The sequence below is a fragment of the Bacteroidia bacterium genome (assembly GCA_037045145.1).
In the GTDB taxonomy this organism is placed as follows: Bacteria; Bacteroidota; Bacteroidia; order AKYH767-A; family OLB10; genus OLB10.
On record JBAOIA010000010.1, the window covers coordinates 57,672 to 106,354 of the forward strand.

General features: G+C 38.2%; 40 protein-coding genes and 1 tRNA gene (1 of these 41 only partly in view). 21 read left to right on the forward strand and 20 right to left on the reverse strand.

Translation table 11 applies throughout. The annotated features are described in order from the left end of the window. The 5 genes from V9G42_00875 to V9G42_00895 form a co-directional block, all read left to right on the forward strand. Positions 1-784 carry the 3' portion of a c-type cytochrome gene (locus tag V9G42_00875; GenBank protein MEI2757964.1) on the forward strand. Its footprint begins 146 nt before the window's first position, so the window shows 784 of its 930 coding nt (coding positions 147-930); the start codon falls outside the window, past its left edge; the stop codon is at positions 782-784. A 12-nt stretch (positions 785-796) separates the two neighbouring features. Next, entirely contained in the window at positions 797-2,464 is a 1,668-nt protein-coding gene (locus V9G42_00880; protein ID MEI2757965.1) for a cbb3-type cytochrome c oxidase subunit I, read from the forward strand. Between the two features lie 25 nt (positions 2,465-2,489). Beyond that, positions 2,490-3,266, forward strand: a complete 777-nt coding sequence (locus V9G42_00885) for an SCO family protein (GenBank protein ID MEI2757966.1) — start codon at positions 2,490-2,492, stop codon at positions 3,264-3,266. Beyond that, on the forward strand, positions 3,263-5,185 hold the full coding sequence (locus V9G42_00890) for a 4Fe-4S binding protein (protein MEI2757967.1): 1,923 nt from the start codon (positions 3,263-3,265) through the stop codon (positions 5,183-5,185). The genes V9G42_00885 and V9G42_00890 overlap by 4 nt, the downstream gene beginning before the upstream one ends. A gap of 109 nt (positions 5,186-5,294) precedes the next feature. Further along, complete coding sequence (locus V9G42_00895) at positions 5,295-6,389, forward strand: lipase family protein (GenBank protein MEI2757968.1); 1,095 nt, start codon at positions 5,295-5,297, stop codon at positions 6,387-6,389. A 96-nt stretch (positions 6,390-6,485) separates the two neighbouring features. On the opposite strand, the gene V9G42_00900 is transcribed toward V9G42_00895, so the two are convergent. The 3 genes from V9G42_00900 to V9G42_00910 form a co-directional block, all read right to left on the reverse strand. Then, a complete protein-coding gene (locus V9G42_00900) occupies positions 6,486-11,738 on the reverse strand; it encodes a GEVED domain-containing protein (protein ID MEI2757969.1) in 5,253 nt (1,750 codons plus the stop codon). Positions 11,739-11,745: 7 nt separating this feature from the next. Next, positions 11,746-12,723, reverse strand: coding sequence for a hypothetical protein (locus tag V9G42_00905; protein MEI2757970.1), 978 nt, complete (start codon positions 12,721-12,723; stop codon positions 11,746-11,748). A gap of 936 nt (positions 12,724-13,659) precedes the next feature. Next, positions 13,660-14,649: a hypothetical protein gene (locus V9G42_00910; GenBank protein MEI2757971.1), complete on the reverse strand. Its 990-nt coding sequence runs from the start codon at positions 14,647-14,649 to the stop codon at positions 13,660-13,662. A gap of 51 nt (positions 14,650-14,700) precedes the next feature. Here V9G42_00910 and V9G42_00915 point away from each other — a divergent pair, with 51 nt between their 5' ends. From V9G42_00915 to V9G42_00945, 7 genes are all read left to right on the forward strand, one after another. Further along, entirely contained in the window at positions 14,701-14,925 is a 225-nt protein-coding gene (locus V9G42_00915; protein ID MEI2757972.1) for a hypothetical protein, read from the forward strand. 144 nt (positions 14,926-15,069) lie between these two features. Further along, a complete protein-coding gene (cyoE, locus tag V9G42_00920; protein MEI2757973.1) occupies positions 15,070-15,957 on the forward strand; it encodes a heme o synthase in 888 nt (295 codons plus the stop codon). Between the two features lie 5 nt (positions 15,958-15,962). Continuing rightward, the gene (locus tag V9G42_00925) at positions 15,963-16,541 is read left to right on the forward strand and encodes a cytochrome c oxidase subunit 3 (GenBank protein ID MEI2757974.1); all 579 of its coding nucleotides are present in this window, start codon (positions 15,963-15,965) and stop codon (positions 16,539-16,541) included. 134 nt (positions 16,542-16,675) lie between these two features. Next, positions 16,676-17,491 (forward strand): cytochrome c oxidase subunit 3, encoded by an 816-nt coding sequence (locus V9G42_00930; protein ID MEI2757975.1) that lies wholly within the window; start codon positions 16,676-16,678, stop codon positions 17,489-17,491. Between the two features lie 26 nt (positions 17,492-17,517). Next, positions 17,518-17,883, forward strand: coding sequence for a cytochrome C oxidase subunit IV family protein (locus tag V9G42_00935; protein MEI2757976.1), 366 nt, complete (start codon positions 17,518-17,520; stop codon positions 17,881-17,883). Positions 17,884-17,936: 53 nt separating this feature from the next. Then, positions 17,937-18,554 (forward strand): SCO family protein, encoded by a 618-nt coding sequence (locus V9G42_00940; GenBank protein MEI2757977.1) that lies wholly within the window; start codon positions 17,937-17,939, stop codon positions 18,552-18,554. Further along, positions 18,529-19,083: a DUF420 domain-containing protein gene (locus tag V9G42_00945; protein MEI2757978.1), complete on the forward strand. Its 555-nt coding sequence runs from the start codon at positions 18,529-18,531 to the stop codon at positions 19,081-19,083. Before V9G42_00940 ends, V9G42_00945 begins: the two co-directional genes overlap by 26 nt. A gap of 10 nt (positions 19,084-19,093) precedes the next feature. Here the strand turns inward: V9G42_00945 and V9G42_00950 are convergent, their stop codons facing one another. The 7 genes from V9G42_00950 to kbl all read right to left on the reverse strand — a co-directional run bounded on the left by V9G42_00950 (position 19,094) and on the right by kbl (position 31,630). After that, positions 19,094-21,625: a response regulator gene (locus tag V9G42_00950; protein MEI2757979.1), complete on the reverse strand. Its 2,532-nt coding sequence runs from the start codon at positions 21,623-21,625 to the stop codon at positions 19,094-19,096. 70 nt (positions 21,626-21,695) lie between these two features. Beyond that, a complete protein-coding gene (locus tag V9G42_00955; protein MEI2757980.1) occupies positions 21,696-23,723 on the reverse strand; it encodes a hypothetical protein in 2,028 nt (675 codons plus the stop codon). Continuing rightward, entirely contained in the window at positions 23,708-24,718 is a 1,011-nt protein-coding gene (locus V9G42_00960; protein ID MEI2757981.1) for a PorP/SprF family type IX secretion system membrane protein, read from the reverse strand. Before V9G42_00960 ends, V9G42_00955 begins: the two co-directional genes overlap by 16 nt. Before the next feature lie 3 nt (positions 24,719-24,721). Beyond that, positions 24,722-27,100, reverse strand: a complete 2,379-nt coding sequence (locus tag V9G42_00965; GenBank protein ID MEI2757982.1) for a PKD domain-containing protein — start codon at positions 27,098-27,100, stop codon at positions 24,722-24,724. A 148-nt stretch (positions 27,101-27,248) separates the two neighbouring features. Further along, positions 27,249-29,066 (reverse strand): hypothetical protein, encoded by a 1,818-nt coding sequence (locus V9G42_00970; GenBank protein ID MEI2757983.1) that lies wholly within the window; start codon positions 29,064-29,066, stop codon positions 27,249-27,251. 76 nt (positions 29,067-29,142) lie between these two features. Continuing rightward, on the reverse strand, positions 29,143-30,336 hold the full coding sequence (locus V9G42_00975; GenBank protein ID MEI2757984.1) for a pyridoxal phosphate-dependent aminotransferase: 1,194 nt from the start codon (positions 30,334-30,336) through the stop codon (positions 29,143-29,145). A gap of 106 nt (positions 30,337-30,442) precedes the next feature. Further along, positions 30,443-31,630 (reverse strand): glycine C-acetyltransferase, encoded by a 1,188-nt coding sequence (kbl, locus tag V9G42_00980; GenBank protein ID MEI2757985.1) that lies wholly within the window; start codon positions 31,628-31,630, stop codon positions 30,443-30,445. Positions 31,631-31,722: 92 nt separating this feature from the next. On the opposite strand from kbl, the gene V9G42_00985 reads away from it, so the two are divergent. Beyond that, positions 31,723-32,481 carry a lysophospholipid acyltransferase family protein gene (locus tag V9G42_00985; protein ID MEI2757986.1) on the forward strand — a complete coding sequence of 253 codons (759 nt, stop codon included), beginning with the start codon at positions 31,723-31,725 and terminating at the stop codon, positions 32,479-32,481. A 313-nt stretch (positions 32,482-32,794) separates the two neighbouring features. On the opposite strand, the gene V9G42_00990 is transcribed toward V9G42_00985, so the two are convergent. The 5 genes from V9G42_00990 to V9G42_01010 all read right to left on the reverse strand — a co-directional run bounded on the left by V9G42_00990 (position 32,795) and on the right by V9G42_01010 (position 36,486). Further along, positions 32,795-33,244 (reverse strand): hypothetical protein, encoded by a 450-nt coding sequence (locus V9G42_00990; GenBank protein ID MEI2757987.1) that lies wholly within the window; start codon positions 33,242-33,244, stop codon positions 32,795-32,797. A 144-nt stretch (positions 33,245-33,388) separates the two neighbouring features. Continuing rightward, positions 33,389-33,775: a DUF983 domain-containing protein gene (locus V9G42_00995; protein ID MEI2757988.1), complete on the reverse strand. Its 387-nt coding sequence runs from the start codon at positions 33,773-33,775 to the stop codon at positions 33,389-33,391. Further along, positions 33,775-34,497 (reverse strand): RluA family pseudouridine synthase, encoded by a 723-nt coding sequence (locus V9G42_01000; protein ID MEI2757989.1) that lies wholly within the window; start codon positions 34,495-34,497, stop codon positions 33,775-33,777. Before V9G42_01000 ends, V9G42_00995 begins: the two co-directional genes overlap by 1 nt. Continuing rightward, on the reverse strand, positions 34,497-35,312 hold the full coding sequence (panB, locus tag V9G42_01005) for a 3-methyl-2-oxobutanoate hydroxymethyltransferase (protein ID MEI2757990.1): 816 nt from the start codon (positions 35,310-35,312) through the stop codon (positions 34,497-34,499). Before panB ends, V9G42_01000 begins: the two co-directional genes overlap by 1 nt. A 10-nt stretch (positions 35,313-35,322) precedes the next feature. Beyond that, on the reverse strand, positions 35,323-36,486 hold the full coding sequence (locus V9G42_01010) for a hypothetical protein (protein MEI2757991.1): 1,164 nt from the start codon (positions 36,484-36,486) through the stop codon (positions 35,323-35,325). Positions 36,487-36,582: 96 nt separating this feature from the next. Between V9G42_01010 and V9G42_01015 the strand changes: the two genes are divergently transcribed. Both V9G42_01015 and dnaK read left to right on the forward strand, forming a co-directional pair. Next, on the forward strand, positions 36,583-37,572 hold the full coding sequence (locus tag V9G42_01015) for a hypothetical protein (protein ID MEI2757992.1): 990 nt from the start codon (positions 36,583-36,585) through the stop codon (positions 37,570-37,572). Positions 37,573-37,702: 130 nt separating this feature from the next. After that, positions 37,703-39,625 (forward strand): molecular chaperone DnaK, encoded by a 1,923-nt coding sequence (dnaK, locus tag V9G42_01020; GenBank protein ID MEI2757993.1) that lies wholly within the window; start codon positions 37,703-37,705, stop codon positions 39,623-39,625. Between the two features lie 64 nt (positions 39,626-39,689). On the opposite strand, the gene V9G42_01025 is transcribed toward dnaK, so the two are convergent. From V9G42_01025 to V9G42_01035, 3 genes are all read right to left on the reverse strand, one after another. Continuing rightward, entirely contained in the window at positions 39,690-39,929 is a 240-nt protein-coding gene (locus V9G42_01025) for a GIY-YIG nuclease family protein (protein ID MEI2757994.1), read from the reverse strand. Between the two features lie 176 nt (positions 39,930-40,105). Next, positions 40,106-40,369 carry a GIY-YIG nuclease family protein gene (locus tag V9G42_01030; protein ID MEI2757995.1) on the reverse strand — a complete coding sequence of 88 codons (264 nt, stop codon included), beginning with the start codon at positions 40,367-40,369 and terminating at the stop codon, positions 40,106-40,108. Positions 40,370-40,416: 47 nt separating this feature from the next. Then, positions 40,417-40,501, reverse strand: a tRNA-Ser gene (locus V9G42_01035). 105 nt (positions 40,502-40,606) lie between these two features. Here V9G42_01035 and V9G42_01040 point away from each other — a divergent pair. The 6 genes from V9G42_01040 to mgtE all read left to right on the forward strand — a co-directional run bounded on the left by V9G42_01040 (position 40,607) and on the right by mgtE (position 46,385). Further along, on the forward strand, positions 40,607-42,058 hold the full coding sequence (locus V9G42_01040) for a GWxTD domain-containing protein (protein MEI2757996.1): 1,452 nt from the start codon (positions 40,607-40,609) through the stop codon (positions 42,056-42,058). A gap of 9 nt (positions 42,059-42,067) precedes the next feature. After that, positions 42,068-42,919, forward strand: a complete 852-nt coding sequence (locus V9G42_01045) for a lysophospholipid acyltransferase family protein (GenBank protein ID MEI2757997.1) — start codon at positions 42,068-42,070, stop codon at positions 42,917-42,919. Positions 42,920-42,932: 13 nt separating this feature from the next. Beyond that, positions 42,933-43,217 carry a DUF3817 domain-containing protein gene (locus V9G42_01050; protein ID MEI2757998.1) on the forward strand — a complete coding sequence of 95 codons (285 nt, stop codon included), beginning with the start codon at positions 42,933-42,935 and terminating at the stop codon, positions 43,215-43,217. A 32-nt stretch (positions 43,218-43,249) separates the two neighbouring features. Continuing rightward, positions 43,250-44,278, forward strand: coding sequence for a glycosyltransferase family 2 protein (locus V9G42_01055; protein ID MEI2757999.1), 1,029 nt, complete (start codon positions 43,250-43,252; stop codon positions 44,276-44,278). A 16-nt stretch (positions 44,279-44,294) separates the two neighbouring features. Continuing rightward, positions 44,295-44,906: a fumarylacetoacetate hydrolase family protein gene (locus V9G42_01060; GenBank protein ID MEI2758000.1), complete on the forward strand. Its 612-nt coding sequence runs from the start codon at positions 44,295-44,297 to the stop codon at positions 44,904-44,906. A 99-nt stretch (positions 44,907-45,005) separates the two neighbouring features. After that, complete coding sequence (mgtE, locus tag V9G42_01065) at positions 45,006-46,385, forward strand: magnesium transporter (GenBank protein MEI2758001.1); 1,380 nt, start codon at positions 45,006-45,008, stop codon at positions 46,383-46,385. Between the two features lie 4 nt (positions 46,386-46,389). On the opposite strand, the gene V9G42_01070 is transcribed toward mgtE, so the two are convergent. Together V9G42_01070 and V9G42_01075 are read right to left on the reverse strand one after the other, a co-directional pair. Then, positions 46,390-47,304, reverse strand: a complete 915-nt coding sequence (locus V9G42_01070; protein MEI2758002.1) for a hypothetical protein — start codon at positions 47,302-47,304, stop codon at positions 46,390-46,392. 114 nt (positions 47,305-47,418) lie between these two features. After that, a partial coding sequence (locus tag V9G42_01075; protein MEI2758003.1) for a T9SS type A sorting domain-containing protein occupies positions 47,419-48,683 on the reverse strand: 1,265 nt, incomplete at its 5' end.

Here is a 48,683-nt window from a genome sequence, read left to right on the forward strand (position 1 = left end):
AAACACCACGTATAAAACTAACCCTATTGAATTTGCCCAGCTGCATGACGAGTATGTAAAAAGAAACATGGTGGGTATGGACAACGGGATACCTATTGTAAAACCTGAGCCCGGCAGCGATGTTGTTCTAATGGCACAAATGTGGCGTTGGTCACCGGTACTTATTTTAAAGAAGGATGAATGGTATAACATTCACATTTCTTCAAAAGATTTGGTTCACGGTTTTTCATTACAACCTTCAAACATGAACTTTCAGGTTTATCCTGACTATGATTATGTTTTGAAATTTAAACCAACCGTTGCCGGTGAAGCCAAAGTGCTGTGTAATGAATTTTGCGGTATTGGCCACCACACCATGATAGGAAAAATTCTTGTAATTGAGAATGATGCTGATCTGGCAAAGTATGGCTACAACAACCTGAGTGCACCACCTGCACGCACAGGAAAAGGAACTGCTGAAGAAGACATTTCCGGATGGAGTGAAGAGCAACTAATTAAAGGTGGCGAAATGGTTTATAATCTGAAAGGATGCATGGCTTGTCATAAAACAGATGGCACTTCTGAAATTGGCCCTGCTTTCAACAGCATTTATGGTAGTAAAGTTAAAGTAAAAGAAGACGGCAATGTAAAAGAAATGGTTGTTGATGATGACTATATTACCATGTCTGTCAGAGAGCCGCAAAAACAAATTGTTGTAGGATTTGAAAAAACACCAATGGCTCGAATGAACCTTACGGACAATGAAATTAAACAAGTAATCTCCTACATTAAATCAATTAAATAAAATCTAAAGCTTATGTTCAGAATATGTGATATAACCGGATTTAAAGTAGATCTGCAATCGGAAAAATTTATCAGACTAAATGCTGTCATGGCTGTAGTTTCTTTGCTCTTAGCAATTACAGCGGCCATAATGCTTGTATTTACACGATACCAACCTGTGCATCTTTTAGATGCTGAATGGTACTACAGACTCACAACCTTTCATGGATTAAATGCTCTTATTTATTGGATTGTATTTTTTGAAATTGCAGGTTTGTATTTCGGATCCACAGTGGTATTAAATCAAAAATTCTGCTCACCAACATTAGGGTGGGTAACATTTTTACTCATGGTGGGTGGCATGGTACTTTCCAACGTAATGGTATTGATGGGAAAAGCAGATGTAATGTTGACCTCTTATGTTCCACTAAAAGCACATCCACTCTACTACCTCGGCATAATTTTATTTGCCGTTGGTGCTTTAATCGGGGTTGGATTATTCTTTGCCAATATTGTTAATGCAAAGAGAGATGGCAATGTTGGCGAAACTCTACCGCTGTTTACCTATGGTTTAATGACAGCTGCAATTCTTGCTGTTATTACTCTGGCATCAGGAGCTATCATTTACATCCCTACTTTCCTTTGGTCTTTAGGATTAATTGACTCCGTAGATCCTGCTGTTTACAAACTCATTTGGTGGGGTCTTGGCCACTCTTCGCAGCAAATAAATGTAGCTGCCATGGTCAGCATCTGGTATTTGGTTACCTTCCTTGCAATTGGTGGAACTTCCATCAATGAAAGAGTTTCAAGAACAGCATTCTTCCTCTATATTCTATTTATCAGTCTTGCCTCTGCTCATCACTTGTTAACCGATCCTGCAACATCATCAGCATGGAAAGTATGGAACACTTCTTATGCCATGTATCTTGCTGTATTGGCATCCATGATTCATGCTTTTGCTGTACCAAGTTCTATTGAATCGGCACAGCGCAGATGGGGCTTCAACAAAGGACTCTTTGAGTGGCTTGCCAAAGCACCATGGTCAAACCCTGCTTTTGCAGCTTGTGTGCTGGCATGTATTGGTTTTGGTTTTATTGGTGGTACAACAGGTGTGATTTTCGGTATGGAACAAACAAACATTATTGTTCACAACACCATTGCTATTCCGGGTCACTTTAAAGGAACTGTAGTTATTGGTACCACTCTTACCTTCATGGGTATAACCTACTACCTCATTCCACTAATTTTCAGAAGGAAAATTGTAGCATTCAAACTGGCACAGCTTCAACCTTGGATGTTTTTCTTTGGTGTTGCCATCCTCTCTGTATCAATGATTGCATTAGGTCAGTTAGGTGTTCCACGCAGACACTGGGATTCAACATTCAGCGGAGGTCCTTTCACTCATGAATTTAATCCTTCAGTAGATTTTTTCTGGACTTTAATGATGCTTGGCGGCACCTTGGCATTCCTGGCTGCATTAATCTGGGTGCTGCAAGTGGTTGTTTCCGTATTCTTCGGGCCAAAAGTAAACGGACCTGAAGATATGCAGCTACCGCTTTCACCATTAGCGCCCGCGGCTAAAGAACATAAAGGCTACGAAGCACCCGGAACGCTGATACTTACACTTCTGTTTCTTGCAACCTTTGCAGTGTTGTTCTTTGTTAACTGGAAATGGCTGGCAGCAACCTGGTGGGTGAAATAACTTTTTAAACTTTTAAATATTGGTTGTGATTAAAATTAAAATTAAACTAGCAGGCTTAGTAATTCTACTAAGCCTGTTTTTTTCTTTATCTTCTTTCGATATTCCTGATGAGAAAAGATACATTGGACGAGAGGTAAAGAATATTACAATTCTTGATTCTAAAGGCAACCACCTTCAACTTTTTGATAACCCTACCGGCAAACCAATTGTACTGTCACCGGTTTACACACGCTGCCCAATGGCTTGTTCACTTATCAGCAACGGTCTAAAAACTTCCATAGAAAAATTAGGCACTTTAGGAAAAGATTTTACTGTCATTTCATTCTCATTCGATTCAACAGACACAAAAGAAGATTTACAAGGATTTGAAAAGCGATGGAATATGGATGGCACCAATTGGAAAACCGTTACATCTAACGCAGCAGGCATTGGCGAACTATTAAAGTCAATTGATTATCAATATGAATATGATGAAAAAAGTAAGGAGTATTTACATCCAAACTTAGTTGTTGTTATTACTCCCTCCGGCCGAATTTCAAGATACATCTACGGAATTGAGCCCAAAGCAATTGACCTTGAACTGGCCATCATGGAAGCTCAAGTAGAAAAAACTTCGTTCAACAACTTTTTTAAAACACTTTATATACGCTGTTTTACATTCAACCCTGCAACAAAATCATATCACCTCGATTGGAAGTTTATTTCACAAACATCTGCCGGAATGATGTTCATCATTATTGTAGGCTATTTTCTAATTAAAAGTTTATATTCCAAAAACACTGAAGACAGTGCAGAATTATGATTAATAATAAATCAAGCCATTGGCTTTTTCAACGATTTGCAGGCATTTTCAGCCGAATTTATTCCTCTAGACTTAACCCCCTGTATCACCTTGGCGACATTGCCATACTTATGTTTATTGTAGCATGCATCAGTGGTGTTTATCTTTTTTTGTTTTACAATATTGATCCTGCACACGCTTACGAATCAGTAGAAAAAATTTCTGCCAATCCGTTCAATGCTGTCATCAGAAGTATTCATCGTTACAGCAGCGATTTGTTGGTTATTTTTATCGTACTCCACTTTCTTCAAACCTTACTGACAGGAAAATTCAAGCGTATTCTTTCATGGGTAAGCGGAATTATTTCTTTAATGGTAGTACTCATTATTGGTGTAACAGGTTTTATTCTAGTGTGGGACGAAAAAGGTAAATTAGTTGGCTACCTTACTGCAAAATTTTTCTCTGCACTTCCATTATTCGACCCTTCCATTGCCGGTTCATTTATTTCAAACAATCTTGATGTTATTGGTGGCTTTTTTAAAGTTTCTGTATTCGGACATATTTTCTTTTCCATTTTTTTGGTCATTGTTTTATGGCTGCACGTAATGCGTATAGCCAAACCAAAAATATTTTCCCCGCGCATCATCTGGATTTACAGCATGATTGCATTGGTTTTAGTTTGTTTGGTTTTTCCGGTAAAGAGCGACCCTTCCGCACAGGAGCGCTTCATACCTTACAATACGACTTTCGATTGGTACTATTTCTTTGGCTACTCTTTCATGAAAGTTGTTTCTGTTCCCATGAACTGGGTGATTATGCTCGTATCCGGAACCGGATTAGCATTAGTGCCACTTATATTTAAAAAGAAAAACAAACCCGCCACAATTGATTTGGATAAATGTGATGCCTGTAATATTTGCTCAGAAGATTGCCCTTATGGTGCCATTGACATGCTTATTTATAAAGGTGAACGCAAGGCTATTTTAGATCCTGAAAAATGCATCAGTTGCGGAATATGTCTTGCTTCCTGTAAAGAGCATGCCATAACCATGCCGGGTATTCCTGAACATCAACTGCTGCCATTAAATCTGGCACAAAAAAATCAACTGAGTATTGTATCATGTTCGCAGTTTGATGATGTAAAAATTCCTGATGGAATTACTCATAAAAAGAAATCGCTACCTTGTCTTGGTGATTTACACATGCACGATGTTGAGAAAATGCTGCATGAAGAATCAGAAGGTGTTTTACTGTTAGGTTGCGAAGATTGTTATTATCGCTATGGCAGAAATCTGGCTGTTGCAAGAATCAACAGAAAACGCCCACCGGGTTTAGCAAAAAAAATATCTCGCGACAGAATTCAACTCATCACCACCAACCACTATTCTGAAAAAGCTATAAAAGAATTTGCAGACTCGCTTACATCTGCAAAACCCAGTGACGGAAAAACAACACTGAAAATATTGGATTATTTTAAAGCCAATCACATTGCCGCAACATTGATTCTTTGTGCTTTCTTTTTTATAATGCCGTTTTTCAGTAATACAAAACTTTCATTTTTTGATAGAGATGAAAAATTGCTTGTTCTGAACTTTAAATACATTTCATCACCAACAGAGTTTCAGAAAACAAGTTCAAATCAGCAACAACAAATGCAGTCGTTAAAACCAATTGTAAAAAGGCGAAGCCCAATTTTGGTTGAGGTTGCCGGAAGTCAGGGAAATATACTTCTCAAAAAAGAATTTTCTCCTCGTGGTTTAAGAAAAGACATTTCTATTTTTGTTTACAGCGAAATACCCACTACCGATTCGTTAGTAAACATAAAACTTATAGAAACAGCATTTCCTGACAAGGTAGTAAGTCTGCAAAATGTTGCTTTATCAACTGTAGATGGAACCATTATTTCTTTTGCTGACGGAAAATTGAAGCAGCTTAAATAAGTGTAGCTTTAAAATATTTTCATCAAAAGAATTTCTTAACGTCTTTTTAAAGTATTCAGAAAATTCCTTTTTCTGAAGTTGTTTTACTTTTACTCCAAATATTTTTATTATGTGGAGAATTTTAACAACTATTTTTATTGCCAGTCTGCTGACTGCAAACTGCCTGAATGCATCAAAACTGCAACCCGGTTACAATGCTAAAGAATACATGGAATTATTGAGCTTTCAACTTATGCAGTTCCATAAGCAGGATTCACTTTATCCCGACTCCTTGCATTATCACAATTTTAAAGAGGTGTATAAATCACCGGAGATGGGATTACTGAATCAATGGTCGCTTTGGATAGGTGCCGACTCTGTGGCTGTAATCAGTATTAGAGGAACAATAGCAAACAGCACTAGCTGGCTTGCTAACTTTTATGCCGGTATGATACCCGCAAAAGGACAGCTTATTTTAGCTCCAGGTGATACTTTTAACTATCACTTTGCTGATGATTCAAAAGCTGCAGTACATACGGGCTGGACATTAGCCACAGCATACCTAATTCGCGATATGCTGCCACACATTGACTCCTGTTATAAAAAAGGCATCACCAATTTTATTGTCAGTGGACACAGTCAGGGTGGTGCCATAGCATTTTTAGTAACTGCATGTCTATATGATTATCAAAAGAACAACAAGGTTGCTTCAGACATACGATTTAAAACTTATTGCAGTGCAGCTCCAAAACCCGGAAATTTATATTTCGCTTATGAATATGAAAACATGACCCGCAACGGATGGGCTTTTAATGTTGTGAATTCTGCTGATTGGGTTCCGGAAACACCCATAACAATTCAAACTACCAAAGACATAAACAAGACCAATCCATTGGTAAATGCCAAAGCAGGTATCAGAAAACAAAAATTTCCTGCTAACCTATTTATCATGCACATATTTAACCGTCTGCAGAAAACACCTTATAAAGCCATGAGACAATACAGGAAATATTTAGGTGGTTTTGCAGGAAAATTAGTTCGGAAAAACCTGGTGAATTTTCAATCACCTGATTATCTTAACAGCAGCGATTATGTACGAACAGGTACAACTATTGTACTTCTTGCCGATAAAAAATACTTTGATTTATTTCCCGATAGTAAAACCAAAATATTTGTTCATCACTTTTATGAACCTTACTTATATCTGGCGGCTAAAAGGTTGTAATGTTTTTGATTGAATAACATTTAAAAAAAAAGCGGAGGGAGTTAACCTCCCCCCGCTTTTTAATTCCCACAACTTCTGCGAAGTTGTAAGTTTAAATTATTCAACTACTACTCTAACCTGATTGTTGCTGCCTTCAGTTTGTACATTTAGCATGTACGCGCCTTTAGCTACCTTGCTCAGGTCAAGTTGCATGTTGTTTTGACCACTTACGTTGGTATGTGACTGTGTCATTACTACACGGCCGCTCAGGTCAAGCACTGTTACTTGTGCTGTACCTTTCTCTGCTGTGTATTCTACATTCAACACACCTGCTGTTGGGTTTGGATATACATTCAGTTTGTTTACAGAAGCCATTTCGCCTTCTTTACAACCAACTGTTACTGCAAGTGCTTTAGAACCTGTTCCACAGCCATTGCTTACATTCACAATTACTGAACCATTTCCAGTTCCCCAATCAAGAGTTAATACATTGGAGTTTCCACCACCTGCAACATAACTTGCAATTGGTGATGCTGGATAATTCCATGAAATTGTATATGATCCTGATGTATTACTCATATCAGCTGTAAACTCAATACCATCTGTATTAGCACACCAGCTTGATGGCAGTGCCGTCAATGATACCGGTGAGTTTGGTGTTCCTTTTACAGCAATACAACGCGCTGCACTAGAACCACAACTGTTGCTTGCCGTTACACAAACTGATCCTGTTGTCAGTGATCCATATTGAACGCTAATAGTGCTGTTACCATTGCCTGTAATAGTTCCAGGTGCTGTCCAGTTATAGGATATTCCTGAAACAGGCGTTACGCTATAGCTTACACTTTGTCCGCAGATACCATTGGTAATACCGCTGATGGCTGGTGGAACAGAAGGAAGACCGGGAGCTACTGTTTTACATTTAGGTGCAGAAGTAACACCGCAAATGCTGGTTACACTAACACAAATGTTTCCAACACTGTTATAAGACGGGCTGAAAGTAGCATTGATGGTATTGGTAGATGAACTTCCTGATGCACCTGATGGTAAGGTCCAGTTATAGCTGGCTGCTCCATTTGATGCAGGAACACTGAATGTTAATGTTTGATTAGGACATGCAGTAAACGAGCCGCTGATTGTATTCAATGGTGAAGCAGATGCACTGATGGCTAAACACTTTGATGGTGAATTGAAACAAGGCGTTTGTGCGCTAACACACAGTGTACCACCTGTCCATGCCGGACCAAAGTTTACAGTTACACTGGTTCCATTGCCGCTAACTGTTGCATCACCTGAAATTGACCAGAAATATGAGGTAGCTCCGTCAACTGCAGCAGTTGAGTATGTACCTGAACTGTTTGCACATGTTGTTGTTGCTCCACTAACTGCTGTGGGTGTACTCACAATACCGCGAACCCATTGTGTTTTTCTTAACGAACTTCCACAACCATTGCCGGCTTGTACTCCAATTCTATATCCAGAACCATTAGGTGTTCCAAACAGAACTGTCACTGATGGAGTTGTTGAAATATATGGTGATGCATTACCATTAAACGTAGTTCCTGCAGGGCCATCCCATGTATATTGAGTTGCATTAGCAACAGCCGGAATGCTAACAGTTACAGTTGTACCATTACATGCATAAGCAGGCATACCTGTCATTGGAACAATAACTGATTGTGCTGGAGGTGCAGTACTTGTATAAGTCAATGTACCTGAAATCTGCGCCTGGCAACCATTGCCATCTGACACATAAATTGTACTCAATCCTGTTGGAAGGTTACTCATCACTCCTGTTGAATTGAAGTTTATAAAGTCTGACGTAAAATCATATGGTGACAAGCCTCCTGAAGCTGATACATATAATATTCCATCACTGCCGCCAATACAACCTACATTCTTAAGTGAGTCTATAGCTATGGTCGGATTGTCATTTACATTTAAGCTTGTGCTTGCACTTGCTGAACAACCATACTGATTTGTTACTATCACTGTATAGGTTCCGCTGTATGATGCATTTGGATTGCTGATTGATGGATTTTGACTTGTGCTATTGAAGCCATTAGGCCCAGTCCATGAATAAGTGTTTCCACTCAACTGGCCAGGATCTACGTTGTCTGCTGACAGGTAGATGTCATTGCCCAAACAAACATCGCCACCTGAGCCTGCTACCGGAACTGGTGCTGGTGATAAGGTAAACGACCATACATTACATGAACTTCCACCACCAAGTATTTGTGGAACTACCATCCAATAATAAACTGGTGCACCACCGGAAACATCGGCATTAAAAGAAAGACCTGCCTGATTGGCTGATACTAATGCTGTTGGTGGATTAACAGTATCGAAATATACATCATATCCTGTTGCACCTGTCAATGAAGGCCAGCTTAACAATACTGTATTGGTAATTACATCGGCACAGGCACTGCCTGCATTCAATGGTGCAGTTGGTGCAGAAATACAAACAGGAGGTGAAATATTTACACTGTAGTCTTCATACTCTCCACTACCACTGTTAGTACATGCATTAGAAGGATTGTTTGGCGTATAACTTGCTAAAATTCGCATACGTCTCACACCTGTTGATGCATTCACAGGAATAGTAAATGATCCTGTAATTGGCGATGGAAGATATGAGCTGCTGGTTACAACTTGCTCTGATGCCTGGAAAATACCATCAGCATCAAAATCAATCCAAATGGCATGACCAAATGTTCCACCATATACACTCATGCTAAAGTTAATAGTAGTACCGGGTTCAAACTCACCGGAAACAGAGCCACTGTAATCGGTATATCCACTTGCACTACCACCACCGCTTTGATTGATATTGGTAGTACCACCTGTAGTAGTAAAGTTATCTATGTAGTAACTTAATCCACCTGTTGTAGAAGGAGTACAATAACAAGCACTCGGTAAATTGATAGCCACACTCACATCATTGCTGGTTGCGCTCAAGCCACTGTTGCTACAAGTAATCACATAGTGATACATGGTAGGCACAGTAATGCCGGAAGCTTCGTTATAGCTTATAGCAGTAGCACCACTGATAGGATTCCATGTAGATCCACCATCTGTTGATGAATACCATTGACCTGAAATACCTGTTTGACCGGTTGTAGAACCTGCCGTGCTTACCGTAAAACCAATAGTTGAGCATATTGATGCAGGACCGGATGCTGTGCCTGCTGCAGGTGTACCACTACAAGCTACAGGAGTATAAACATTAAATGTATAATCTTCTGCTTGTCCATAAGTTATATTGCCACAGGCAGGTGGGCTTAAAGTATAATACTGTGCACGAATACGCATACGGTAATTGCCATCGGCAACTACAGGAACCACAAAACTTCCTGTCCAGCTTGATGCTGTTGCTGATGCATTGTACATAAGTTCGGAGGCATCAAAAACCATGTTGTTGTTCCAGTCAACCCAGATGCTGAAGCCGGCACTGCCACCTACATAACTACCACTGAAATTAATGGTTTGTCCTGAATAAGATGAAAGCGTTTGTGCCGTAAAATCTTCGTAAGCTGTTGTGCCGGAACTTGGATTGGTAATGTTGGTTGTAGCACCTGTTGTGCTGAAATTACTGATATTATCACCGGTGTAGGTTACCGAAACTGTACAATATCCGGTATAGAAAGTACTAGTAGCCCATGAACTAAAATTACCGCCACCGCAGTCGCTGCGAACATGCAGGTAATAAGTAGTATTAGCAGTTAAGCCTGTTACACTGGTTGATGTGCCTGCAAATGCAGTGCCCGAAACCGGAGGTGTAGCACTTGTGGAAACAGCATATTCATAACCGTTTGATGGTACGGGGTTTGGTGCTGTCCAACTGATGTTGGCTGTTGTTGGTGTTGTTGGTGAGCCAAGAAGTGCCGTTGGAGGCAAACAACTTGGTGCATCATAAATAGAGAACTCATCTAACCCTTGATTACAAATACCTGAACCGTAATTGGAGTTAGAGGCAAATCTAATCAGTACCGATTGGTTGGCATAAGCTGTTAAATCAATAGTGTTTTGCGTCCATGCACCAAAAGTTGAATTGTTATTATCATGCTGATAAAGATTAGTCCATGTACTGCCACCGTTGGTACTGATTTTAACAGTCATTGGTACCGGACTTGAAGTATAACCACTGGTACCAAGGAAATAATAGTATGACATAAACTTAGGCGTAGCTCCCAAATCAAAAGGAGCAGTAGTTAAATTGTAGCTGTTATAGCTTGAGCTTGCTAAATAAACATATAAAAACATAAAATGCGTACCTGCTTGAGGAGCCGCTGCACCATTTGACCCATCAGCAGTAGTAGGTGCCCAATGATAATACGCTCCGGGGTAATCTTCAGATGCTGCCCAACAATTAGGCATGGCAGCACTAAAGCTTTCTGTATATGGGAAAGTGTTTATAGCTGCACATGGTGTAGTAAATGCTGTACTTGTAGCCCATGAACTAAAATTACCACCACCACAGTTGCTGCGAACATGCAAATAATAAGTTGTTTGAGCCGTTAAGCCGGTCACGCTGGTAGAAGTACCTGCAAAGGCAGTACCCGAACCCGGAGGTGTAGCACTTGTGGTAACAGCATATTCATAACCGTTTGATGGCGGTGTTAATGGTGCTGTCCAGCTGATGTTGGCAGTTGTTGCAGTTGTTGGTGAGCCAACTAAGGCAGTTGGTGCTGCACATGATGGTGTTTGTTCAAATCTGAAATCATCAAAGCTCAAATACCATGGACCACCTGTTGCATTCACCCTTACGGCAAAATAATAAGTTCCTGTGGTTGGTGCGATAAAAGTTCGTGTTTCTTGTACATAAGTTTTGGTAGTGGTAGTACCAGAAGTTACAAATGAACTTCCCATTTGTGTAGCTCCTGTACCACTTTGTACGGTATTGTAGAAAATATCGCCTGTCCAGCCGCTGTAATTATCACCGGCCCACCAGAATGAGAAGTCGTAGCTTTGACCGGATGTAAGAGCAAAGCCCGGAGTCCACACAAATTCATTTGTTGCAGAATAGGCATCTCTTAAAAATTGAGCACCGGTACGTGCATCAGCATCATTGGAACTGCTTGAATTATTTGTAGTTACCCAATCACCGGATGATGGATCTTCCAGCCAACAAGCACTTGGTAAATTAGGAAGCGTTGCGCTTTCAAAGCCTTCTGTCCAGGGTAAACTGCCTATGGCTATACATGGTGTGGTAAATGCTGCACTTGTAGCCCATGAACTAAAATTACCGCCACCGCAGTCGCTGCGAACATGTAAATAGTAAGTAGTATTAGCCGTTAAGCCGGTTACACTGGTTGATGTACCTGCAAAGGCAGTGCCCGAAACCGGAGGTGTAGCACTGGTTGTCACAGCATATTCATAACCGTTTGATGGTGAGGGTTAAAGGTGCTGTCCAACCAATGTTGGCAGTGGTTGCTGTAGTTGGTGAGCCAAGAAGTGCCGTTGGAGGTAAACAACTTGGTGCATCATAAATAGAAAACTCATCTAACCCTTGATCACAAATACCTGAACCGTAATTTGAGTTAGAGGCAAATCTAATCAATACTGATTGATTGGCATAAGCTGTTAAATCAATAGTGTTTTGTGTCCATGCACCAAACGTTGAATTATTATTATCATGTTGATAAAGATTAGTCCAGGTACTTCCACCGTTGGTACTGATTTTAACAGTCATTGGTACCGGGCTTGAAGTGTAACCACTGGCACCCAAGAAATAATAGTATGACATAAACTTAGGTGTAGCTCCTAAATCAAAAGGAGCAGTAGTTAAATTGTAGCTGTTATAGCTTGAGCTTGCTAAATAAACATACAAATACATAAAGTGTGTGCCTGCTTGAGGAGCAGCTGCGCCATGTGTCACATCAGCAGTAGTAGGTGCCCAATGATAAGAAGCTCCCGCAATATCTTCAGTTGCAGTATAGCAATTAGGCATCGTTGCATTAAAACTTTCTGTATATGGGAAAGTGTTTACAGCGATACATGGTGTAGTAAATGCTGCACTTGTTACCCATGCACTATAATCACTGCCACCGCAGTAGCTTCTTACATGCAGGTAATAAGTGGTTTGTGCTGTTAAGCCACTTACACTGGTTGATGTGCCTGCAAAGGCAGTTCCTGATGGTGGTGGAACAGCACTGGTAGTTATAGCATATTCATAGCCATTTGATGGTGGTGTTAAAGGACTCGCAGCTGTCCAGCTAATGTTAGCAGTGGTTGCTGTAGTTGGTGAGCCAACTGAAGCACTTGGCGCCGCGCATGATGGAATGGAGTCCATGTGTAAGTTAATCCACCGTTGCCGGAGGCTATGAACTAGCACTCCATCGTCATTGTTCACTCAACAATACCAGCTGTAGGCAGCCCAGTTAGTAGTGGTTGTCCTGCGGAAGGTGTTGCTCTGATACCAACTTGGGGGATAAATGCACTATTAGAATATGTTTGCCAAAGTTATTTGAATAAAATGGTAGTTTCAAACAACTTAATCTGAAAACTTAACGTATCGTTAGTGTTGCCAGAAGTAAGATTAAAATCAGGAAACCGGTAAGTAGGCACTAACCTACTCCTTAATTTCATACACTACTGCACCTCCGTTTCTTCCATCTTGCACAACCGGCTATGGCTCCGGTGTTGGATGTCGTAGATATGGGTAATAAGAATAGTGGGTGTGCTCCTAATCTGATATGCCCGTTACTAACGCTAAAAAGGATGCGTGTAGGCATTGCGTGCCACCGAGATTGACACGTAAATGGCATTGGCAACATTGCCGGCGAGCATTTCCATCATGCCCACTTATAAGTTGTGTCCACCGTTCACCGGTCGTAAAAGTCTTCCAAGCAAAGTCCTCAGTAAAAGCATAGTAGCAATTTGCGCCTGTGCGCCTGTTGTCCACAGCATTGCCGACATGAGGCAACACCATAATAATAATAAACATCTGCGTGTTCGATTTTTGGTTTTTTCTACCATGATAAATTTGATTTTAGTTAAACATTTATTTATAAAAAAATTTTGCGACTACATTAAATTAAACCGAAATTGAAAAGCGCAATTAAAAAAGACCTTTGGGTCTTGTAGAAGAGCATCTAAATGCAAACTCGGAAATTGAAATCGGCCTCAATATTATTCATTTAATATTAATTAAACAAGTACATAAAAGTATTTTGAAACTTGTATGACAATCCAAAAACATTATCACATCATTATCAATGAATTAATTATTTTTAATAAGAAAAACCACAAAACTGATTGTAATCATTCCTTAATAAAAATCAAAAGTTTATAGGTTAGCGTATCCTAAAGCAATGAGTAAAATAAAAACTGTTGAAAGAAATTCGAACCACCAATTTTTATGAATGGCAATAAAATAATAACTCAAAAACAAACAAACCGGAGGAATCAGTACTATAAAACGTGTCACACTTTGTTGAACAGGAATTAAAATTATCATTAACAGAAAAATAAACAATAACATAAAGCATAACTGAAATTTTCGCATGCGGATAACATTCTTGCTATAATTTGCATAAAGTTTCAAAAACGATAAAAATAAAATTATTGCAATTGAGACAGCAGGAATCATATAGTGTAATTTAACTGCATGCCATTTAATTACCGGTAACCACGAATCTGTATTTACTTCTGTATTGCGTAAATGCAAATTGTCTGTCACCAAAAGAAAAGTAAACAAAAGTATAGCCGGAGTTAAAAGCCCAAGTACAGAAGCAGCCCACTCACGCCAGTTAAATGGACGTAAAATGGCAATACACAGGAACATAAAAACTACCAATAATGCCATAGGCAAATAACACAATATCATTAACGAAAAAACAATACCTGTATCAAATGCACGGGTAACAGGACGCTCTGATTTATACATTGTAAAAATTTTCCATAGGGCAACAGGCATTAATGTGTTGACTAAAAGAAAAGGACTAAGTGCTAAAAATCCGGGTAAAAGTCCATAGAGGATAATAAAAATGATTACAGGAATGTTGCTGCTTTTGTATAAAACTTCAAACCGGTTGATGAGCAGATTAAACAAATAGGCCTGTGTGGTGATGAGTACAAAAATTAATGAAGGTACAGCCCATTTAACAGACGTAATGTTACTATCAATTAACAAGGCATACAATAGACCATGATTCATGTCTTTGATAATTACAACCCCTTGAGTATAAGTGTTGAGAAGCACTAATGCCAGTGTTATAACCGGCACCAAAAACAATGGCGGTGTTTGCGAAGATTTAAACAACCTGACGATCAACATTTTTTCGGCAACTTTGTGGCTGCGAATATCTGTATTTGAATTTTATTATTTTTGCAAAAAAAAATATTGAATATGTTAAACTCATTCTGGAACGGCATAGCTGCATTTTTTGAATTTATTTTCAACTTAGTAAAACCTATTGGAAAATCTGTAGATATATTATTTATGGTTTTTATAGCAATTGGTATATTATATTGGCTTATATACGAACAAAAAGTAATGGGCGGAAAAACCCGTAACTACCTTGCTGATAAAGTGAAAGAAAAAAATAAATAACCGTTTGACAATTATACCATTGTAAAAAACCTTCAGGCAGCCAAAGGCTGCCTTTATTATTATTACAGATAAGTAATTATCATTTTCAAACTTCCTTCCATCAATTTTATACCTTTGCATTCCAAATTTTTTTCTTTTGTTTAAATGTTGAAGACAACAATGGTTGTTGCACCACGTAACTTTACTGCCAGACTTGTAGATTATGGACAGTTGTTTAAACTACGGTTGGCCTCGTTAGTAGTTCTTTCTGCTGCATTAGCTTTTCTTATAGGCTCAACAACCATAGATTATACAAAGCTATGGCTGCTTGTTTTGGGCGGCTTTTTAGTTACAGGCTCCTCAAACGGCCTGAATCAGATTTACGAAAGACGCACCGATAAAATAATGAAGCGAACAAGACAACGTCCGCTTCCTGACAGCAGAATGTCGCTTACAGAATCGCTGATTGTAACAATAACTGCCGGTTTAGTGGGTTTGTTTATTCTCACCTACTTCATTAACCTGTACAGCGGTATATTGGGGTTGATTGCTTTAGTAAGTTATGCTTTTGCCTATACACCCTTAAAAGGTGTTACCCCATTATCAGTTTTTGTTGGGGCGTTTCCGGGTGCAATTCCTACCCTGCTTGGCTGGGTTGCTGCAACCGGTGAGTTCAGTTATCAGGGTTGGATACTTTTTTCGATTCAATTCATGTGGCAGTTTCCACATTTTTGGGCTATTGCCTGGAAACTCTATGACGACTATATGAGTGCCGGCTTTCAACTGCTTCCTTCAGGTGGCAAAAACGCTGCCTCTGCATTTCAAACAACTATTTATACTTTTACACTCATACCCATAGGTTTGCTGCCCTACTACAGCGGTATGAGTGGTATTATATCTGCAACAGTCATTACTCTTGCAGGCATTCTATTTTTTATGCAAAGCCTTTATTTATTAAAAACATGTTCGGACAATGCGGCAAAAAATCTGATGTTCGGGTCGTTTATATACCTGCCTGTAGTTTTAATTGCAATACTATTGGATAAAGTTTAATTAATATGAATACAGCAACAACAATGGAAGAGGAGAATAATTATACGGGAATTCCTACAGCAAAAATATTATTGTGGATAGCCATGGCCAGTATGGTTATGTTATTTGCCGGTTTAACAAGTGCCTATATTGTTCGTAAAAACGAAGGTAACTGGATTGAATTTAGTTTACCCAAGATGTTTACCATAAGCACTATTACAATTATCATTAGCAGTTTTATAATTCAATATGCTGTTTATGCAATCAAAAAAAATCTGCTGAATCAGGTAAAAATTGCTGTTGTAACCACTCTTGTGCTAGGTATTGTCTTTGTCTTTATGCAGTTTTATGCCTGGACGGTAATGGTTAAAAATGGAATCCATTTTGTTGGAAATCCATCAGGGTCTTTTATCTATGTGTTGTCCGGAATGCACATACTACACCTTGCCGGAGGAATAATTTCCATGATTGTGATATCCGCAAAATCTATTCTTGAAAAATATTCAGCTAAAAACTATTTAGGACTTCAGTTAGGCGTCATATTCTGGCATTTTCTTGATATCCTATGGGTTTATCTATTTGTATTTGTTACCTTCATAGCCTGATAGGCTATACTTTTATGCCAATCTTTCAATGAATTAGGGTTAAATGACCGAAAATTTTACAATAAATTGATGAATTGGAAAAAAAATTAAATATTTGCATCCTGTTAAATTAATTTCAAGACTCCTAACTTAATATGTCAACAGCAACTGAAGCAAAATCAAAATCGATCTGGGGCGGTGGTATATCACCATTCAATGTAAGCTGGGGAAAAATGTTTATGTGGTTTTTCCTGGTTTCTGATGCGTTTACTTTCTCAACCCTTCTTGTGGCTTATGGTACCATGCGCCACCGTTTTACCGATATATGGCCTGCACCGGGTGATGTGTTTACGCACTTCCCTTTTATTCATGGTCATGTGCCATTAGCCTACGTTGGATTAATGACTTTTATCCTCATCATGAGCTCGGTAACCATGGTGCTGGCTGTAGATGCCGGACATCAGCGCAACAATAAAAGTGTAGCCATGTGGTTGGGATTAACTATAGTTGGTGGTCTTATGTTCTTAGGAAGTCAGGCATGGGAGTGGTATCACTTCATTCATGGTTCTAAAGAAGGCACTTATGTACTTGCAGATGGCCGTTTTGCCCGTACAGACGATTATGAACCCGGCAAGTTGTTTTTCTGGCATAGTCATCAAAAAACAGTTGTTGAAGGTGCAGAAGCAGAAAAGCTTAAAGCATCTGCTGTACGTAACATAAAAGGCGCAAATATGACTGAGAATGAGTATGGCAACACCCCTTTATTTGCCAACTTCTTTTTCTTTATAACAGGCTTTCACGGTTTCCACGTTTTCAGTGGTGTCGTCATCAATATTATAATTTTTATCAATGTGCTGAATGGCGTTTACAAAAGGCGCGGACATTATGAACAGGTTGAAAAATCCGGTCTCTACTGGCACTTTGTGGATTTGGTTTGGGTATTTGTATTCACCTTCTTCTATTTAGTTTAACTAACCTCTTAAAGAATATTAAAAGTATGAGTCATAACGAACATAATGAACATAAGCCACACGGTTACTATACCGGTGATATACACAATCAGTTTGTAGAAGAACATTACGACCCTACAGCTAAAAGAATTATCTGGCGCACATTCTGGATATTACTTATTGCTACAATTGTTGAAGTTGCAATTGCATTTATTCCAATGCATAAAGATTTACTGCAATGGATATTTGTTGCCTTGACAATTTTTAAGTCAGCATATATTGTTGGTGTATTTATGCACCTTGGAAAAGAAAAGAAGAGCTTGCAGTACACCATTCTTTTACCATTCTTTTTAATTGTATATATGATAGCAATTTGCCTTATTGAAGGCGTGTATCTGTTCCATATAGGATAGCAATTTTTATCTTGAAAAAGTTTAAGGCGTTAGCAGTTTTTTTAATACTTCTGATGCCTTTATTTTTTTATATACTGATGAAAGAAGGGAAACATAATTTCCGGTTTCTTGAATATTATGGACCCAAACATCTGGCAACAAACGGAGTTGACACCGTTTATCATACCATAACCGATTTCTCTCTTAAAAATACAGAAGGAAAAACTGTTTCACTCAGCCACACCGAACCCTCCTATTGGGTGTTTCAGTTTTTTAATGCCTCATGTCAGGAGCCTTGTAAAGATGTTTTTACCAATATGTATGATGTGGCAAGAGATTTTGCAACAGCACCTAAAGTGAAATTTTTATCTATTACCACACACCCTCATAACGACAGCCTTTCGGTACTAAAGCAGGTAATGAAAATGAACAGTATTAATCCTCCGCAATGGCAGCTATGTACAGGCGATTCATTAGAAACAGATTCTTTAATGCGCCAATCGTTTTTTTTAAAAGGTAACAACAATGCAGCCCTTAACGCTGTATTTTTGATTGACAGCAAATTCCATCTTCGTGGTATCTACGATGGTGCTGATTTACTTGATATGAAACGTTTGAAAGACGATATAAAAATTCTAAGTTACGAAACAAGACAAAAATCAAAGAATGATGAAGCGGATTTTAATGAATGAGAAACTTACCTTCAGACTAGTAGCAATTATTTCAGTGGTTGTTTTGGGAATGGTTATGCTGCTAAGTCAGAAAGTGCTTCCGCGTCCCGAAACGCCTCCGGCATTTACGAAGTACCTGCCCGGTTTAAATGCTTTAGTAAACGGAACCTGTTTTGTTCTGTTGCTGATTTCCTTTTATTTTATCAAAAAAAAACGCATTGACATTCATAAAAAAATTAACCTGCTTACTTTTCTATTGAGTGCTGTTTTTATCATATCTTACTTTCTATACCATTACTTAGCGGAAGAAACCAAATATCCGGTTGACCATCCGCTGCGTGGCCTCTATCTATTCATTCTGGCATCGCATATTATTCTTGCTGCCATAGTGATGCCCTTGGTTTTACTATCGTTTTACTATGGTTTAAAAATGGATGTACGAAAACATCGTAAGCTAACAAGGTTTGCCTTTCCGATATGGCTGTATGTTACTTTAACAGGAGTGATTGTATATCTTATGATATCACCCTATTACTCGTTTAATCAATAAATCTTTTTACTTATTTTTTTATCAGCTGATTGAGTGAACCAATAATTACATTCACTTGCTTAATAAGTTCCGACACTTTAACTGATAACTCAAATGAGTATTCATTGTCTTTAGCCTTGCGTTCAACCTGATCTATTAATACCCCCACAGAATTGTTGTTGAATATTTTCAGACTGGATTTTATTTTATGGGCTGCTTTATAAAGCTTCTTCATATCCTTGTCTTCAATAGCCTGTAACATTTCGCTTAATAATTCAGGAAATTGAATTTGAAGCATCTTTATCAATGAAGTTGTTTCTTTTTTATCACCTGCCATTAGAGCAAGGAGATTATCATAAATCTCATTAACATCATACGTTGATTCGGGTTCACCTGCATCTGTTAAATTGTCACTTTTCAAAGGTAAATGCTGTGCAATGAGATCAAAAAGTTGTTCCGGCATGTATGGCTTAGTTAAAAAGCCCGACATACCCGCAGCTTTAGCCTTCTCTTTCTCTGTACTTGACTCATAAGCTGTCAAAGCAAGAATGGGAATTTTATTAACCGGATCATGAAGCTTACTTCGTATATGCCCGGCCAGTTGGTATCCATCCATTCCCGGCATCTGAACATCTGTAATTACCATACTGAAGTTGCCATTTTCAAGAAGTCTTATCGCCTCTTCGCCATCAGTGGCAAGTGCTACTTTATAGCCCTTTTTTAGCAACATAGTTTTGGCAAGAAACTGATTTATTTTATTGTCTTCAACCAATAAAATGCTGACATCTTCAATGGCAGTAAAAGGTTCACCTACCGTATTCTTTCTGTCGGACTTGACAGCCTTATATGGTAACTCAACAACAAAGTTGCACTTGGAACTTTCGAGTTTTACTGAAATTTTTCCTCCACAAACCATAATCATTCCTCTGGCATTTATCAATGAAAGACCTAACCCATATCCATTTAAACCATTTTGTGAAAACTGTGGGTTGTTGAGCTCAAAAAAATTGTCGGGATGCGGAAAACTCTTTTTATTTACAATGTTGAACTTTACATTGATAAAAATTTTATTCTGTGAATGATACAATGCAAGTTCAAGTTTGTCGTTACTGGCAAATGAGCCCCCAAAGACCAAGGTGTTAAATACAACTTTTTCCAGAATTCCTTTATCAAGCAACACTTCATCACAAGCTTCAAAATCGGTGTCAGATTCAACTTTTTTACCCGGAAATTTTAATAAAAATTTATCAAGGCAATCTTTAATGGTTTCGTTTAAAATAAAAGGTTGCTCTACCGGAACAACCTGCCCGGTGTTTAACCGTGCATAGTCTAATATTTCATCAACAATGTCAGACAATTGAAATGCTGAGGTCAAAATAGTCTGTACATACTTTTTGTTCTCATCAGTAGCTACTGTTCCAGATAATAAATCGGCCATGCCGATAATTCCATTAAGCGGAGTCCTCAACTCATGACTTACGTTTGCAAGAAATGTATCTTTTAACAAAAGGGATTCTTCTGCCTTGTTTTTTTCTCTTTGTATCTCCTCCAGATCAAATTTTAGCTGAAGACTTTTTGTTCTATGATTAATGTCTTCGCTCTGTATTTCACGACAAAGTTTATAATATATTTTATGATGTGCTAATGCTTTTTCAAAATTATTCAATGCGGCATAGGCATCAGATAAAAACAAATTCACCAGATGTAATGGCTGCTTAATGTTAAGTGAATGACAGATTTCGTCTGCTTCAAGCAAAATTTTTATAGCTTCATCATGGCGATGCATCTGATTATAAAGATTACCAAGACTTTTGAGTAAGTCAGCTTTTACACGTACATTACCTGCAAGGTTGCTGTTATCAATAGCTTGAAAAAAGTTGTCGAGCGCTTTTTCAAACTTATTCTGCTTGGTAAACAAAATTGCCAAACTACCCAATGGCTTGATTTTTAACTCGGCACTACGAAGTTTTTCTGCAAGTTTTAAACCTGTGTCGAGATAATTGAAGGCAATATCAAGTTCGTCAGCCCAGTTATAACAATTTCCAATATAAAAATTGGTTATAGAAAGCTGTTCTTTATTATCGAGTTCTTCAAAAATTTTTAATGCTTTTTCATGATGGCGTATGGCCTCATTATACCCACCAAGTAATTTATGTGTCTCGCCAATTTGATTTAAAACCAAACCAAGTTTCTGTTTGTCCTTTGAAGACGTGTAGGCCGATGCAATATTCAGCAAATGTTCAAGTGCACTGTCGTATATAGAAATTGCAGTGTAAATTTCCGCAGCCAGTTCATTAAACGGAATCTGATTTTTTAGACTATCGCTGTTGATTTTTAATTCCAGACATTGGTTGATTATTTTTATAGCCATCAACTCTTCTTTTATCTTATGATAAGCCAATGCCAGCTGCAATCCACATTCCGATTTTAGTTTTTCCTCATCAGCTTCAATATAATTCATGGCTTCGCTGAGAAAAATAATAGCCTTAGCGGTATTCACCGACATGAATACATCGGCCTGCTCGCGCAAGTAGCTGATTTTTTCTGAAATTTCGCTATTCAATTTTTTCTGTTTTCATGAGCAAAAATAAACATAAACAGGCAGTTTTGCCACTATTAAGTCATAAAAGTTACTATTCCACAACCACACCGTTTATCATCACCCTCATAACCTGAATGTAGCGCATACTACCGGCAGCAGGACTGTAAATCGAGTTTCTTTTATCCTTCAAGTCGTCACTAATTTTTGCTGAGGTCAATTCCTCACCTACAGCATCTTCTGTAATGGTAAGCTTCCCTGTCTTGATATAATTATTCAGTGTGCCGGCATTATATATTTTCCAGTAATTTACTACACTGCTGATTCTTCGCTTAGATAGGTTTTTATTGTAACTACTCTCTGCCAAAGGGCTTGCAGAACCTCTGACAATTATTTCAATTTTATTTCCTGAATCCAGTTGCTTCAACAATAATTCGCTAAAACGGTCAAGGTCCAGATAGCTTTTCTTCACAACAAGATTAAAGAATGCAGTAATTTCTGCATCAGCCTTATTTCGCATTGATTCATCTGTTAAAACATCAACATAGTTCTCTCTGTACTTTTTTTCATTTGTAAGATACACATTGTAAAGGTCAACGTAATTTGATTTTGTTGATGTCAACAGTGTTTTTGGATTGGGTTGATCGTTCTCGAAATACAACTTCATCGGCAACAACGGTTCTATCTGCTTGATGATTTCCTTTGTAATAGAATCTTTGGTAATATCAGTAGCAATTGGCTCAATAATCATTAAAGTATCTTTCTTAACCTGTTTAACCGTATCTAAATAAACACCATCATAAATATCATAACAACAGGTTCTGGCTTTTATAAAGAGTGATCCCGGGCGATTTGATGAGAGCAAAAATTTATTGTTACGACTACTGTAATACAAATCATTATAGCTGGTGTTTATCGGAAAGTGCAGATTGACTACGTTTTGTTCAGCTGCATCCGGCTTATAGCTATAAATATCAAAACCACCAAGTCCGAAATGGCCTTCACTTGCAAAGTATAAAGTTGAATTCAGGTTCTCATAAAACGGAGTGATATCATCATCAACAGTATTTACAGGTGTACCCAAATTAATTGGACTACTAAAAACAAAATCAGGTGTAATAGTACACTTCCAGATGTCAGCCTTACCGATACCACCGGGACGATCACTTACAAAATAAAGTACATAACCCGACAGACCATCATTCCCAATAGCAGGCATGGTAGCAGTATATCCCTTAATGTTAATGCTGTCATTCAGCGGTTGTGGATTCGACCAATTGTCATCTTTTAGTGTGCTGTAATATAAAGTACACATCAATTTATCTTTCTCGCGCTGACACTGTGTGTATATTAATAATTTACCGTTACCACTGACCGCAGAGTTACATGAATGCAATCCCGGCCGGTTGAGTTGTGTACTGTAATTATCAGGACGACTCCACGTATTGCGCTCATTGTTACTAATAAGTAATTTAGATATATACTTGTTTTTCTTCTTCGTTTTTTTGTCTTTATTTTCAAATCGCAGTGAAGAATACAACAAGGTTGTAGTATCCAAATATGATGGTGCAAAATCCGAATAAACAGAATTTATTTCACTGCCTGAATTTTGAATTGTAACCTTAGCTGTATCTTTCAACAACTGCTTTATGTTTTGACAATTATATAATTCACGTTTTGCCTTGTCTGTAAAATAGCTGTTCTCACGTCCATGCATTTGTAAATAGTTATTGTAGATTGAAGCAGCTTCTTCATAATATCCCTGACGCTGATTCATCTCTGCAAGATAAAATGCAATTAATGGAAACTGACCTTGCTTGTCTAATCCATAGGCCTTGCTATAATACTTCTGTGCATTTTCGTAGTCATTGTAAAGCCTGCATGATTCTGCTAGTTTCCACGTAATCACTAAATCTGTATTGTTGTTTGCGTAAGAATTAAAATAGAAAGTTGATGCCGTGTAATAATCACCTTCTTTCATAGCCTTGTCACCGGCACGCTCATATGCTACGGGTGATTGTGCAGACAATTGCTGTGATGCACAGATTAAGCAAGCAAACATTACGACCCTTGCAACAACACGCCCCCTGATGCCGAGAACAGATATTAATAAATTGGGCATGGTGGATTCTTCTTTAATGGTTTAACTTTGGTGATGATGTAGGATAATGCTACTTCGTAAGCTCCTCTGCCGTTACTTGCCTTTTTCAGATCCGAAGTATTAAAATCGTATGCAAAACCGGCATCCAAATTTCCAATACCTGCCCCAATACGAGCAATAATGGCATCTTTATTCCGGTAAAAAAGTCCGGCAGAAAATCTGAAATTCTTTAAATTATTCTCTAAAGAATGTAGTTGAACATTTGCACCGCCATTTAATTGAGAAAATTTTCCCTGACGATAAAATAACACTTGTGGTTGCAAAGAAATTTTCTCCGAAAGAAACAGGTTTAATGCTCCTATTCCGGTGAGTCTGGTGAATAATTTTGCTTTATCATTCAAAAATGAAATGTCCGGTTGATTCAGGTGGCTGGCACCAAAAACAATATTTAAATCAGAATTTTCGCTAAAGACATATTTATAAGCGGCACCTGCATTAAGATTAAAATTTGAATAGCTGCTGCGTTCAGGGTTTTCACCTGTAGGTAAATTGGGATCAAAAATATCGCCATCATATTGCGAACCGAAATAGAGTTCAGAAAAATTCAAGCCATTCTGCATCCACCCCGGTTGAATGGCTAATGTAAGCTGATGCTTTTTATTTTCATCTAAAAAAGAATTCCATGCAACAGAAACATCAACAATAGTTGTTTTATAATCTGCATCACCTGTAACGTCATTTTCAAATAACAAACCTGCACTCCACCATGACTTCTTTTCATCAGTTTTTGCAATGTTCATGTCAACAGATGCGCCTAACGATTTATAAGGAACTGTAACAGATTTATATTGCACACGGTTAATAGCTGTCAGGCGGTAATCGCCTTTAAAGTTTCCTGTTTGTGCTGCACTTTGATGTAAGGGTGAAAAATCAAACTGCGAAAAATGTACATCCTGCCCTGCTGCATTCAAACAGAACAAACATATTGTAATTATGCACAACAGCAGGTTTTTCATTTCTTATCTAATTACGCTAATGTTACCTTTTTTAAAGAATTTCTGATTGTCATAACAAGTAGCTTCAACGTAGTAGACAAATACCCCGGGCGTTACACGCTTGCCCTTATAAAATCCATCCCACCCTTTTCCGGGCTGCTTTGTTTCAAATACTTTCTCACCCCATCGGTCGTAAATGCGAAACAGCAACTCTTTTATTTGACCTCCATAAACATAAATCTCGTCATTAGTTCTGTCGCCATTCGGGCTAAAAGAATTAGGAATAAAAATTTCAGGTTCTTCACACCGGTATTGAATGACTACAATTTTTGCTGTATCATTAATCTTACAACCAAAAGCATCTGTTATGCTTAGAATATACTCAATATCAACAGGAGGTGTACTAACAGGGTTTGCAATACTATTACTGTTTAAATAAGTCGGTGGCTGCCAGTTGTAGGTATAACTTGAATTTTGAGTTGCTGAAAGGTTAACACTTTGTCCGCGATAAATTGTGTCAACTGATGGCACTACATCTAATGTTGCAGTTGAATCAGAGAACAAAACATTTACAGTAACCGGAGAAGCCGAACAACCTTTCGAGTCTGTTACAGAAACCGTGTAGTTGCCGGCACAAAGCTGATTGAGAGAACCTGAATTTGAACCATTGCTCCAGACAAAGTTATATGGTGGAGTTCCTCCGCCTGCCTGTGCAGTAGCCGAACCAATACATTGACCACTGCAATAATCTGGTGTTGCAGTTGCTGCTAATGTAAGTGGTGGCGGTTCAGAAATACTTAAAGAAAAATTTGAAGTACATCCTGCAGAATCAGTTACAGTACCTGAATAGGTGCCTTGGCATAAATTAACAATTGTATCTGTGGTTTGCCCCGGTGGATTGGTCCATAATATAGAGATTGGCCCATTATTGTCTGTTACTGCAACAAGGCCGGAACCGTTACATTCGCCATTGCAACGTACATTTTGAATAGTACTTGCCGCAGCAGTCATTAATTTTTGAATATTAATGGTTTTGGTAACAGTATCCTTACAACCGAGCGAACTTGTAACAATTAAAGTAACCGGATAATTACCGGGCGAGGCATAAGTAACTTGTGGATGACTAACATTTGAAGTTGTGCCATTGCCAAAATTCCAGTTGTAAGAAAAAGAAGCTGGAGCAGATGATAAAATAGTGTCGTTAAAAAACGCTACTGTTGAACATGCTTGAACTGTAGAGGTAAAATCGGCTTCCAGTTCTTTGGTTACCGTTACAACGCCATGAATAGTATCGGCACAGCCCGGATTAAATAATGAATAGGCGATTAAGGTAACATTATACGTTCCTGTATCGGGATAGGTATAAACAGGATTAAATGCATTAGAAGTATCGTTGGTGAGGTTAGGTACACCAAAATCCCAATGATATGAAATAGCTCCTATGCTTCCATTATGAAATGAAACTGTATTGCTTCCACAAGAAACTATTGGATTTAAAAATGCTGCAACCACCAAAGACGGGCAGGGCACAACGTTTAATTGATAATCTCGTCTTGTTTCACCTAAATAAACATTATTACGATATTCTTTTGCACAGACTCCAATCACAAACTGTCCTATGGTGTTTGGGGTTGCTGTAAGTATTCCGGTAATTGAATCTATACTTAGAGGCTGAATGCCCGGAGTACCATTGAGCATGTTATTGACTGTATATGGAGGAGCAAATATTACATTATTATATGGAGGTGCAGAGAATGGCGGAATTGGTGCGGGATCCAGAGTGTCACCACCAGCTAAAGGCGTACACAATGAATATCGTATAGTGTCCTGATTGGAATCAGTTGCAGAATGATCAAAAACAAAAGGATAATTTAGACAAACAAAAGGTGGTGGCAGATTTTTGAAACGAGGGCTACTGTTGTTAAAAAAACTACTTGCCCTTATTTCACCTACATAAGTAGCACCGGTTACATCCGGTCCAATAATATTATTTATGGTATTGTTGCGGCAACAGCGTTGATATGCGATATAGTAAACTCCGGGAGAAGGTGGCAGGTTAACATTAAAAATATAGGTTGCACGTCTGTAGCAAATATTTACAGGCGGAATAAAACAAGGATTATTGATGGTTGAAGGAATAAGAATTGAGTCGGGTTGAACAAAAACCTGCAATGCATTTACCAAATTATATTCCTGATCGTAAATACCAATGTATGCCGGATTGTCAAAAGGAGGAACACCGTTGGCACAGTCACGATAAATATACATTGTGACCCGATAATTTCCACTACCAAGGTAGCTGTAAAAAATCTCACCGCCTACAATATGTGTTGCCTTTGCACTGTCTGCAAACAGAAGTAAAAAATTGATTAATAAACAGAATTTCCAAAAGTGGCTTTTCATATATGACGGAAAGGTAACAAAGATACTAAAATTGGTTTTCAGATAATGACTAACAATATTATAAAAATATTGTCTTTAAATGGCAATTTTCTATGTTTAAAAAAAACAATACTTCTCTTTTATACCAGTGAGACAAGATGGAGAACTGCTATTTTAATTCAATAATATCGGGTTTTCTTAAATCGAAATCCACCAACTGAAAATCGGTACTCCTTAGCGGGTTAACTCTAAATATATCATGCCCGGAATATGGAATTGTTGGATAATAAGCCAGGCTTACCTGAAAACTACTTAATGCTAAATATTCATTCTTAATTATCATGCCAAGACCAACAACAGAATACATGTGACTTTTACTAAAACCATGAAGCTGATTGCCAATAAAACCAGCCGATGCAATGAAATAGGGTCCAAATTTAAATCCCAGAAATTCATACGGTGCATAAGTTTGTGTTTGCAGAGAGATAAAAATTCTTTTAGTACCTGAAGTGCGATTGTCAAAACCATTCATCTGATCTTGAAGTGAAACAAACTCATTGGTGATTCTGTCAATTCCCAATGTTGCATTTGCTCTCAGGAATTGCCTAAGTCTCCATTTACCGATTGCCATTTGCCGGGTAAAATAAACAGTCTGTATTTCAAATGCTGAGTTTCTTGCATTACCGTTATAAAAAAATGTTCCGTAACGAACCAAACTGCTCAGATATCCAAAACTAAAAAAATCTCCAAACCCGGCCATGGCACCGGCATACCAATTGCCTGACGAAGCTCTCTCTTTATAACCTACCGTTAATCCATAGGTTCTACCAATAGGAATATCTTCCTTTTGTCCATACTTAAAGACATATCTTTCTGTGATATACTCTCTTGAGGAAAATCCAATTCCTGCTAGATAGGCATTCTGGTTTTTTAATAACCCTAACGAGTCAAATCCTGCAGATGGAAAAGAAAGATACTGAACGCTGTAACTTCTTAATGCGGCAATTAACCTGGTGTTACGTTGATACACCTTATTACCACTTAACAAACGTATGGAATAACCTGACCAGGCATCTGCAAAGTTGTATTTATACCTTTCGGAATAATTTTCTGACGGCTCGCCATATACGGCCTTTACGAAGTGCTGTTCTAATAAAATACCACCCGCAAATTTTGTAAGCGGAGAATAAAAAGGTCTTTCTACTCCAATTGACTTAACATCACCTTCTCTTTCGTTTAAATGGTAAAGAACTTTTGCATCTGCATGTGTTCCCAGTAAATTAGGAACCTCATAACTGCTTTCAATAACGTCAGCATTTTTGTTGTAATACCATCGGTAACTGTTTTCAAAGGTGTGTCCTAATCCTGCAAAATTTCTCTCTGTAACATTGATTTTCGTATTGGTTTCACTCATGCCGCCACCAATTAAAATACTCCAGTTGTCAAGTACGCGCACTTCAAGATCTATGGTTTGGTTTAACTCATTTTTATGTGGAATGATAATAGCATCGCGTATATAAGGTTGTGTACGAATCAGTCGTTCCGACTCTGAAACTAATAATGAGTCAAACTCATCACCTACCTCTATTATCATTAACTTTCTGATCTGACGGTTGCTGGTTTTATTATGCAAATAATTTCCTGCATTAATAATTGATGGCAGTTTTTTATAGGCAGAATCTGCTAACGAATATCCAAAGGGATCAAAAACAGTAATTATGATGTTGCCAACAGGAAGACATTGAAACTCCGAATAACTAATTTCCTGTACAACAGGTTTCTTTTTAATCTTAACAACTCTTGTTCCAACGGGGCGAAAAATCATCTTGTAAATGCTTTGCAGCAATCTGTTCGACCTGGAAGCCTGCTCAACATTCTGATAAAAATTTTTGGATTTGTTTACCGTTGTATCCGTTTGTGCAAATGCAGAACCAAAGAACAAAAATAAAATCAGAAAAGTTATAATACTGCGGCTCACTATTTTCATTGATGCAAAAATAAATTGCGTTTGCAATTACGATTTACGAAAATAACAATAAGCGCTGAACTAAAAAGAATAAAATCTATTTGAGTTTTGCCAAACTAACTTTAATACGTGAAATAGCCTCTACAAGTAAGTTCTCACTTGTTGCATAAGAAAAACGAATGCAATTATTGTCACCAAATGCTTCACCGGTTACTAGTGCAACTTTTGCATCTTTCAACAAATACATACACATATCTTCCGGATTTTTTATGGTGCTGCTACCATCTGTTTTTCCAAAATAATAACTGATGTCAGGAAAAACATAAAAAGCGCCTTCAGGTGTGTTTGTTTTCCAACCAGGTATATCTTTCATCAGATTTAAAACCAGGTCACGTCTTTTGCGAAAAGTCTCCACCATCATATCTCTGTCGGGTGTGCTAATGCTAATGGCTGCTTTTGCTGCTTTTTGCGCAATGCTGCTGGCTGCAGAAGTAAACTGCCCCTGCATTTTATCACAGGCCATTGCCACATCCTGTGGTGCAGCCATATAGCCTATACGCCACCCTGTCATAGCATAGCCTTTACTTACACCATTAATTATGATGACCTGATTTTTTAATTCATCAAATGATGCAATGCTGTAGTGCTTTCCAACAAAATTGATATACTCGTAGATTTCATCACTCAACACAAAAATATTTTCATGTTTTGCAAAAACTGCTGCAAGCTCTTTTAACTCATTATGCGAATACACAGTACCTGTAGGATTACATGGTGATGAAAAAATAAACATCCTTGTTTTAGATGTAATAGCTTTTTCTACCTGCTGTGGTGTTACTTTAAAATCAGAATCAATAGTAGTGTTCAGATAAACCGGAACACCTCCCGCCAACTGAATAATTTGCGAATAGCTTACCCAATAAGGTGTGGGTACCAACACTTCATCACCGGGATTTACACAACAAAGCACTGCATTTGCAATACATTGTTTTGCTCCTGTGCTGACAACAATCTGAGATGCTTTATAATCTAGATTATTTTCACGCTTTAACTTCTGAGCAATAGCTTCGCGCACATCTGTATATCCCGATATGGGTGGATACTTCGTAAATCCGTCATCAATTGCCTTTTTTGCTGCATCACCAATATATTTTGGTGTATCAAAATCGGGTTCGCCCAAGCTGAGACTGATAATATTATGTCCCTGATCCTGCAATTCGCGGCTGAGGCGTGCCATGGCAATGGTTTGCGATTCATGCAATCGCTCTATTCGGTCTGCTAATTTTCGCATGTCTGATGCATTCAATAATAGGGCGCAAAGCTAACAATACTTCATTACAGAAAATAAAACAAAAAGCAGGTAATTAACTTTGACTTGTTCAATTCAAAAAGAGAGCTTACTTAACTACTCCCAATTTTTTTCCGACTTCAACAAAGGCATTCAATGCTTTGTCAATGTGATGTCTGTCATGTCCTGCAGAAAGTTGTACTCTGATGCGCGCATTACCTTTTGCAACAACAGGATAAAAGAAACCGGTAACATAAATGCCTTCGTCTAATAACATAGCTGCAAACTGTTGTGCTAACTGTGCCTCATAAAGCATTATCGGAACAATAGGATGCTGACCGGGTTTAATATCAAAGCCTGCTTCGGAAATTTGTTGACGGAAATACTGTGTATTGTCCCAAAGTTTATCGCGCAGTGTTGTTGTCTGACTTAGCATATCAAGTACTGCAATAGATGCTCCCACAATAGAAGGTGCCAGGGAATTGGAAAACAAATAAGGTCTTGAACGCTGGCGCAGCATTTCAACAATTTCTTTACGACCTGAAGTAAATCCGCCCATTGCACCACCCAATGCTTTTCCTAAAGTTCCTGTAATAATATCTATACGACCCATCACGCCATGATGCTCATGTGTTCCACGTCCTGTTTTGCCCATAAAACCTGATGCATGACATTCATCAATCATGATCAATGCCTGATAGCGGTCGGCCAGGTCACAGATTTTATCTAACTGCGCTATGGTACCATCCATGCTAAACACACCATCGGTAACAATCATGCGGTGACGTTTGTTCATTGTAGCTTTTAGTTTTTCTTCAAGGTCGGCCATATCGTTGTGCTTGTAGCGATGACGGTCTGCCTTGCAAAGTCTGATACCATCAATGATAGAGGCATGGTTCAGCTCATCAGATATAATAGCATCCTGCTCATTGAGCAAAGGCTCAAACACACCACCATTGGCATCAAATGCCGCTGCATAAAGTATGGTGTCTTCAGTGCCTAAAAACGTTGCTAACTTTTGTTCTAAGGTTTTGTGAATGTCCTGTGTGCCGCAGATGAAACGCACACTCGACATGCCATAGCCATGAGAGTTTATTGCAGCATGAGCAGCTTCAACAACTTTTGGATGTGATGATAAACCGAGATAATTATTGGCACAAAAATTTAATACCTCTTTTCCGTTAGCAGTAATTGCGGCAGCCTGTGGTGTGGAAATAATTCTTTCTTGCTTAAACAATCCTGCTGACTTAATTTCTTCAAGTTCTTTTTCCAGTACGGGTTTTAATGTGTTGTACATATCATGAAATTTTAATGCAAAGTAATAAAATAGAATTTACTTGAACCTAATGCAATAAAAACTTAACGCAGGTATTTTTATACTTTAGCAGCATGAGAATTGTGCGCATTGTGCTTGGAAACCTGTGGCGGTTTTGGTTTTTCTTTGAAGCCGTTGTTACTTTCTTTCTGTTGTTTCCATTCTTATTACTTGCATTGCGTGGCAAAGCCCCCTATCATCAGGCATTTAAACTGATGAAATTCCATGCACGTACCATAGTATTTCTTTCGGGAATCAAAGTAAAAGTTATTCGCCAATATGAACCCAAGAAGAATGAAACTTATATTATCTGTCCGAATCATATTTCTTATTTAGATATTGTGTTGACATACGTAGCATTTCCGCACTATTTTCATTTTATGGGCAAGGCCGAGTTGGAGCGTGTTCCTTTCTTCAATATTTTTTTTAAAAAGATGAACATTGGTGTAAACCGTTCGAGCCGCATGGCTTCGCACAAAGCCTATCAGCGTGCCTGCACCGACCTGCAGCAAAACATCAGCATCTCTATTTTTCCGGAAGCAACTATTCCTGAGTGCAATCCACAATTAGGCCCCATGAAAAATGGTGCTTTTAAGTTAGCAGTAGAAAATCAAATCAACATTTTGCCTGTTTGTTACATTGATAACTGGAAACTGTTGCCCGATTGCCCAAGAAAGTATTTAGGCGGACACCCCGGTGTGGCACGTGTTGTCATTGATAAGCCAATTGCAGTACATGGTTTAACAGAAGCTGATGTTCCGAAACTTAAAGACACCTACAGGAAAAGAATGGAAAACATGCTGGCACAATATCAATATGGGTATGGTAAATAGCACTATTGCTTTATAAATTAACATATGAAGTATAACGAATTATTTCTGATATATTTTTTATTGCCATAACATGCATCTTATTTTAAATCACCTTTTATAAAACAACACTTTGCCGGTAGTGGTACACTGATGTAGTGTTTCCAAACAGCTGACCTGCTATAACAAAAAGTCAAAAACAATTACCGGTATTGTGACTAAAAATGATGACTACCCTTTTTGAAATAATTATTGCGATTAAATTTTCTGATTTTCAGGTAGGGCCGGAAAGTAAAAACGGTAGTCACTGACAATAATTTCATGACTACCATTCAAACTACTTAATTGGAATATCTGTAAAGTTACCCGAAAAACTAGTTACTCCACTAACGCCTGCACCTGCAGTTGCACTGAAGGTTCCTGAAAGTTTACTGTCCTGGTTTTTTGTTACTGTTACAGTACCTGTTGTTGCAACCCAAGAACTACCACTCTTTAAATAAGTAAGAACATTTGTTGTTCCTAAACTATAGCCCTGTGAAGTTATGCCCGTCAAATTAATTTCTACTACAGTGCTTCCACTACTTTGAGCAATAATAGTATTATAAGCACCATTCACCCACGAGGAGTCGGCTTTAGTGAGTGTAGTAATTCCGTTTTCACCATAATAAAAACCGGCACTTTGTGCAGGTGGATTTGGTGAGGCGTTGTCGTCATCCTTCTTTTTACATGAAGTAAATAATACTACGGATACAATAGCCGCAGAAATAACAAAATTAAATAGTTGCATTTTTTTTATGTGTTTAAATTACATTACTTAAAACGCAAATTAACCGTTGACGTTACATAAAACCAATGGGCTGCACAGCCCATTTTTTAAAAAGTTAGGCTGATGAATTGTTGATTTCTTTTTCTCAAAAAAAACTTCAACACTTCAATGCCGCTGTCTTTTTCGTGCTGCCTCTTCTATCTTAAAAACCATTGCTAAAAAAAGGCTTCGTGAATAGCGAAAGAACAGTGGAAATAATGCAATCAATAAAACACTGTTAATTATTAAATAAGGCGCAACAACAAATCCCCACAACAGATAAACCCAAATAAAATTAAAGACAGACATAGCAACAGTTAATGCATAACTTACATACATGGCTCCGTAGTAAAAACCCGGCTCCGGTGTAAAAGGTAATGCACAGTTTGGACAAACAACAGGCATGTCGCCTAACTTTTTAAAATGATAAGGATTGGGGTCTGTAAACAAATTTGATTGTGCGCACTTTGGGCATTTTAATTTTAACGCAGCCCGCATTGGTGATGGGTTCATTATTTAGTGTTGGTTAATTGTTGAACAAAATAATTCCACAAAGGCTCTTCAGGTGGCTTTGCTTCTATGCAAACCGGCTCGGATTTTACAGGGTGTACAAAGGTCAGTTTACGAGCATGTAAATGTATGGAACCATCGGCATTACTTCTGTCGGCACCGTATTTTAAATCGCCTTTGATGGGGCATCCAATGGCAGATAGTTGTACCCTTATCTGATGGTGTCTGCCTGTTATCGGATTCACTTCCAGCAGATGATAATGATCGGATGATGTCAGCAGCCTGTACGACAATTCGCAACGTGTTGCCCCATCTTTAGTTTGTAATGAAGCAAAACTTTTGTTTTTTATTTCGTTTTTCATCAGGTAATGAACCAGCGTGTCTTCCTCTTTTGCAGGTTTGTTTTTTACAACTGCCCAGTATGTTTTTTGTACCTGACGGCTGCGAAACAGTTCATTCATGCGCTCTAAAGCTTTACCGGTTTTTGCAAACAAAACTACACCACTCACCGGGCGATCGAGTCTGTGTATTGTTCCACAAAATACATTACCGGGTTTTTGATATTTCTCCTTTAAATATTGCTTTACCCAATCGCCTAAAGGCACATCACCGGTTTTATCGCCTTGTGTAATCTGCCCCGGAAGTTTGTTGATGGCAATAAGATGGTTGTCTTCAAACAATACCTGACTGCCAATATCCGGTTTTTGTAAACGGATTGCATTCATTAATACTGTTCCTTGTTATTAGGAAAATCGCGACTCTTAACGTCTGCAATATATTTTGCTGTAGCCGCCTTTATGTCGTCATACAGATTGAGATAGCGTCTCAGAAAACGCGGATGAAATTCATTGTTTATACCTAGCATATCATGCAACACCAACACTTGTCCGTCAACACCATTGCCTGCACCAATACCTATGACAGGAATTTTTACTTCTTGTGCAACTGTTGCTGCCAGTACAGCTGGGATTTTTTCCAGAACAATAGCAAAACACCCTGCTTCTTCTAAGATGCGGGCATCTTCAATCAATCGTTTTGCTTCTTCTTCTTCTCTTGCACGAACCACATAGGTGCCGAATTTATAAATAGATTGTGGTGTTAACCCCAAATGTCCCATCACCGGAACACCTGCAGTCAAAATTCTTTCTATTGACTCTTTTACTTCTCGTCCGCCCTCTAACTTTACGGCATGAGCACCCGACTCTTTCATGATTCTGATAGCAGATTGAAGCGCCTCCTTGCTGTTGCCCTGATATGAACCAAAAGGCAAATCAACTACAACCAATGCACGTTTTACAGCACGCACCACACTTGATGCATGATATATCATCTGATCGAGTGTAATAGGCAATGTGGTTTCATGTCCGGCCATGACATTCGAGGCAGAATCGCCTACTAAAATAACATCAATACCTGCATCATCTATTATTCCTGCAAGACTGAAATCATAAGCCGTGAGCATAGATATTTTGACACCACTGCGTTTCATTTCCTGCAATACGTGTGTGGTTATTTTTTTTACTTCGCTGTGTACTGACATACTTTTAAAATTAATTTTCCTTTGGAAGTGTAAACTCTGTATTTACCTTCTGTGGCTCATTTTTCTCTATAGGTGCCGTTGCTTTAGCCCCTTTCTGTTTCATCAACTCAGTCTTTAATATCTGTAACGAATCTGAGAGTTGTTTGTTTTTCTCTTTCTCTGTTTTTACTGATCTGCTTAGTGTAATAATCAAATCGGAATTTTCATTCCCCGCAACCATCTCCTTATATTTCAGTAATGCCTGATTTACCTTTAGCAGTGAATCAAAAGATGCTTCTTTCTTTACCATCTGCTTCTGTAAATCGGTTATGGTTTTATCTTTTAATTTTCTTTCATTCGCATCTTCCTGATCGGCTGACTTAACTGACTCTAAATTTCGTGTCAGCTCTTCGTTCTCTGCCTGCAACTTGTTGATTTGTGTTTTTAGTTTGATGATAGACTCAGCAAGTTGAATAACATCGGGGCTACCTTCCTGCTGCTGATTGCTGTTGCCACCTGATGTTGTTTGCTCACCCTTACCTGATGCAGAAAACAGATAAAGAAAATCTATCTTGGCACGAGAACCCGGTCCAACAATATAGCCAAAACGTCCACTCTTATAGGCAATTTCCGTAAACGACATCAGCAGGTTGTTGTTCAGATAAATGTCGTAGTTGCGTTGTGAGAACCGGAGTTCGAGGAGATTATAAACATTTAAGTTATTAATAAAATTACTCTTCACCCAACCTCCGCTTTTAGCATCACCGGTAAGGTATTTGTAGCTGCCTGACACTATCTGTCGCAGGCGGAATTGTTTTAGTGTATTGATTTCAAAAATAAAACCGCCATTACCATCATTCTGTGCCATAAACATTACACCCACCGAGCCATTCTGATCGTTTGCCTTTTCAATCTTCAATGAAGTAACCATCTTAAATGCAGGTTGATTGTAGTCGTAGTTGGCAATTATAGCATAAGGTTTCTCGGGTGCTTTACGATTGAGAATATATTCTCCTTCCTGCACTAAAAAAAGATTTTCTGAGTTTGACATAAAAGTCCACATACCACTACTGGTATCAAAATTTTCACTCATGTCCAAACGGTCAAATTTTTCATTTACAGTTTGTGCCTGCACAAGTGTTAAGTTTGACAATGTTGCAGTAAAAAACGTCAGAAGAAAAAGCAATTTATACATCAGGCAATAGTGATTTTAATGAAAACAATATGTTAAAATTTGCGTGGTGAAAATTACATATTTTTTTTATCGGCAGTCATCTTCTACTTTTGAGCCATGAATAAGTTATTAATATCTCTTTGTTTACTCAGTCTGTCGTTGTCATCGTGCAAAACTGATGTGGATTTATTGGCTCCCTATAAGGAGGTGATGGTGATTTATGGTGTGCTTGACCCTACTGACAGTGTTCAATATATCAGAATCAATAAAGCTTTTCTTGGCGAAGGCAATGCCTATACTTTTGCTCAGGTAGCCGATTCATTTCAATATGCCGATGTGTTGGATGTTAAATTAGAACGCTATAAAAACAACAACTTTGCCGGTGCCATTAACTTAGAGCGCTTTGAAGGTCCCCCACTAAAAGACGGTATTTTTGCTTCTGCACCAAATTATCTTTATCGCACTACAGGATTAGATTCTATTTATCAGGACAGTGAATATAAACTCGTTGTTACCAATACACAAACAGGCAATGTAGTTACTTCAAAGACTGTTATAGTTAGTAAGGTAGGTTCAATTACTAATCCTGCATCTTTTCAGACAGCAGTTGATTTTGCAGACCCCGATAACCAGTTTATAGCCAAGTTTACCAGAGGAAACAATGCCAAATACTATGATTTGAATATGCGATTTAACTATTACGAAACAGAAATTGCAAACCCGTCAAATACTCAGATCAAATCAGTGTTTTTCAGAGTAAATGGAGTCGAATATTTATCGAACAACAGTCTTGAAATAGCTGTTCCCTACTCTGCCTTTTATTCTGCTTTAAAAAGAACTATTCCTGTTGACCTATTAGTAACACGTACTGCCCGCTCTGTTGACTTAATTTGGGTTGGTGGTGCAGAAGAATTGTACACTTATTATCAGGTTAACCGCCCTCCTACAGGAATCAACCAATCAATTCCACAATATACCAATATAGATGGAGGCATTGGAATTTTCAGCAGTAAGTATTCTGATGCTATGAACAACAAATTGCTATCTTCAAGGTCTTTAGACTCCCTAAACAATGGCACTATAACCAAGGATTTGGGCTTTCATTAACCGTGTCTTTTTGTCATATATTTAACTAACCGTTGGGGCTGTTTGACTGTAATGGCAGTAATATGTCATAAATATCGTGTTGGCACAAGGCTTGACAATAGGATAAAAAACCTCAAAAAGTATTTAAAAGATGAGAAAAGTTATTGGAATTGACCTTGGAACAACCAACTCATGCGTAGCCGTAATGGAAGGCAACGAGCCTGTGGTTATTCCAAACAGCGAAGGTCGCAGAACAACCCCTTCCATTGTTGGATTTATTAAAGATGGCGAACGTAAAGTTGGCGATCCTGCAAAACGTCAGGCTATCACCAACCCTAAAAACACTGTTTATTCTATCAAGCGTTTTATGGGCGAAACCTATGATCATGCAAGTAAAGAAAAAGACAGAGTGCCTTATGAAGTTGTAAAAGGCGATAACAACACACCACGAATTAAAATTAACGATCGTCAATATACACCACAAGAAATTTCTGCTATCATACTGCAGAAAATGAAAAAAACGGCAGAAGATTATTTGGGTAATGAAGTTACAGAAGCAGTTATCACTGTGCCTGCATACTTCAACGACTCGCAGCGTCAGGCCACCAAAGAAGCAGGTGAAATTGCAGGATTGAAAGTGTTGCGTATCATCAACGAGCCCACAGCAGCTGCCTTGGCGTATGGTCTTGATAAGAAACATACCGACCAGAAAATTGTAGTGTTCGACTGCGGTGGTGGTACACATGATGTTTCTGTGCTTGAGTTGGGTGATGGCGTGTTTGAAGTAAAATCTACTGACGGTGATACACACCTTGGTGGTGATGACTTTGATCAGCGAATCATTGACTGGCTTGCCGATGAGTTTAAGAGCGATGAAGGCATTGACCTTCGTAAAGACCCTATGGCATTGCAACGTTTGAAAGAAGCTGCAGAGAAAGCTAAGATTGAATTATCAAGTTCAACTCAGGCAGAAATCAATCTCCCATACATTATGCCTGTAGATGGTGTTCCAAAACACTTGGTAAAAACAATTACACGTGCAAAATTCGAGCAGTTGGTTGACGATTTAATTAAGCGTACGATTGAACCATGTAAAACAGCATTAGAAAATGCAGGACTAAAACCTTCTGATATTGACGAAGTGATTTTAGTTGGTGGCTCAACACGTATTCCCGGCATACAATCAGCAGTAGAAAAATTCTTTGGAAAATCGCCTTCAAAAGGAGTTAATCCGGATGAGGTAGTAGCTATTGGTGCAGCCATTCAAGGTGCAGTCTTAACAGGAGAAGTAAAAGATGTGTTGTTGCTTGACGTAACTCCTCTGTCTCTTGGCATTGAAACATTTGGTGGTGTATTTACCAAACTTATTGAAGCCAACACAACCATACCAACCAAGAAGAGCGAAGTGTTCAGCACTGCCAGCGATAATCAGCCGTCAGTAGAAATCCACGTTCTTCAGGGTGAGCGTAGCATGGCAAAAGATAACCGTACTATAGGACGCTTTCACTTAGATGGTATTCCTCCTGCACCACGCGGTATTCCACAGATTGAAGTAATATTTGATATTGATGCAAACGGAATTCTGCATGTAACAGCAAAAGACAAAGGCACCGGTAAAGAACAAAAAATACGTATTGAAGCAAGCAGCGGATTGAGTGATGATGAAATCAAACGTATGAAAACTGAAGCCGAGGCTAATGCAGAAGCGGATAAAAAAGCAAAAGAAGAAGCCGACAAAGTCAATATGGCAGACACCATGATATTCCAGACAGAAAAACAATTGACTGAATATGGTGATAAACTTTCGCAAGGCAATAAAGAGAATATTCAACGTGCGCTCAGCAAATTGAAAGATGCTCATAAAGAAAAAAACCTTGCTGATATTGACACTGCACTGAATGAGTTGAATACAGCATGGCAAGGTGCCTCACAGGAAATGTATAATGCTACCAACAACACAGCAAACACAACAGCAGGCGGTGCCGATGCAAATGCAAATGCAGACACACAAAACAACACTGCAGGCGAAGTAACTGATGTTGACTTTGAAGAAGTAAAAGACGATAAGAAATAATTGTAGATTTTGGTTTTTAGTTAATCCGCCCCGAACCATCGGGGCGGATTTTTTATTTTATGCCTTACTTCAATCTAAACTTCTTCAAATCTTCTGTATTCAAATTTTTTAACTTCCTTTCTAAAATCACAGCCTCAGACCTGCTTGTCTTTTCTATGCAACAAAGTATTTTCCATGGAGCATAAGGCGATGTAGATTTTTCATAACCACTATTATGACGATGCAGGCGTGCTTCAACATCGTTGGTCTGACCAATATAATGCCTATCCCCTCTTGCAGAATACAATATGTAAACAAAAAACATATCTTACCTCTTAAACTAAAAAAGCCTCCTATCGGAAGTCTCTTTGCGGAGAGAGAGGGATTCGAATGGCGAGGCTTGGCTCGCCATTGAGAGTGACATTTTCAACCTCTCAATGGCGAGGCTTGGCTCGCCATTGAGAGTGACTCTTTCAACCTTGAGAGTGACTGCGTCACCTCTCAACCGCCCGTTGGTTTTACTCCGTATTTTTGAATAAACTTTCGCAAATCTTCTGTATTCAAATTTTTTAACTTCCTTTCTAAAATCACAGCCTCAGACCTGTTTGGCTTTTCTATGCAACAAAGTATTTTCCATGGAGCATAAGGCGATGTAGATTTTTCATAACCACTATTATGACGATGCAGGCGTGCTGCAACATCGTTGGTCTGACCAATATAATGCCTATCCCCTCTTGCAGAATACAATATGTAAACAAAAAACATATCTTACCTCTTAAACTAAAAAAGCCCCCTATCGGAAGCCTCTTTTGCGGAGAGAGAGGGATTCGAACCCCCGTTGGTTTTACCCAAGGCGGTTTTCAAGACCGCTGCAATCAACCACTCTGCCATCTCTCCGGGCGCGAAAGTAATACAAATTTTAATTCACAAACTTTTTTTGACCATTTTACAACACTATTACTTAAAATGTTGTCTATCTTTATACTCTAAATAATTCATTCAATGAAACGCTTGTTATTATTTCTTGTCCTGACATCAGTAGCACAGCTATCGCAGGCTAAAACAATTAAGGCTTTGTTTGATTATAAATCCTTCTATGCACCCGGTCAGGGTTCGTATTTGGAGTGGTACTTATCTGTAAAAGGCAATTCCGTAAACTACAAAATGAGCGAAAGTGGAAACTACGAAGCCTCCGTGGCAGTGGCCTACAAAATCACCCAAAACGATAAAATTTTAGCACAGGACACTTACAACCTTATCAGCCCGTTGACAAAAGATACATTGTTAGTTTCCGATTTTATTGATAATAAAAGATTGCAGCTGCCCAATGGAAAGTATAATATCGAGCTATCTGTAAAAGATAATGTGGCAGATGCTAAGACTTTTACAATTAGTCAGGGTTTTGAATTGAATTTTACACCGGGAAAAACTTCTGTATCTGATATTGAATTGGTACAGAATTACTCAAAAAAAGAAGCCGGCAACAGCCCCTTAATTAAAAATGGTTATGAGATAATTCCTCGTGTTGACAATTTTTTTCGTACAAACGAAGAACGTTTAATCTTTTATGCAGAGACATATTTCACCAACACCTTGGCCGATGATGCCATAGCCGTTTACAGTTATCTTCAGAATGCTGAGTCTGGAAACACCGTAATGGATTATGGGACTGTACAGCGCAAAAAAACAAGTGAGGTTGTTCCGTTGCTGAGTGAAATTAACATTGGCGGTCTGAGTTCAGGCAACTATAACCTGGTAGTTGAAGTAAAAGATAAAAACAATCAATCGTTGGCACTGTCTAAAATATTTTTTCAACGTCAGTCAGTAGTTAAAGATAACTTTACTTTGAATAATGATGTATCATCAACCTTTGTTGCCGCCCTGAATGATAAAAACACCCTTGCAGAAAATATTGCCTGTCTGCAACCTATCAGCAATGCACAACAATCAGAGTGGATAGGTAATCAGCTTAAAGCTGCCGATATAAATATGATGAAAAATTTCTTTTATGACTTTTGGCAACGCAGAAATCCTGCCGATCCGCAAAAAGCATGGAATGATTATAAAGCACATGTAGATGCTGTTCAACAAAAATTCGGTTCACGTGCCTTAAAAGGCTACAATACTGATATGGGAAGGGTTTATCTTGCTTATGGCGCACCAAGTACCATAAACAAAGGTGAATATGAACCCAACACTTATCCCTATGAAATCTGGCGCTACGATAAAATAAACAATCACACCAATAAAACTTTTGTGTTTTACAGCAAAGATTTGCTGGCACGTAATTTTACATTACTGCATAGCGACATGCCCGGTGAACCTTATGAAGCAGCATGGAATATGATTTTGCATGGTCGCAGTATTAAAGCTAAAAATATTGATGATAACGGACAGGATTTAAAAGGCGTTTATTCAGGTGACAGAACGAATGATAATTTTAATTCCAAGTAGTTTTATTGCGTGATATTTGCCATTCTGAAATTTATAATTCGACTTATTGCCTTTCTGGATTTAAGAATACTTTACTTCTTAGCCGATTGTATTGCTTTTTGCCTTAAATATATTTTCCCTTATCGCAAAAAGGTAATTCTTCAAAATCTTTATAACTCCTTTCCGGAAAAAAACGAACAGGAGATAGAAGAAATTGCAAAGCAGTTTTACAACTACTTTGCCGACTTGATTGTAGAGACCATAAAAATGTCCAGCATATCAAAAGAAGAATTGCTCAGACGTTGGCGTTTTACCAATCCCGAAGTTCTTCATAGCTATTATGAAAAAAACCGCAGTATCATTGCAGTATGTGGTCACTTCAATAACTGGGAGTTAGGAGCTTTGGCACTTTCTGTAATTGACAAACATCAGATGCTTGGAGTTTACAAACCACTGACCAATAAATCGTGGGATGAATATTTTAAAACAATACGTTCAAGATTCGGTATGATACCGGTTCCGATGAAATCAATCTTACGCGAATTGATTAAACGCAAAAATGAACCTACCATAACTGCCCTTGCTGCCGATCAGACACCACACCGTTCAGAGATAAATTATCGAACCACGTTTTTAAATCAGGATACAGCGGTATTTCTAGGTGCGGAAAAACTTTGTAAGCAAACCAATTACCCGCTGATTTATTTTTCTATGCATCAAATTCGCAGAGGTTATTATGATATAACCATAATTCCTATAAGTGATGACCCTAAAAATACCGCAGAGCACGAACTTACTCATAAACATTTAAGACTATTAGAAAACGACATACATGCACAGCCGGGCAACTGGCTTTGGAGTCACCGCAGATGGAAATATTAAATATCAATCAATAATGAACGTATTAAAACAATTCAGATTAGTTGCAATTGCAGAAGGAATCTCTTTTTTAGTTTTACTTTTTATTGCCATGCCGTTGAAGTATATTGCCGATATACCGTTGGCAGTAAAATATACAGGCTGGGTGCATGGACTTTTATTTGTGTTTTATATTTATGCGCTTCTTCAGGTGTGGCAGCAATATAAATGGAATTTAAAAATGATGTCTTTAGCCATGCTGGCATCTGTATTACCCTTCGGGACCTTTTATTTTGAGAAGAAATACCTGAATAATATCTGATATTTACACCTTAGATTTCATTTCTTTGCAAGGTGATTAAAGCCGCTGTAGTCATATTAAATTATAATGGTGCTTCCTTACTGCAAAAATTTCTTCCTTCGGTAATAGCCAATACACCGTCATGGTGTTCTGTTATAGTTGCAGACAATGCCTCTACTGATAATTCCCTGTCATTGCTTCAGCAGCATTTTCCTGATGTTCAATGTATAGAAATGCAACAAAACACCGGCTTTGCCGGAGGCTATAACAATGCTTTACATCAAATAGATGCAGAATACTTTATTTTACTCAATTCAGATATTGAAGTAACTCCACAATGGGTTGAACCCATTATTGAATTTATGATTCAACATGCAGATGTTGCAGCATGTCAGCCGAAAATTTTAGCCTATAATCAAAAAGATTTTTTTGAACATGCCGGTGCCTGTGGCGGATATATTGATTATTTGGGTTTCCCATTTTGCAGAGGCAGAATTTTTAATTCTTTAGAAAAAGACGAAAACCAATACCCGGATAATAAAGAAATTTTTTGGGCAACAGGTGCAGCCATGTTTATCAGAAGCAATGTTTTTAAAGCAACAGGTGGTTTTGATGCTGATTTTTTTGCACACATGGAAGAGATTGATCTTTGCTGGCGCATGAAACACTGTGGCTATAAGCTGTATTGTATTCCTGCATCGAAAGTGTATCATGTTGGTGGTGGAACGTTACATAAAAGTAATCCAAAAAAAACCTATCTGAATTTCAGAAACAACCTGATGATGCTTCTAAAAAATTTGCCTTCGGGTAGCAGGTTTTCAGTTTTCGTCAAACGTTTATTTCTTGATAAACTTGCTTTCATTAAATTTTTTGTTTCAGGAAATTTTAGAGATGCCTGGGCTGTTTACAGAGCATATTTTTATGTGATGCTTTATTTTAGAATAATAATGAAAAAACGCAGAGAAATTAAAAATATCAACTCCGGTGTTTCTTGTATATTTGAAAAAAGTATTGTTTCAGAACATTTTTTCAGAGGTAAAAAGAAGTTTACAGAATTAAATCAAGATTGTTTTTCAAAATAATTTTAATCAGAAATCAATGAAAATAATTTGTGTAGGTAGAAACTATGCGGCTCATGCAGCAGAGTTAAAAAATCCGTTAAGTGCAGAGCCTGTTATTTTTATGAAACCCGAAACGGCACAACTACTGCCGCGAATGCCATTCTTTATTCCCGATTTCAGTGCCGACATTCATCATGAAGTGGAATTGGTTGTAAAAATTAATCGTACCGGTAAACATATTCAAGAGCAGTTTGCAAACACCTATTATGATGAAATAGGAATAGGCATAGATTTTACGGCTCGAGATAAACAATCACAACTCAAAGAAAAAGGCTTGCCTTGGGAGTTAGCCAAAGCATTTGACGGCAGCGCACCAACAGGTAAGTTTCTGAATAAATCAACTTTCGCATCGGTACAAAACATTAATTTTCATCTCGAAAAAAACGGCACCTCCGTACAACAAGGCAACAGCAGCAATATGCTTTTTAATATTGATAAAATAATTGCATTTGTTTCTTCATTTATCACTTTAAAAAAAGGGGATTTAATTTTTACAGGTACTCCCGAAGGTGTTGGTAAGATACAGGCAAACGATGTTCTGGACGCATTTATTGAAGGTCAGCATCTTCTGAATGTTAAAATAAAATAGTGAAAAAAATAGTAATTCATCGTCAAAACATAAAGGCAATACACTAATTTTACCTTTATAAATAATTAAATTTACGCCCGCAAAAATCACTTTTCAAAAATGCTTCAGCAACAGCAAAAGGAAGAAATAAAAAGCCTGCTTCGGGAGGCTGACCTTGCAGGTTGCAAAGCATATCTGGAAAATTGGTTACCTGCAGAGTTGGTTGAACTTATTGATGAATCGCCTACTGAACATCGTGTATTAATTTTTAAGGCTTTAAATCGTGAACAGGCTTTTGAATCTTACGAATCATTAGACCTGAATCTGCAGATTTCTTTACTTGATATTTTACCGCCACGACAGGTGCAGCTTATTCTCAATGACATGAGCCCCGATGCACGTACTGCATTGCTCGAAGATATTGATAACGACCTGCTGAACCGCCTGCTCAAACTGCTCACGCCAAAGGAACGTGCCATTGCACTTTCACTACTTGGTTATCCTGAAAATTCTATCGGTCGTCTGATGACGCCAGATTACATTGCCATCAGAAAAGAATGGAGTGTGCAATATGCACTTGACTATATTCGTGAAAATGGTGAAAATTCTGAAACACTAAACATTATTTATATTGTTGATGACAAAGGACATTTGATTGACGATATTAAAGTGGCCGAAATATTATTAGCCAACCTGCATGTTAAAATTGAAGAGCTGATAGACGGAAAATATACTGCACTTTCGGTGACTGATGATGAGAAAGTTGCCATCAGTGAATTTAAAAAACATAACCGCGTAGCCTTACCGGTTGTTGACACTTCGCAAATGCTATTAGGGATTATTACTGTTGATGATGTGTTGCAACTTGCAGAACAGGAATATTCGGAAGACATCCAAAAACTTGGTGCCGTTGAAGCATTGGAAGAGCCATATATGGAAGTGCCCATGTATCGTCTGTTACAAAAACGCGCACCCTGGCTGATAGTTCTTTTTATTGGTGAAATGTTTACCGCATCGGCTATGAGTTTTTTTGAGCATGAAATACAAAGAGCTGTAGTGCTTGCATTATTTATTCCACTCATTGTCAGTAGTGGAGGCAATGCAGGTTCTCAGGCTGCTACGCTCATCATTCGAGCATTGGCACTTGGCGAAGTAACTATGAAAGACTGGTGGCATGTAATGCGTAGAGAAATTCTTTCGGGGCTAATGTTAGGACTCATACTGGGCAGCATTGGATTTTTACGGGTTGCAGCATGGGCAATGTTTACAGATATATACGGCCCACATTGGTTGCTCATTGGCATTACCATAGGCATTACTTTAATTGGTGTTTGTTTGTGGGGAACTGTAATGGGCTCTATGTTGCCCATGGTTTTAAAACGCTTTGGTGCTGACCCGGCAACCTCATCTGCACCATTTATCGCAACATTGGTTGACGTTACCGGACTGGTAATTTATTTTTCTATTGCTGCAACAATCCTTTCGGGAACGTTACTTTAATATTTTAATTTATTATTGGGATAAGTCCTCTCACACCCATATCTACAACTGTATCGCCATTGGCAGGCTCATAAACTCCGGGAGTGCTATGCTCTACCCACTCAAAGCTTTTGTTTGTAGAAATTGAAACTGTTATCATTTTATCTGATGTTTCATTGCCGGTAACCACAAATGGTACAGAAAACAGACCGGTAACTACACATGACCCTGTAGGGATTGGCGAAGTTGATGCTAATGGATTAGGTACGGTGGTAGCACCTGCAGGAGCTTGTCCGCTGATGACAGGAGGAAGAAATCCCGGAAAAGGATAATTTTGATTTAATGTTTCAAATGCCCAGTAGCCTTGTTTTCGATTTGCATTAAGTGTAACTGTACTGTCTTTGATTTTAAATGAATTGATAAAAGAATTAAAGCCAATAAAAGAAGCAACTGTACCTTTCAGGTTGGGATATGCTGTTCCCAGAATATTAGCCCCAAAGGTAATGTCATAATTCTGATAAGCTAAAGAAACACGCAAATACTGATACGTGCCCGGAGTAATATTCTTAAACGGAATTCGAAAAAATTCTTCATTATTACCGGCAAGTACCGACTCTGAAAATACAATTGCATTGTCGCCACCTTGTGTGGTTTCATTATTTCTGTATAGTACAGCCCCGCTGCCTAACTGCGTAAATGCTGTTGGCGCGAGTTCTATATAATGCGAGCTCATGGTGTTGAATACCGGAGATAACGCTCCATGATTGGTTGCCAGTACAGCAGGGTTACCAAAATTATCGAGCCGTTGCTGCGTGGAGTCAAAGCGAAACTTAAAAATAAGATTAGCTTCGCTTGAGTCGTCCTTCTTTTTACAGGCCGAAATGGCAACTATGACTACAAGCAAACATGCAGCTACACCGGCTTTTATACCATTTCTCATTATCAAACATTTTATATTACAAGAATAGTTGTAATTGTTGTATTTAACGTCAAATCATGCAACAAATTATTACGTGTCTAAAAGTTTTCATCAACTAAAGCGGCATTATTAGTTCTATTGCTGAATAATCAACTTTTCTGATATTGTTCTTGCACCATAATAAAGCGTGGCTATGTATATTCCGTTGGGCAGATGATGCAGGTCAACGCTTTCTTTCTTATAACTGCTCAATGTGCCGGTATAAACAGTTTGATTAAGGACATTATAAATTTTTAGGTCAGCATTTTTTCTCGGAATTCCTTTAACCTCGAATGTAAAATTACCGGAAGACGGATTTGGATAAATATTAAAATAAACAGGATTATTTATTTCAGGATGATTAAGCCCGGTAACTACATTACCTGTGCTATCAGTTTTTATTATGTATGCTTTAGAGCCAGTACTTCCAAATGTTTGACCAGAAATTATGTAACCACCATCTTTCGTTTGTCTGACAAATGTACCTAAAGCACCCGGGGGCGAACCAAATTGTTTTGTCCAAAGAGTATCGCCATTAGTATCCGCCTTTAAAAGAAATAAATATCCGGTTGGTGGATTACCATTTACAATTCTGCCTGTTGCAATGTAGCCGCCATCTGTAGTTTGAAAAATACTGTATGCGCTACAACTTATAATGCCACCATAGTTTTTAGTCCACAACGTATCGCCCACTGAATCCGTTTTAATTAAATAAACATTGTCTTTAGATATTGCAGGATAATACGTGTAACCGGCAATTATAAAACCACTGTCAGTAGTTTGCTGTACAGACATTGCTGCCTCCTGAGTAGAATTGTCATAGGTTCTTGTCCACAATGTATCTCCATAGGCATTGATGCGAAGTAAATAAGCATCATAAGTTGATGAGGAAGTTTGAATACCACCAGCCATTATAAAACCATTGTCAATGGTTTTATTAATTGCGCGAGACTCGCTGCTATAAACTGAATAATTGTAAACTTTGTTGGCGACTAAAATTCCATTGCTAAGCGTTCCAATAAAATAAGGACTAAGGATTGTTATGGGAACAGGTTGAAAAGAACCTGTTAAACCATAAATCGAATTATTTAGTGTGGCCAGGCTATTTCCAAAGTAAACCTGAGTACCCCCAACTCCGGCAGAAAAAACTTTTGTCCAGAGTGAATCGCCATTTGCATCAAGCCGCAAAAGCCAGCTTTTAGAATATAAGCCACCATCATATAAAGCATTAACAATGTAACCACTGTCGGGTAATTGCTCTATGTAAGTTCCGCCTTCAGCACCGGGCCCGTCAAAAGTTTTTACCCACTCAATGGTTCCAATGGAATCTAATTTAGTCACTAATACCTCACCACCATTAA

Bases quoted from the DNA above. Each gene is read 5' to 3' on its own strand.
- V9G42_00925 (MEI2757974.1), top strand. From the start codon at position 15,963: ATGAATACAGCAACAACAATGGAAGAGGAGAATAATTATACGGGAATT.
- V9G42_00985 (MEI2757986.1), top strand. From the start codon at position 31,723: ATGAGAATTGTGCGCATTGTGCTTGGAAACCTGTGGCGGTTTTGGTTT.
- V9G42_00945 (MEI2757978.1), top strand. From the start codon at position 18,529: ATGATGAAGCGGATTTTAATGAATGAGAAACTTACCTTCAGACTAGTA.
- V9G42_01050 (MEI2757998.1), top strand. From the start codon at position 42,933: ATGAACGTATTAAAACAATTCAGATTAGTTGCAATTGCAGAAGGAATC.
- V9G42_00995 (MEI2757988.1), bottom strand. From the start codon at position 33,775: ATGAACCCATCACCAATGCGGGCTGCGTTAAAATTAAAATGCCCAAAG.
- V9G42_00930 (MEI2757975.1), top strand. From the start codon at position 16,676: ATGTCAACAGCAACTGAAGCAAAATCAAAATCGATCTGGGGCGGTGGT.
- V9G42_01070 (MEI2758002.1), bottom strand. From the start codon at position 47,304: ATGAGAAATGGTATAAAAGCCGGTGTAGCTGCATGTTTGCTTGTAGTC.
- V9G42_00895 (MEI2757968.1), top strand. From the start codon at position 5,295: ATGTGGAGAATTTTAACAACTATTTTTATTGCCAGTCTGCTGACTGCA.
- dnaK (MEI2757993.1), top strand. From the start codon at position 37,703: ATGAGAAAAGTTATTGGAATTGACCTTGGAACAACCAACTCATGCGTA.
- V9G42_00890 (MEI2757967.1), top strand. From the start codon at position 3,263: ATGATTAATAATAAATCAAGCCATTGGCTTTTTCAACGATTTGCAGGC.
- V9G42_00940 (MEI2757977.1), top strand. From the start codon at position 17,937: ATGCCTTTATTTTTTTATATACTGATGAAAGAAGGGAAACATAATTTC.
- V9G42_01025 (MEI2757994.1), bottom strand. From the start codon at position 39,929: ATGTTTTTTGTTTACATATTGTATTCTGCAAGAGGGGATAGGCATTAT.
- V9G42_00880 (MEI2757965.1), top strand. From the start codon at position 797: ATGTTCAGAATATGTGATATAACCGGATTTAAAGTAGATCTGCAATCG.
- mgtE (MEI2758001.1), top strand. From the start codon at position 45,006: ATGCTTCAGCAACAGCAAAAGGAAGAAATAAAAAGCCTGCTTCGGGAG.
- V9G42_01015 (MEI2757992.1), top strand. From the start codon at position 36,583: ATGAATAAGTTATTAATATCTCTTTGTTTACTCAGTCTGTCGTTGTCA.
- panB (MEI2757990.1), bottom strand. From the start codon at position 35,312: ATGTCAGTACACAGCGAAGTAAAAAAAATAACCACACACGTATTGCAG.
- V9G42_00970 (MEI2757983.1), bottom strand. From the start codon at position 29,066: ATGAAAATAGTGAGCCGCAGTATTATAACTTTTCTGATTTTATTTTTG.
- V9G42_00990 (MEI2757987.1), bottom strand. From the start codon at position 33,244: ATGCAACTATTTAATTTTGTTATTTCTGCGGCTATTGTATCCGTAGTA.
- V9G42_00965 (MEI2757982.1), bottom strand. From the start codon at position 27,100: ATGAAAAGCCACTTTTGGAAATTCTGTTTATTAATCAATTTTTTACTT.
- kbl (MEI2757985.1), bottom strand. From the start codon at position 31,630: ATGTACAACACATTAAAACCCGTACTGGAAAAAGAACTTGAAGAAATT.
- V9G42_01010 (MEI2757991.1), bottom strand. From the start codon at position 36,486: ATGTATAAATTGCTTTTTCTTCTGACGTTTTTTACTGCAACATTGTCA.
- V9G42_00975 (MEI2757984.1), bottom strand. From the start codon at position 30,336: ATGCGAAAATTAGCAGACCGAATAGAGCGATTGCATGAATCGCAAACC.
- V9G42_00935 (MEI2757976.1), top strand. From the start codon at position 17,518: ATGAGTCATAACGAACATAATGAACATAAGCCACACGGTTACTATACC.
- V9G42_01060 (MEI2758000.1), top strand. From the start codon at position 44,295: ATGAAAATAATTTGTGTAGGTAGAAACTATGCGGCTCATGCAGCAGAG.
- V9G42_00960 (MEI2757981.1), bottom strand. From the start codon at position 24,718: ATGAAAAACCTGCTGTTGTGCATAATTACAATATGTTTGTTCTGTTTG.
- V9G42_00955 (MEI2757980.1), bottom strand. From the start codon at position 23,723: ATGCCCAATTTATTAATATCTGTTCTCGGCATCAGGGGGCGTGTTGTT.
- V9G42_01040 (MEI2757996.1), top strand. From the start codon at position 40,607: ATGAAACGCTTGTTATTATTTCTTGTCCTGACATCAGTAGCACAGCTA.
- V9G42_01000 (MEI2757989.1), bottom strand. From the start codon at position 34,497: ATGAATGCAATCCGTTTACAAAAACCGGATATTGGCAGTCAGGTATTG.
- V9G42_01030 (MEI2757995.1), bottom strand. From the start codon at position 40,369: ATGTTTTTTGTTTACATATTGTATTCTGCAAGAGGGGATAGGCATTAT.
- cyoE (MEI2757973.1), top strand. From the start codon at position 15,070: ATGTTGAAGACAACAATGGTTGTTGCACCACGTAACTTTACTGCCAGA.
- V9G42_00910 (MEI2757971.1), bottom strand. From the start codon at position 14,649: ATGTTGATCGTCAGGTTGTTTAAATCTTCGCAAACACCGCCATTGTTT.